Annotated in this window: 54 protein-coding genes; 20 read left to right on the plus strand and 34 right to left on the minus strand. The window is 60.6% G+C overall.

Annotated elements, in window-relative coordinates:
• Window positions 1-208: 208 nt before the first annotated feature.
• The 10 genes from hisC to D8U60_RS18265 all read right to left on the minus strand — a co-directional run bounded on the left by hisC (window position 209) and on the right by D8U60_RS18265 (window position 8,175).
• Complete coding sequence (gene hisC, locus D8U60_RS18220; RefSeq protein ID WP_016771666.1) at window positions 209-1,261, minus strand: histidinol-phosphate transaminase; 1,053 nt, start codon at window positions 1,259-1,261, stop codon at window positions 209-211.
• A 3-nt stretch (window positions 1,262-1,264) separates the two neighbouring features.
• Window positions 1,265-2,602, minus strand: coding sequence for a histidinol dehydrogenase (gene hisD, locus D8U60_RS18225; protein ID WP_122610829.1), 1,338 nt, complete (start codon window positions 2,600-2,602; stop codon window positions 1,265-1,267).
• Between the two features lie 125 nt (window positions 2,603-2,727).
• Window positions 2,728-3,363 carry an ATP phosphoribosyltransferase gene (hisG, locus tag D8U60_RS18230; RefSeq protein WP_095180378.1) on the minus strand — a complete coding sequence of 212 codons (636 nt, stop codon included), beginning with the start codon at window positions 3,361-3,363 and terminating at the stop codon, window positions 2,728-2,730.
• A 128-nt stretch (window positions 3,364-3,491) separates the two neighbouring features.
• On the minus strand, window positions 3,492-4,757 hold the full coding sequence (gene murA / locus D8U60_RS18235; RefSeq protein WP_016771669.1) for a UDP-N-acetylglucosamine 1-carboxyvinyltransferase: 1,266 nt from the start codon (window positions 4,755-4,757) through the stop codon (window positions 3,492-3,494).
• Window positions 4,758-4,779: 22 nt separating this feature from the next.
• Window positions 4,780-5,019, minus strand: coding sequence for a BolA family protein (locus D8U60_RS18240; RefSeq protein WP_016771670.1), 240 nt, complete (start codon window positions 5,017-5,019; stop codon window positions 4,780-4,782).
• Window positions 5,020-5,134: 115 nt separating this feature from the next.
• Entirely contained in the window at window positions 5,135-5,440 is a 306-nt protein-coding gene (locus tag D8U60_RS18245) for an STAS domain-containing protein (RefSeq protein WP_016771671.1), read from the minus strand.
• Window positions 5,437-6,090: an ABC transporter substrate-binding protein gene (locus D8U60_RS18250; protein ID WP_056782946.1), complete on the minus strand. Its 654-nt coding sequence runs from the start codon at window positions 6,088-6,090 to the stop codon at window positions 5,437-5,439. The genes D8U60_RS18245 and D8U60_RS18250 overlap by 4 nt, the downstream gene beginning before the upstream one ends.
• A gap of 11 nt (window positions 6,091-6,101) precedes the next feature.
• Window positions 6,102-6,569, minus strand: a complete 468-nt coding sequence (gene mlaD / locus D8U60_RS18255) for an outer membrane lipid asymmetry maintenance protein MlaD (protein ID WP_016771673.1) — start codon at window positions 6,567-6,569, stop codon at window positions 6,102-6,104.
• On the minus strand, window positions 6,569-7,366 hold the full coding sequence (gene mlaE / locus D8U60_RS18260; RefSeq protein ID WP_016771674.1) for a lipid asymmetry maintenance ABC transporter permease subunit MlaE: 798 nt from the start codon (window positions 7,364-7,366) through the stop codon (window positions 6,569-6,571). Before mlaE ends, mlaD begins: the two co-directional genes overlap by 1 nt.
• On the minus strand, window positions 7,366-8,175 hold the full coding sequence (locus tag D8U60_RS18265) for an ATP-binding cassette domain-containing protein (protein ID WP_056782943.1): 810 nt from the start codon (window positions 8,173-8,175) through the stop codon (window positions 7,366-7,368). Before D8U60_RS18265 ends, mlaE begins: the two co-directional genes overlap by 1 nt.
• A 272-nt stretch (window positions 8,176-8,447) precedes the next feature.
• Between D8U60_RS18265 and D8U60_RS18270 the strand changes: the two genes are divergently transcribed.
• The 10 genes from D8U60_RS18270 to D8U60_RS18315 all read left to right on the plus strand — a co-directional run bounded on the left by D8U60_RS18270 (window position 8,448) and on the right by D8U60_RS18315 (window position 15,451).
• Window positions 8,448-9,422: a KpsF/GutQ family sugar-phosphate isomerase gene (locus D8U60_RS18270; protein ID WP_024011623.1), complete on the plus strand. Its 975-nt coding sequence runs from the start codon at window positions 8,448-8,450 to the stop codon at window positions 9,420-9,422.
• Window positions 9,422-9,946: an HAD family hydrolase gene (locus tag D8U60_RS18275; RefSeq protein ID WP_122610831.1), complete on the plus strand. Its 525-nt coding sequence runs from the start codon at window positions 9,422-9,424 to the stop codon at window positions 9,944-9,946. Before D8U60_RS18270 ends, D8U60_RS18275 begins: the two co-directional genes overlap by 1 nt.
• A gap of 8 nt (window positions 9,947-9,954) precedes the next feature.
• Window positions 9,955-10,527, plus strand: coding sequence for an LPS export ABC transporter periplasmic protein LptC (gene lptC, locus D8U60_RS18280; protein ID WP_024011622.1), 573 nt, complete (start codon window positions 9,955-9,957; stop codon window positions 10,525-10,527).
• Window positions 10,514-11,059, plus strand: coding sequence for a lipopolysaccharide transport periplasmic protein LptA (lptA, locus tag D8U60_RS18285; RefSeq protein WP_122699929.1), 546 nt, complete (start codon window positions 10,514-10,516; stop codon window positions 11,057-11,059). The genes lptC and lptA overlap by 14 nt, the downstream gene beginning before the upstream one ends.
• Window positions 11,059-11,784, plus strand: a complete 726-nt coding sequence (lptB, locus tag D8U60_RS18290) for an LPS export ABC transporter ATP-binding protein (protein WP_024011621.1) — start codon at window positions 11,059-11,061, stop codon at window positions 11,782-11,784. The genes lptA and lptB overlap by 1 nt, the downstream gene beginning before the upstream one ends.
• 166 nt (window positions 11,785-11,950) lie before the next feature.
• Window positions 11,951-13,441 (plus strand): RNA polymerase factor sigma-54, encoded by a 1,491-nt coding sequence (locus tag D8U60_RS18295; RefSeq protein WP_122699931.1) that lies wholly within the window; start codon window positions 11,951-11,953, stop codon window positions 13,439-13,441.
• A gap of 73 nt (window positions 13,442-13,514) precedes the next feature.
• Entirely contained in the window at window positions 13,515-13,823 is a 309-nt protein-coding gene (gene raiA, locus D8U60_RS18300; RefSeq protein ID WP_122699932.1) for a ribosome-associated translation inhibitor RaiA, read from the plus strand.
• A 12-nt stretch (window positions 13,824-13,835) separates the two neighbouring features.
• Entirely contained in the window at window positions 13,836-14,300 is a 465-nt protein-coding gene (ptsN, locus tag D8U60_RS18305; protein ID WP_122699933.1) for a PTS IIA-like nitrogen regulatory protein PtsN, read from the plus strand.
• A gap of 2 nt (window positions 14,301-14,302) precedes the next feature.
• Window positions 14,303-15,160: an RNase adapter RapZ gene (gene rapZ, locus D8U60_RS18310; RefSeq protein WP_076565860.1), complete on the plus strand. Its 858-nt coding sequence runs from the start codon at window positions 14,303-14,305 to the stop codon at window positions 15,158-15,160.
• A gap of 15 nt (window positions 15,161-15,175) precedes the next feature.
• On the plus strand, window positions 15,176-15,451 hold the full coding sequence (locus D8U60_RS18315) for an HPr family phosphocarrier protein (protein ID WP_024011619.1): 276 nt from the start codon (window positions 15,176-15,178) through the stop codon (window positions 15,449-15,451).
• Window positions 15,452-15,485: 34 nt separating this feature from the next.
• Here the strand turns inward: D8U60_RS18315 and D8U60_RS18320 are convergent, their stop codons facing one another.
• The 6 genes from D8U60_RS18320 to pmbA all read right to left on the minus strand — a co-directional run bounded on the left by D8U60_RS18320 (window position 15,486) and on the right by pmbA (window position 20,861).
• On the minus strand, window positions 15,486-16,379 hold the full coding sequence (locus tag D8U60_RS18320) for a ZIP family metal transporter (RefSeq protein WP_130900636.1): 894 nt from the start codon (window positions 16,377-16,379) through the stop codon (window positions 15,486-15,488).
• 30 nt (window positions 16,380-16,409) lie between these two features.
• Window positions 16,410-17,021, minus strand: coding sequence for a superoxide dismutase (locus D8U60_RS18325; RefSeq protein WP_122508225.1), 612 nt, complete (start codon window positions 17,019-17,021; stop codon window positions 16,410-16,412).
• Window position 17,022: 1 nt separating this feature from the next.
• The gene (locus tag D8U60_RS18330) at window positions 17,023-17,463 is read right to left on the minus strand and encodes a hypothetical protein (protein WP_016771688.1); all 441 of its coding nucleotides are present in this window, start codon (window positions 17,461-17,463) and stop codon (window positions 17,023-17,025) included.
• Between the two features lie 27 nt (window positions 17,464-17,490).
• The gene (locus D8U60_RS18335) at window positions 17,491-18,867 is read right to left on the minus strand and encodes a class II fumarate hydratase (RefSeq protein ID WP_122699936.1); all 1,377 of its coding nucleotides are present in this window, start codon (window positions 18,865-18,867) and stop codon (window positions 17,491-17,493) included.
• The gene (locus D8U60_RS18340; protein WP_016771690.1) at window positions 18,848-19,255 is read right to left on the minus strand and encodes a hypothetical protein; all 408 of its coding nucleotides are present in this window, start codon (window positions 19,253-19,255) and stop codon (window positions 18,848-18,850) included. The genes D8U60_RS18335 and D8U60_RS18340 overlap by 20 nt, the downstream gene beginning before the upstream one ends.
• A 253-nt stretch (window positions 19,256-19,508) precedes the next feature.
• Window positions 19,509-20,861 (minus strand): metalloprotease PmbA, encoded by a 1,353-nt coding sequence (pmbA, locus tag D8U60_RS18345; protein WP_172834015.1) that lies wholly within the window; start codon window positions 20,859-20,861, stop codon window positions 19,509-19,511.
• 102 nt (window positions 20,862-20,963) lie between these two features.
• Between pmbA and yjgA the strand changes: the two genes are divergently transcribed.
• Window positions 20,964-21,488, plus strand: coding sequence for a ribosome biogenesis factor YjgA (yjgA, locus tag D8U60_RS18350; protein WP_016771692.1), 525 nt, complete (start codon window positions 20,964-20,966; stop codon window positions 21,486-21,488).
• 51 nt (window positions 21,489-21,539) lie between these two features.
• On the opposite strand, the gene tldD is transcribed toward yjgA, so the two are convergent.
• The 8 genes from tldD to mreB form a co-directional block, all read right to left on the minus strand.
• Window positions 21,540-22,982 (minus strand): metalloprotease TldD, encoded by a 1,443-nt coding sequence (tldD, locus tag D8U60_RS18355; protein WP_130900637.1) that lies wholly within the window; start codon window positions 22,980-22,982, stop codon window positions 21,540-21,542.
• A 4-nt stretch (window positions 22,983-22,986) separates the two neighbouring features.
• Window positions 22,987-23,847: a carbon-nitrogen hydrolase family protein gene (locus D8U60_RS18360; protein ID WP_130900638.1), complete on the minus strand. Its 861-nt coding sequence runs from the start codon at window positions 23,845-23,847 to the stop codon at window positions 22,987-22,989.
• A 130-nt stretch (window positions 23,848-23,977) separates the two neighbouring features.
• Window positions 23,978-27,781 carry a YhdP family protein gene (locus D8U60_RS18365; RefSeq protein WP_130900639.1) on the minus strand — a complete coding sequence of 1,268 codons (3,804 nt, stop codon included), beginning with the start codon at window positions 27,779-27,781 and terminating at the stop codon, window positions 23,978-23,980.
• 75 nt (window positions 27,782-27,856) lie between these two features.
• Window positions 27,857-29,314: a ribonuclease G gene (rng, locus tag D8U60_RS18370; protein WP_130900640.1), complete on the minus strand. Its 1,458-nt coding sequence runs from the start codon at window positions 29,312-29,314 to the stop codon at window positions 27,857-27,859.
• Between the two features lie 58 nt (window positions 29,315-29,372).
• On the minus strand, window positions 29,373-29,969 hold the full coding sequence (locus D8U60_RS18375; RefSeq protein WP_122747712.1) for a Maf family protein: 597 nt from the start codon (window positions 29,967-29,969) through the stop codon (window positions 29,373-29,375).
• A gap of 37 nt (window positions 29,970-30,006) precedes the next feature.
• Entirely contained in the window at window positions 30,007-30,498 is a 492-nt protein-coding gene (mreD, locus tag D8U60_RS18380; RefSeq protein ID WP_024011608.1) for a rod shape-determining protein MreD, read from the minus strand.
• Window positions 30,498-31,601, minus strand: coding sequence for a rod shape-determining protein MreC (gene mreC, locus D8U60_RS18385; protein WP_083387093.1), 1,104 nt, complete (start codon window positions 31,599-31,601; stop codon window positions 30,498-30,500). Before mreC ends, mreD begins: the two co-directional genes overlap by 1 nt.
• Window positions 31,602-31,741: 140 nt before the next feature.
• Window positions 31,742-32,779, minus strand: coding sequence for a rod shape-determining protein MreB (gene mreB / locus D8U60_RS18390; RefSeq protein ID WP_002555108.1), 1,038 nt, complete (start codon window positions 32,777-32,779; stop codon window positions 31,742-31,744).
• A gap of 211 nt (window positions 32,780-32,990) precedes the next feature.
• On the opposite strand from mreB, the gene gatC reads away from it, so the two are divergent.
• The 6 genes from gatC to D8U60_RS18420 all read left to right on the plus strand — a co-directional run bounded on the left by gatC (window position 32,991) and on the right by D8U60_RS18420 (window position 38,274).
• Window positions 32,991-33,278 (plus strand): Asp-tRNA(Asn)/Glu-tRNA(Gln) amidotransferase subunit GatC, encoded by a 288-nt coding sequence (gene gatC / locus D8U60_RS18395; RefSeq protein ID WP_024011606.1) that lies wholly within the window; start codon window positions 32,991-32,993, stop codon window positions 33,276-33,278.
• Between the two features lie 16 nt (window positions 33,279-33,294).
• The gene (gene gatA, locus D8U60_RS18400) at window positions 33,295-34,746 is read left to right on the plus strand and encodes an Asp-tRNA(Asn)/Glu-tRNA(Gln) amidotransferase subunit GatA (RefSeq protein WP_042608774.1); all 1,452 of its coding nucleotides are present in this window, start codon (window positions 33,295-33,297) and stop codon (window positions 34,744-34,746) included.
• Between the two features lie 10 nt (window positions 34,747-34,756).
• A complete protein-coding gene (gatB, locus tag D8U60_RS18405; RefSeq protein WP_016771702.1) occupies window positions 34,757-36,202 on the plus strand; it encodes an Asp-tRNA(Asn)/Glu-tRNA(Gln) amidotransferase subunit GatB in 1,446 nt (481 codons plus the stop codon).
• A gap of 218 nt (window positions 36,203-36,420) precedes the next feature.
• Complete coding sequence (locus D8U60_RS18410) at window positions 36,421-36,792, plus strand: septal ring lytic transglycosylase RlpA family protein (protein WP_024011604.1); 372 nt, start codon at window positions 36,421-36,423, stop codon at window positions 36,790-36,792.
• Window positions 36,793-36,823: 31 nt separating this feature from the next.
• On the plus strand, window positions 36,824-37,900 hold the full coding sequence (locus tag D8U60_RS18415) for a calcium/sodium antiporter (protein ID WP_177435481.1): 1,077 nt from the start codon (window positions 36,824-36,826) through the stop codon (window positions 37,898-37,900).
• A complete protein-coding gene (locus D8U60_RS18420; RefSeq protein ID WP_041477967.1) occupies window positions 37,897-38,274 on the plus strand; it encodes a carboxymuconolactone decarboxylase family protein in 378 nt (125 codons plus the stop codon). The genes D8U60_RS18415 and D8U60_RS18420 overlap by 4 nt, the downstream gene beginning before the upstream one ends.
• 84 nt (window positions 38,275-38,358) lie before the next feature.
• Here the strand turns inward: D8U60_RS18420 and D8U60_RS18425 are convergent, their stop codons facing one another.
• The 5 genes from D8U60_RS18425 to kdgD form a co-directional block, all read right to left on the minus strand.
• Complete coding sequence (locus tag D8U60_RS18425) at window positions 38,359-39,300, minus strand: AEC family transporter (RefSeq protein ID WP_130900641.1); 942 nt, start codon at window positions 39,298-39,300, stop codon at window positions 38,359-38,361.
• Window positions 39,301-39,552: 252 nt separating this feature from the next.
• Window positions 39,553-41,106, minus strand: a complete 1,554-nt coding sequence (garD, locus tag D8U60_RS18430; RefSeq protein ID WP_016771706.1) for a galactarate dehydratase — start codon at window positions 41,104-41,106, stop codon at window positions 39,553-39,555.
• Between the two features lie 11 nt (window positions 41,107-41,117).
• Complete coding sequence (locus D8U60_RS18435) at window positions 41,118-42,479, minus strand: MFS transporter (RefSeq protein WP_051600602.1); 1,362 nt, start codon at window positions 42,477-42,479, stop codon at window positions 41,118-41,120.
• Window positions 42,480-42,632: 153 nt separating this feature from the next.
• Window positions 42,633-44,078 (minus strand): aldehyde dehydrogenase family protein, encoded by a 1,446-nt coding sequence (locus D8U60_RS18440; protein ID WP_024011600.1) that lies wholly within the window; start codon window positions 44,076-44,078, stop codon window positions 42,633-42,635.
• Between the two features lie 71 nt (window positions 44,079-44,149).
• A complete protein-coding gene (gene kdgD / locus D8U60_RS18445; protein WP_016771708.1) occupies window positions 44,150-45,061 on the minus strand; it encodes a 5-dehydro-4-deoxyglucarate dehydratase in 912 nt (303 codons plus the stop codon).
• Window positions 45,062-45,358: 297 nt separating this feature from the next.
• On the opposite strand from kdgD, the gene D8U60_RS18450 reads away from it, so the two are divergent.
• Both D8U60_RS18450 and D8U60_RS18455 read left to right on the plus strand, forming a co-directional pair.
• Window positions 45,359-45,739, plus strand: a complete 381-nt coding sequence (locus D8U60_RS18450; RefSeq protein ID WP_130900642.1) for a hypothetical protein — start codon at window positions 45,359-45,361, stop codon at window positions 45,737-45,739.
• 192 nt (window positions 45,740-45,931) lie between these two features.
• Complete coding sequence (locus D8U60_RS18455) at window positions 45,932-46,279, plus strand: hypothetical protein (RefSeq protein ID WP_016771710.1); 348 nt, start codon at window positions 45,932-45,934, stop codon at window positions 46,277-46,279.
• A 4-nt stretch (window positions 46,280-46,283) separates the two neighbouring features.
• Here the strand turns inward: D8U60_RS18455 and D8U60_RS18460 are convergent, their stop codons facing one another.
• The 4 genes from D8U60_RS18460 to D8U60_RS18480 form a co-directional block, all read right to left on the minus strand.
• Entirely contained in the window at window positions 46,284-47,030 is a 747-nt protein-coding gene (locus D8U60_RS18460) for a FadR/GntR family transcriptional regulator (RefSeq protein ID WP_110603732.1), read from the minus strand.
• A gap of 175 nt (window positions 47,031-47,205) precedes the next feature.
• Window positions 47,206-48,933 (minus strand): ABC transporter ATP-binding protein/permease, encoded by a 1,728-nt coding sequence (locus D8U60_RS18470; RefSeq protein WP_122699942.1) that lies wholly within the window; start codon window positions 48,931-48,933, stop codon window positions 47,206-47,208.
• 96 nt (window positions 48,934-49,029) lie between these two features.
• Window positions 49,030-49,590 (minus strand): response regulator transcription factor, encoded by a 561-nt coding sequence (locus D8U60_RS18475; RefSeq protein WP_003221630.1) that lies wholly within the window; start codon window positions 49,588-49,590, stop codon window positions 49,030-49,032.
• A complete protein-coding gene (locus D8U60_RS18480; protein ID WP_016771713.1) occupies window positions 49,583-50,845 on the minus strand; it encodes an ATP-binding protein in 1,263 nt (420 codons plus the stop codon). The genes D8U60_RS18475 and D8U60_RS18480 overlap by 8 nt, the downstream gene beginning before the upstream one ends.
• Before the next feature lie 359 nt (window positions 50,846-51,204).
• On the opposite strand from D8U60_RS18480, the gene D8U60_RS18485 reads away from it, so the two are divergent.
• Entirely contained in the window at window positions 51,205-51,921 is a 717-nt protein-coding gene (locus D8U60_RS18485; protein WP_016771714.1) for an SIMPL domain-containing protein, read from the plus strand.
• A 196-nt stretch (window positions 51,922-52,117) separates the two neighbouring features.
• Here D8U60_RS18485 and D8U60_RS18490 read toward each other — a convergent pair whose 3' ends face one another.
• Entirely contained in the window at window positions 52,118-52,480 is a 363-nt protein-coding gene (locus D8U60_RS18490; protein WP_125917913.1) for a DUF6124 family protein, read from the minus strand.
• Window positions 52,481-53,301 lie beyond the last annotated feature (821 nt).

A 53,301-nucleotide genomic window follows, 5' to 3' on the forward strand; every position in this document is an offset into this window, starting at 1 on the left:
GTCGGTGAGCCTCTCCAATATTCCCCATTCAGTCCCCTCTCCCTCTGGGAGAGGGGGCCGACCGAGTTGTCTTGCGGGATACATCGACCTGAAAGACCGAGTTGATTATGGATTCAATACAAATCGTTCAAGTCGGTGAGCCTCTCCAATATTCCCCATTCAGTCCCCTCTCCCTCTGGGAGAGGGCTAGGGTGAGGGGCTTTTGCTTTTAGAGGTCGCCAAGGCCGTCGATCAACGCCTGATTCTGCTCAGGCGTACCCACCGATATCCGCAGGAACTGCGCAATCCGTTCCTGCTTGAAGTGCCGCACGATCACGCCCTGCTCGCGCAGCTTGGCCGCAAGGCCCGCCGCATCATGCTGCGGGTGGCGAGCGAAGATGAAGTTGGCCGCCGACGGCAGCACTTCAAAGCCTTTAGCCTGCAACTGCGCCACCACCCATTCGCGGCTCTCGATCACCTGACGACAGGTCTTGTCGAAATACTCGCGATCGGCAAACGCCGCCGCCGCGCCGACAATCGCCAGACGATCCAGTGGATAGGAGTTGAAGCTGTTCTTGATCCGCTCCAGCGCTTCGATCAGGTCCGGATGCCCTACCGCCAGACCGACACGCAGGCCGGCCAGCGAGCGTGACTTGGACAGCGTCTGCGTCACCAGCAGATTCGGATAGCGGTCCACCAGACTGATCGCCGTCTCGCCGCCGAAGTCAATGTACGCCTCATCCACGACTACGACCGAATCAGGACTGGCCTTGAGGATTTGCTCGACCGCGTCCAGCGCCAGCAGGCACCCGGTCGGGGCGTTCGGGTTGGGAAAAATGATCCCGCCATTCGGTTTGGCGTAGTCGGCCGGGTTGATCTGGAACTGCGCATCCAGTGGCACCGCATCGAATTCAATCCCGTACAGACCGCAGTAGACCGGATAGAAGCTGTAGCTGATGTCCGGGAACAGCAGCGGCTGATCGTGTTGCAGCAGACCGTGGAAGATGTGCGCAAGCACCTCGTCCGAACCGTTGCCGAGGAACACCTGACTGGTTTGCACGCCGTAGTATTCGGCCACGGCGTTTTTCAGCAGATCACTGTTCGGGTCCGGATACAGGCGCAGGTTGTCGTTGAGCTCGGCTTGCATCGCCGCCAGTGCTTTTGGCGACGGGCCATACGGATTTTCGTTGGTATTGAGCTTGACCAGTTTGGTCAGCTTCGGCTGTTCGCCCGGCACGTAGGGCACCAGATCCTTGACGAACGGGCTCCAGAATTTACTCATCGCTCAGTTCCCCTGCCCTTTCAGAAAGTCTTGGTCTTTGATGCGGTATTCGGCGCTGCGTGCGTGGGCGCTCAGCGATTCACCACGGGCCAGTACCGATGCTGTTTTGCCCAGATCGGAAGCGCCGGCCTCGGAGCAGAAAATGATCGACGAGCGCTTCTGGAAGTCGTAGACGCCCAATGGCGAGGAGAAACGCGCGGTGCCGGAAGTCGGCAACACGTGGTTCGGACCGGCGCAGTAATCGCCCAACGCTTCGGAAGTGTGGCGGCCCATGAAGATCGCACCGGCGTGACGAATCTGCGGCAGCCAGGCTTGTGGATCAGCGACCGACAATTCCAGGTGTTCCGGGGCAATGCGGTTGGCGACTTCGATGGCTTGGGCCATGTCGCTCACCTGAATCAGCGCACCACGGCCATTGATCGAAGTTTCGATGATGGTCGCGCGGTCCATGGTCGGCAGCAGTTTGTCGATGCTCGCGGCGACCTTGTCGAGGAACTCGGCGTCGGGGCTGACCAGAATCGCTTGCGCGTCTTCGTCGTGCTCGGCCTGGGAGAACAGATCCATGGCAATCCAGTCCGGATCGGTCTGGCCGTCGCAGACCACAAGAATTTCCGAAGGGCCGGCAATCATGTCGATGCCGACCTGGCCGAACACATGACGCTTGGCCGTGGCCACATAGATATTGCCCGGGCCGACAACCTTGTCGACACGCGGCACGCTTTCGGTGCCATAAGCCAGTGCGGCAACCGCTTGCGCGCCGCCGATGGTGAACACGCGGTCGACACCGGCGATGCAGGCAGCGGCCAGCACCAGCTCGTTGATTTCACCGCGCGGGGTTGGCACGACCATGACCACTTCGGTCACGCCGGCCACCTTCGCCGGAATCGCGTTCATCAATACCGACGATGGATACGAGGCCTTGCCGCCCGGCACGTACAGGCCTGCGCGATCCAGCGGCGTGACCTTCTGGCCGAGCACCGTGCCGTCAGCTTCGGTGTAGCTCCAGGAATCCTGCTTCTGTTTTTCGTGATAGCTGCGCACGCGGGCGGCGGCTTTTTCCAAGGCCTCGCGTTGCGGCACAGTGATGCGGGTCAGGGCCAGCTCCAGGCGCTCGCGCGGCAGGATCAGGTCGGCCATCGAGGCGACTTCGAGGCCGTCGAACTTCTGGGTGAACTCGACCAGCGCCGCGTCACCGCGCTCGCGCACAGCCTTGATGATGTCGAGCACGCGCTGATTGACCGAGTCGTCAGACACACTTTCCCAGCTCAGCAGATGATCCAGATGATGCGCGAAATCCGGGTCAGCAGCGTTGAGTCGGCGAATTGCAGTGGTTGCGGTCATAGCGAGAGCCTCATAGGAATGGCAAATAACTCAGGCGCCCGAAACTAGCATTCGATCCGCTTGGGCACCTGAGAATTCTGGCTATGAGGCGGATAGACGGCGCGGCCTCGGGCCGCGCAGGTAGATCAGCCGCGGTGTCGCGATTCCACTGCGTTGCGCAGGGTGTCGATCAACGCCTGGATCCGGGCGTGCTGCATTTTCATTGAAGCCTTGTTGACCACCAGACGCGAGCTGATCGTGGCGATCAGTTCCTGGGGTTCCAGGCCGTTGGCGCGCAGGGTGTTGCCGGTGTCGACCACGTCGATGATCTTGTCGGCCAGCCCGATCAGCGGCGCCAGCTCCATCGAGCCGTACAGCTTGATGATGTCGACCTGACGGCCCTGCTCGGCGTAATAACGCTTGGCAACGTTGACGAACTTGGTCGCCACGCGCAGACGGCCCTTGGGCTCGACCGCGCCGATCTTGCCGGCGGTCATCAGCTTGCACTGGGCGATCTGCAGGTCCAGCGGCTCGTACAGGCCCTGGCCGCTGTATTCCATCAGCACGTCCTTACCGGCGACGCCGAGGTCGGCCGCGCCATGCTCGACATAGGTCGGCACATCGGTGGCACGCACGATCAGCAGACGCACGTCGTCCTGGGTCGTGGGAATGATCAGCTTGCGGCTCTTGTCCGGATTCTCGGTCGGCACGATGCCCGCTTCAGCGAGAAGCGGCAGGGTGTCGTCAAGGATGCGGCCCTTGGACAGTGCGATGGTCAACATGGGAAACGTCAGTCCTTATCAAGGTACTCATGCCCGGTCGCAATCGGCGCCGGACACACATCGAGGGTGCGCACACCCTCGACTCGAAACGAATTCAGTGGACACGTCCGTGTGTCCCGATGCAGCGATCAGCCCGGAACGCGACGGATCTTGGCACCCAGCATTTGCAGTTTTTCTTCGATGCACTCGTAACCACGGTCGATGTGGTAGATGCGGTCGATCAGCGTGTCGCCTTCGGCAACCAGCGCCGAAATCACCAGACTGGCCGATGCGCGCAGGTCGGTGGCCATGACTGGCGCGCCCTTGAGCTTCTCGATACCGGTGACGATGGCAGTGTTGCCTTCAACCTGGATATGCGCGCCCATGCGGTGCAGCTCGTAAACGTGCATGAAACGATTTTCGAAGATCGTCTCGATCACCGCACCAGTGCCTTCGGCAATGGCGTTAAGCGAGATGAACTGGGCCTGCATGTCGGTCGGGAACGCCGGGTACGGCGCAGTGCGCACGTTGACCGCTTTCGGGCGCTTGCCGTGCATGTTCAGCTCGATCCAGTCTTCACCGCAGGTGATTTCCGCACCGGCTTCACGGAGCTTTTCCAGCACCGCTTCGAGGATGGTCGGATCGGTGTCCTTGACCTTGACGCGACCACCGGTCACGGCAGCGGCGACCAGGTAGGTGCCGGTTTCGATACGGTCAGGCATGACTTTGTAGAAAGCCGAACCCAGCCGCTCGACGCCATCGATGGTGATGGTGTCGGTGCCGGCGCCGGAAACCTTGGCGCCCATGGCATTGAGGAAGTTCGCCAGGTCGACTACTTCAGGCTCGCGCGCGGCGTTCTGCAACACGCTGCGGCCCTTGGCCAGAGCAGCGGCCATCATGATGTTTTCGGTACCGGTCACGCTGACGGTGTCGAAGAAGAAGTGCGCGCCGCGCAGGCCGCCTTCAGGCGCCTTGGCCTTGATGTAGCCGCCTTCGACGTCGATGACCGCGCCCATGGCTTCCAGACCGCGAATGTGCAGGTCGACCGGACGCGAACCGATGGCGCAACCACCAGGCAGTGCGACTTCGGCTTCACCGAAACGCGCGACCATAGGACCCAGTACCAGAATCGACGCACGCATGGTTTTCACCAGTTCGTACGGGGCGATCAGGGTCTTGATGGTGCGCGGATCGATTTCGACGCTGAGCTTCTCGTCGATCACCGGCTCGATGCCCATGCGCCCGAACAGCTCGATCATGGTGGTGATGTCGTGCAGGTGCGGCAGGTTGCCGACGGTGACCGGGCCATCGCACAGCAAGGTCGCAGCCAGAATCGGCAGGGCGGAGTTCTTCGCGCCGGAAATGCGGATCTCGCCATCAAGACGAGCGCCACCGGTAATAATCAATTTATCCATTAGTATCTCGACGCCCTAGGGCTCAGGTGCGCTCGGCCCAGGCCGCGCGGCTGAAAAATTTCATAGTGACCGCATGGATGCTGCCATCGGTGATCCATGGGTTCAAATGGGCATAGACCTGCTGCTGACGCTTCACCGGGCTCAACGCCGCCAGTTCATCGCTAATCACGTTCAGCTGGAAGTTGCAGCCTTCGCCTTCAACTTCTACCAGCGTTCCTGGCAGCTTTCCTTCAAGGAAGCTCTTCACTTCTACGGCCTGCATGCTCAACCTCAATCGGCGCCCTGTGCGCACGGGTCGGACATCATACAAAAAAGCCCCGCGCCTGCGAACCCCGCAACGCAGGACTCTGACGGGGGGCTTCTTTATAGATGATGGTTCAGGGTTGCGCCAACAGCTCGGTCAATTCACTGACCTGAGCGATTTCACGCATGTCGTCAGGCATCGCACGAATGCTGACGGCCTTGCCGGCCGCCTGCGCATCACGCATGAAGCACAGCAGCAACGACAGGCCGACGCTGCTGGACTTCTGCACCGCCGAACAATCGATGACCAGCGCCGACGCCTTGCTCGACTTGATCAGCGCCTGCCCTTCCTTGCGCAGGTCGGGCCCGGTGCGGTAATCCAGCACGCCGCTGAGCACCAGCTCGTCGACATCACTCATACGAACTGCCGCCTCACTCATTGCGCTGGCTTCGCGGCGGCTTTGTCGGTTTCCTGCTTGGCCTTGGCCACTTCACCGGCCCAGCCATCGATGGTCTTGTCCAGATCGTTGCCATTGCGCTGCATGGCGTCGGCGAACTGGTCACGGAACAGCTTGCCGATGTTGATGCCATTGATGATCACGTTGCGCAGTTTCCACTCGCCGCTGATCTTCTCAAGCGTGTATTGCACCGGATAGATCGCGCCGTTGCTGCCCTTGACGGTCATGTTGACGCTGGTGCGGTCGCCCGATTCGTCTTTGGCCGGATCAACCGTGATGCCTTGGTTGTTGTATTCCAGCAGAGCGTTGCCATAGAACTGGAACAGACCGCGCTTGAAGTTTTCCTGAAAGCGCTGCATCTGCTCAGGCGTGGCCTTGCGCGAATACTTTACGGTCATGATGCTTTTGGAGATGCCCTCGGCATCCACCACCGGACCGACAATGTTATTCAGCGCCGCATAGAAATCCTGCGGATCCTGCTTGTACTTCTCTTTGTTTGCCTGCAAGTCGGCAAGCATCCGGTTCGTGGTGTCCTGAATCAGGTCATGAGCCGATTGCCCCGGTGCAGCATTAGCCATCAACGGCAGGGCCGCGAGCAACACCAACAGGCCACGTCGCAAGATAGAGATCATTCAAAAGCTCCTCATTTGGCGTCTTTGCTAACGGTATTGAGCAGGAATTTACCGATCAGGTCTTCCAGTACCAGTGACGACTGCGTGTCGTGGATGGTTCCACCGTCTTTCAACTGGGTGTCTTCACCGCCGACGCTGATACCGATGTATTTCTCGCCCAGCAGACCCGCGGTCAGGATAGACGCTGTGGAATCGACCGGCAGGTTGTCGACCTTTTTATCCACTTGCAGCGTGACCCGACCGGTGAAGCTGTCGCGATCCAGATCGATAGCGGTGACCTTGCCGATGGTCACACCGGCCATGGTCACTTTGGCTCTGACCGTCAGACCGGCGATATTGTCGAAATACGCATACAACTTGTAAGTGTCGGTGGACGAAGTCGGAGACAGGCCGCTGACGCGCAAGGCGAGCAGCAGCAAAGCCAGGATCCCTGCCAGCAGGAACAGGCCGACACCGATTTCCAGGGTGCGGTTTTGCATCAGAAATCTCCAAACATCAAAGCGGTCAGAATAAAGTCCAGGCCGAGCACTGCCAGCGAGGCAAACACCACGGTCTTGGTGGTGGCACGACTGATCCCCTCGGAAGTGGGCTCACAGTCATAGCCTTGGAATACGGCGATCCAGGTCACCACAAAGGCGAAAACGACACTTTTGATCACGCCATTGAGCACGTCACTGGTGAAGTTCACGCTGTTCTGCATGTTCGCCCAGTACGAGCCTTCATAAACGCCCAGCCAGTCGACTGCCACCCACGAACCGCCCCAGATGCCGACGACGCTGAAGATCATCGCCAGCACCGGCAGGGAAATGAAGCCGGCCCACAGGCGCGGGGCAATGATGTACTTGAGCGGATCGACACCGATCATTTCCAGGCTGGACAACTGCTCGGTGGATTTCATGTTGCCGATTTCGGCGGTCAGCGCCGAACCGGCGCGGCCGGCAAACAGCAACGCGGTGACCACCGGCCCCAGTTCACGCAGCAGCGTCAGGGCCACCATCTGCCCCACCGCCTGCTCTGAACCATAGCTGGAAAGAATGCTGAAGCCCTGCAATGCCAGGACCATGCCGATGAAAATGCCGGAGACTACGATGATCACCAGCGACATGACGCCGACCGAATGCAGCTGCTTGACCAGCAGGCCGAAACCACCGCTGATACCGCCACGGCCCAGCAGGGCGTGAAACAGGAACAGGGTCGCCCGACCAAACACCGCGACCGCGTCGATCGCCGATTCGCCGAACCGACGCACGCGTTCCATCAATGAAATTCTGCGCATCAACGCTTCCCCAGAAGATCTGCGCGGTAATCCGTCGCTGGAAAGTGATACGGCACCGGGCCATCGGGATCACCGGTCATGAACTGGCGGATACGCGGATCATCGGAATTCATCAGCTCATCCGGTGTGCCTTGGCCCAGCACCTGACCATCGCCCACGACATAGATGTAGTCGGCAATGCTCGCGGTTTCCGCCAGATCGTGCGAAACCACGATGCTGGTGATGCCCAGAGCATCGTTAAGCAGGCGGATCAGGCGTACCAGCACGCCCATGGCGATCGGGTCCTGGCCCACGAAGGGCTCGTCGTACATGAGAATCTGCGGGTCGAGGGCAATCGCCCGGGCCAATGCTACACGGCGCTTCATGCCGCCGGACAGTTCGTCCGGCATCAGATCGATGGCGCCACGCAGACCCACTGCCTGCAATTTCAGCAGGACGATGTCGCGGATCATGTCTTCCGGCAGTTGCGTGTGCACCCGCAGCGGAAAGGCCACGTTCTCGAACACATCAAGGTCGGTAAACAGCGCACCGCTCTGAAACAGCACGCCCATGTGCTTGCGCGCATCGAACAGATCGCTGCGCGACAGCGTCGGCAGGTTCTGCCCGTTGACCCAGACTTCGCCGCCGGACGGCCGCAACTGCGCGCCCATCAGGCGCAGCAGCGTGGTCTTGCCGCAGCCGGAAGGCCCCATGATGCCGGTGACCTTGCCGCGCGGGATGCGGATATCGACGTTATTGAAAATGCTCCGCGCACCGCGCTTGAAGGAGACTCCCTTCAGCTCGACCGCGTAGGCGTTATCGGCACTCATCTAAACTCCTTGCGATGCAGCCTCTCACTGGGATGCCAGACTTTCCTCGGAAACACCTGCATCCCGGGCAGGCCGAACTGGCGGCGAACTATATCACTGCAAAGGCTGAGCGCCCAAGCGAGAACCCGGCCAAGATCGCCGACTGAAGAGGGCCCGAGCGAGTTTCAGAGGGTTTTGGTAACCAGTAATGACAAAGCACGTCGAACTTGCGTGAGGCTTTGCCACATAACCGCTATAATCGCCGCCTTTTCATCGGCCCATACGATTCTGACATGAGCAAAACCCGCGACCTGATTCAATCGGCACAACGCACCATCCGCCTCGAAGTGGAAGCCGTCCAAGGCTTGATGGCCCATATCGACGCCGATTTCGTACGCGCCTGCGAGATGATTCTGGCCAGCAAGGGCCGCGTGGTCGTAGTCGGCATGGGCAAATCCGGGCATATCGGCAACAAGATCGCCGCCACCCTGGCCAGTACCGGCACCCCGGCGTTTTTCGTGCATCCGGCCGAAGCCAGCCACGGCGACATGGGCATGATCACCCGCGACGATGTGATTCTGGCCCTGTCGAACTCCGGCTCGACCAACGAAATCGTAACGCTGCTGCCATTGATCAAACGCCTGGGTATCCAGCTGATCAGCGTCACCGGCAATCCACAGTCGCCATTGGCGAAGGCTGCCGAGGTCAATCTCAATGTGCATGTCGAGCACGAAGCCTGTCCGCTGAATCTGGCACCGACCTCTTCGACCACGGCCGCGCTGGTCATGGGCGACGCTCTGGCCGTGGCCCTGCTGGAAGCGCGTGGTTTTACCGCCGAAGATTTTGCCTTCTCGCATCCCGGTGGCGCCCTTGGCCGTCGCCTGTTGCTGAAAGTCGAAAACGTCATGCACGCCGGGCAAGAGCTGCCGCAAGTACAACGCGGCACTCTGCTCAAAGACGCGCTTATGGAAATGACCCGCAAGGGTCTGGGCATGACCGCTATTATTGAAGCCGATGGCAAGCTCGCCGGGATCTTCACTGACGGTGATTTGCGCCGCACCCTGGATCGCGCCATCGACATCCGCAGCGCCACCATCGACCAGGTGATGACTGCACACGGCAAGACCGCCCGGCCCGACATGCTCGCCGCCGAAGCCCTGAAAATCATGGAAGACCATCGAATCAACGCCCTGGTAGTCGTCGACGAGGAGGATCGCCCGATCGGCGCCTTCAACCTCTCCGATCTGCTGCGCGCAGGAGTCATGTAATGAGCAAAGATCTGCTGCAACGCGGCAAAGCAATCAAACTGGCTGTGTTCGACGTCGACGGTGTGCTCACCGACGGGCGCCTGTACTTCCTTGAAGACGGCAGCGAGTTCAAGACCTTCAACACGCTCGACGGCCAGGGCATCAAGATGTTGATGAATGCCGGCGTGCAGACGGCGATCATCAGTGGTCGCAAGACCCCGGTGGTCGAGCGCCGCGCGAAGAACCTCGGCATCCCGCATCTGTTTCAGGGGCGCGAGGACAAACTGGTGGTACTCGACGGTCTGCTCGCGCAACTGGGCCTAAGCTATGAAGAAGTCGCCTATCTCGGTGACGATCTGCCAGACTTGCCGGTGATCCGCCGTGTTGGGCTGGGCATGGCGGTGGCCAACGCTGCCGATTTCGTCCGCGAACACGCCCACGGCGTTACCCGCGCCCGTGGCGGCGAAGGTGCCGCCCGTGAATTCTGCGAATTGATCCTGCGCGCCCAGGGCCGCCTCGAAGCGGCCAACGCCGCGTACCTGTGAGCCTGACCATGTTTAGCAAAAAGTTTCGCAACTTCCTGCTGTTCGGCTGCATCGCGGCGATTTTCGCTGCGGTCGGCTATTGGAACATCAGCCCGGAACGCTTTCTCGACAAGCCACCGGTTTCGGCTGCCGAGAATCCGATCGACTGGTACGCGACCAACACGCATACCATTCAGTACCTGCCGGACGGCAAGGTGCAGTACGAGATGACTTCCGACAAGGCCGAGCACGTCAAGGCTACCGATGTCACCCTGGTGACCAAGCCTGATTTGAACATGTATCGCGGCACCGACTTCCCGTGGCACGTGACCAGTGAGCGCGGCGAGGTGAATTCCGGCGGTACCGAAGTGGAATTGATCGACTCGGTACGCGTACAGCGCACCGACGAGAAACAGCGCGGCACCCTGATCACCAGCACCCGCATGACCGTGTTCCCGCAGCAGGAATATGCGCAGACTGCGCAACCCGTTAGAATCGAGGGCGCTGGCGGTGTATCGACTGGCGTCGGAATGAAAGCGTACCTGAAGGACAGCAGGATACACCTGCAATCGAACGTAAGAGGACAGTATGAGGCTCGTTAAAACCCTCCCTATTTTGCTCAGTCTGGGCGCAGCACTGGGAAGCGCGAGCGCCTGGTCCCTGCCGAACGATCAGCAGCAGCCTATCCGCATTCAGGCCGACGACGCCCAACTGGACGACAAGAATGGCATCGCCACCTATAAAGGTGACGTGATCATTACCCAAGGCTCGATGATCGTTAAAGGCAACACCGTGACCATGACTCGCGCGCCCAATGGCGACATCGATGTGGTGACCTCGGTCGGCAACCTGGCCTATTTCGAGCAGTTGCAGACCCAGGGCGACGCCAAACCAGTTCAAGGCTGGGGCGTGACGATTCAATATCACGCTCAGCAGAATCGCGTCGTGCTGATCGACAAGGCCAAGGTTGTCGACAAGGACAACAACACCACCCAAGGCGAGAAAATCGTTTACGACACCGTGAAGAAACTGGCCAGCGCCGGTCGCGCCACGGGCAGCAAGGTCACCGAAGCGCGTCCGCGCATCGACATGGTGATCCAGCCGAAGAAGAAAACCGAAGAGAAATCCCAGTAATGGCAACTCTGAAAGCTCAGCACCTGGCCAAGGCCTATAAAAGCCGCCAGGTCGTGCGTGACGTCAGCCTGTCGATCGACAGCGGGCAGATCGTCGGCTTGCTCGGCCCGAACGGCGCCGGCAAGACCACGTGCTTCTACATGATCGTTGGCCTGGTGCAGGCGGATCAGGGCCGCGTGCTGATCGATGATCTGGACGTCAGCCACCAGCCGATGCACGGCCGCGCCAAGGCCGGTATCGGCTATCTGCCGCAAGAAGCGTCGATCTTCCGCAAACTGTCGGTCGCCGACAACATCATGGCGATCCTCGAAACTCGCCCTGAACTCGACAAGGCCGGTCGGCGCAAGGAGCTGGAAAGCCTGCTGCAGGAATTCCACATCAGCCACATCCGCGACAACCTCGGCATGAGCCTGTCCGGTGGTGAGCGCCGCCGGGTGGAAATCGCTCGCGCCTTGGCCACTGCACCCAAGTTCATCCTGCTCGACGAACCGTTCGCCGGTGTTGACCCGATTTCGGTCGGCGACATCAAGCAGATCATCCATCACCTCAAGGCCAAGGGCATCGGTGTGCTGATCACCGACCACAACGTGCGTGAGACCCTGGATATCTGCGAAACCGCTTACATCGTCAACGACGGTCAACTGATCGCCGAAGGTGATGCCGAGACCATCCTGGCCAACGATCTGGTCAAGGAAGTGTATCTGGGTCACGAGTTCCGCCTGTAAGCGCGACAGCGCTGTATCGATTCAAGGCGCATTTATCCGCTTTAATTGTTACAGCGCTCTAGGCAAACACTTCAGTTTCAGGCATATAATTTGCTTAAGTTTGGCGCTTCGGCGCCCTGTAGTGGATGGCGCAAAGCGCCGGCGAATAAGGTGTTAAGCCCCTGCCATGAAACCATCGCTAGTCTTGAGAATGGGCCAGCAGCTGACGATGACACCGCAGCTGCAACAGGCCATCCGCCTGCTCCAATTGTCGACCCTGGACCTGCAACAGGAGATCCAGGAGGCTCTGGAATCCAATCCGATGCTCGAACGCCAGGAAGAAGGCGACGACTTCGACAACGCCGATCCTCTGGCCGACAACGCCGAACAGAAGCCCGCCGAAATCCAGGAACCCTCCTACCAGGAAACCGCCCCGACGGTGGACAACCTCGAGGATGGCGAATGGAACGAGCGCATCCCCAACGAACTGCCGGTGGATACCGCTTGGGAAGACGTCTACCAGACCAGCGCCAGCAGCCTGCCCAGCAGCGATGACGACGAGTGGGATTTCACCACCCGCACGTCCGTCGGCGAGAGCCTGCAGAGTCATCTGCTCTGGCAACTGAACCTGGCGCCGATGTCCGACACCGATCGCCTGATCGCCGTGACCCTGATCGACTGCATCAACAATCAGGGCTATCTGGACGAAACCCTCGAAGAAATTCTTGAAGCGTTCGATCCTGAACTGGACATCGAGCTCGACGAGATTGAAGCCGTCCTGCATCGCATCCAGCAATTCGAGCCCGCCGGTATCGGCGCCCGTAATCTCAGCGAATGCCTGCTCCTGCAACTGCGCCAGCTGCCCGCGAAGACGCCGTGGCTGTCCGAGGCCAAGCGTCTGGTCGCCGATTACATCGACCTGCTCGGCAGCCGCGATTACAGCCAGTTGATGCGGCGCATGAAGCTCAAGGAAGACGAGCTGCGCCAGGTCATCGAACTGGTGCAGAGTCTCAATCCGCGTCCCGGTTCGCAGATCGAGTCGACCGAAGCCGAATACGTCATTCCCGATGTGATCGTGCGCAAGGACAACGAGCGCTGGCTGGTCGAGCTGAACCAGGAATCGGTGCCACGTCTGCGCGTCAATGCCCAGTACGCCGGGTTTGTGAAACGTGCCGACACCAGCGCCGACAACACTTTCATGCGCAACCAGTTGCAGGAAGCCCGCTGGTTCATCAAGAGCCTGCAGAGCCGCAACGAAACCCTGATGAAAGTGGCCACGCAGATCGTCGAACATCAGCGCGGTTTCCTCGAATACGGCGACGAAGCGATGAAGCCGTTGGTATTGCATGACATCGCCGAAGCGGTCGGCATGCACGAATCGACGATTTCCCGGGTGACCACACAGAAATTCATGCATACCCCGCGCGGTATTTATGAGCTGAAATACTTTTTCTCCAGCCACGTCAGCACCTCCGAAGGCGGCGAATGCTCGTCCACGGCGATCCGCGCGATCATCAAAAAACTGGTCGCAGCGGAAAATCAGAAAAAGCCGTTGAGTGACAGCAAGATCGCTGGTTTACTGGAGGCACAAGGCATTCAGGTGGCTCGCCGCACCGTCGCCAAGTACCGCGAATCCCTCGGAATCGCGCCTTCGAGCGAACGCAAGCGGTTGATGTAAGCCACGTTACAGCGTTCCAGTGGCAGGCTTTTCGGCCTGCCGCTTTATGCACTGGCAACGAAGGAGAAGCTGTATGCAAGTCAACATCAGTGGACACCAACTGGAAGTGACCGAACCTCTGCGTTCCTACATCGAGGAAAAACTCGACCGATTGGAGAGGCATTTCGACAAAATCACTAACGTGCAAGTCACGATGTGCGTCGAAAAACTGCAGCAGAAGATCGAAGCCACACTGCATATACCCGGTGGAGAAGTAGTTGCCAACGCAGAAGATACCGACATGTACGCTGCGATCGACTCACTTACCGACAAGCTGGATCGCCAACTCAAAAAGCATAAGGAAAAGACCCAGAGCCTCCTCCAGGGCGCGACCGGTCGTTAACACCCCTATCCCATGATCCGACTTGAAACCATCCTGACCCCCGGCCGTTCCAAAGTGAACGCGCCGGGCGGCAGCAAGAAAAAAGCCCTCGAAGAGATTGCCAACCTGATCCACCGCGAAGTGCCGGATCTGGAGATGCAGGATGTCTTCGACGCGCTGATCGCCCGTGAAAAACTCGGTTCCACCGGTTTTGGCAACGGCATCGCCATTCCCCACTGCCGCCTCAAGGGCTGCACGGCACCAGTCAGTGCCCTGCTGCATCTTGAAGCCCCAATCGATTTCGACGCCATCGACGGCGCTCCGGTGGACCTGTTGTTCGTGCTGCTGGTCCCGGAAGCCGCAACCGACGCGCATCTGGAGTTGTTGCGCCAGATCGCCAGCATGCTCGACCGCAAGGAAGTTCGTGAAAAACTGCGCAGCGCCGCGAGCAACGAAGCCTTGTACCAGGTTGTACTGGACGAGCAGAACGGGCACTAATCATGCGCTTGATCATTGTCAGTGGCCGTTCGGGCTCGGGTAAAAGTACCGCCCTGAATGTCCTTGAGGACAACGGCTACTACTGCATCGACAATCTGCCGGCCGGTTTGCTGCCGGAACTGGCCGAGCGGGCGCTGATTCACACGGAACTGGCGCAGCCGCTGGTCGCCGTGTCGATCGATGCGCGCAACCTGCCCAGTCATCTGTCACGCTTTCCCGAATTGCTCGAAGACGTGCGTGCCAAGCATATCAAGTGCGATGTGCTGTACCTGGACGCCGACGAAGAAACCCTGCTCAAGCGTTTTTCCGAAACCCGGCGACGCCACCCGCTGAGCAACGCCAATCGCTCACTGGCCGAGGCGATTCACGATGAAACCGCCCTGCTCGGCCCGATCGCCGATCTGGCTGACCTGAAAATCAACACCACCAACCTCAATCTGTATCAACTGCGCGATACCCTGAAGTTGCGCCTGTTGAATCAGCCTGAGCCCGGCACGGCGTTTCTGGTTGAATCATTTGGCTTCAAGCGCGGCATGCCGGTCGACGCCGACCTCGTGTTCGATGTGCGCTGCCTGCCCAATCCGTACTGGAAACCGGAGCTGCGCGCTCAGTCCGGCCTCGATGCCCCTGTGGCCGAGTACCTGGCGCAGCAGCCGGATGTCGAAGAAATGTATCAGGACATCTACGCCTACCTGAACAAGTGGCTGCCACGTTTCGCCGCCAGCAACCGCGCCTACGTGACCATTGCCATCGGCTGCACCGGCGGGCACCACCGCTCCGTCTACCTGACCGAACGTCTGGGTCAGGCCCTGCAGAAAACCCTGAAGAATGTCCAGGTTCGCCACCGCGACCTCACCTAAAGGATTCACACCGCGATGCCTGCTCGTGAAATCGAAATCATCAATAAGCTGGGTCTGCATGCTCGGGCATCGGCCAAATTCGTCGGCGTGGCCGGTCAGTATCCAGACTGCACGATCCGGGTGGGACGCAGCCCTGAAACGACTGTCGACGGCAAGAGCATCATGGCGATGATGATGCTCGCGGCGGGCAAAGGCACCAAGATCCATTTGAGCACCGAAGGCGAACAGGCTCAGGAAGCCATGGACGCATTGGTCGATCTGATCGAAAGGTATTTCGACGAAGGTGAATAATCCTCGAGGCGGGGACACTGTTCCTCGCCTCCATTCACCCCAACGCCGTATCCATCACCATCATCAGACAAAACCCGACCAACAGGCCCAGACTGGCCAGCTTGTCATGCCCATGACGACGCGACTCCGGAATCACTTCGTGGGTCACCACCAGCAACATCGCCCCGGCCGCCAATGCCAGTCCCAGCGGCAACAGCACCTGAGCCAGACTCACCAGCCACGCGCATACCAGTGCAAATACCGGTTCGACCAGCCCAGACGCCGCGCCGATCAGAAACGCCCTGAACCGTGACATCCCCGCCCCGGCCAGCACCAACGCAATCACCAGCCCTTCCGGCACATCCTGCAGAGCGATGCCCATCGCCAGGCTGTCGGCGTCCGCCATCCCGCCGCCGGCAGATACGCCAACCGCCATGCCTTCTGGAATGTTATGCGCGATGATGGCGAACACGAACAGCCAGATTCGTGGTGGAATCACCGGATGCTCCAGCGTGCCGACGAGCATCTCCGGCGAGGCACCGGAAACGCGCCGATCCACCAGATACAGACCGAACGCGCCGAGCAGGATGCCAAAGCAGATCAGGCCACTGGCGGCCCACTGCGTAAGACCAAGACTCTCCGCCGCAGCAATGCCCGGCACGATCAGCGAAAACGCCGTCGCCGCCAGCATCACCCCGGCACCAAATCCCAGCAAAGTGTCGCTGAGTGCCTGCGGCATGCGCCGGATCACCAGCACCGGCACCGCGCCAAGCGCCGTGCCCAAGGCGCAGATGGCACCGCCCTGCAAGGCGCGCAACAGCCGCGGTTCCAGATTCAGCCACTGCAAACCGTGGGCGACCAGTAAAGTCATACCCGCCAACAGCAACAGCGAACCCACCGCGTAACGAAACATGCGCCCGCTGCCAATCGCCAGTGTTTCCGTGCCCATAGTCAGCCCTGGATTGTTTTTATTGAAGGCTTAAACCAGTGCGGCCTGATAGCGCGCAGCAACTTCCGGCCAATTGATCACGTTGTAGAACGCGTTGATGTATTCCGGGCGACGGTTCTGGTAACGCAGGTAGTAGGCGTGTTCCCAGACGTCGAGACCAAGGATTGGTGTGTTGCCGGTCATCAGCGGGCTGTCCTGATTGCCGCTGCTTTCCACGACCAGTTTTTTCTCCGGTGTCACGCTGAGCCAGGCCCAACCGCTGCCGAAACGGGTCAGCGCGGCCTTGGTGAAGGCTTCCTTGAAACTGTCGAGTCCGCCCAGTTGCTCGTCGATGGCCTTGGCCAGCGCGCCGTCGGGCTTGCCGCCGCCGTTGGGCACCATCACTTCCCAGAACAGCGAGTGATTGGCGTGACCGCCGCCCTGATTGATCACCGCCGCGCGAAGCTTTTCCGGCAGTTGCTGGACGCTGGCGACAAGTTTTTCCACCGGCCACTCGGCGAATTCGGTGCCTTCCACGGCGGCGTTGAGGTTGTTGATGTAGGTCTGGTGATGCTTGGTGTAGTGGATTTCCATGGTCTGCGCATCGATGTGCGGCTCAAGGGCATCGTAGGCATAAGGCAAGGCAGGCAAGGTAAAAGCCATTTCAGTGGACTCCATACTGATGGGGATTTGAGGCGCGGCGGGCATTGCCGGTGTCCGGATGCAGCAGGCGCTGGGTGCGCGGGTACTCGCCGTGCTCGCTGATGAAATTCAACAGTTCGACGTAGGTCTTGCTGCTCTGGCGCAACGCCGCCTCACGCAGGGCCGGACGCAGGCGTTCGTCCTGCATGGTCTGCAACAAACGTTGATGGATAGCGCACAGGTATTCGGCGCTCTCCTCCGGTTGGTTCAGGCGCAAATGCAGGTCGGCGAGGTTGTGATGAGAGACGACGCAGGCCGCCACCGCTTCGTCGGCATCCGCCCAGCGTTCGAACAACACTTGCGCCAGGGCCAGGGCTTGCAGGTAAGCCTCACGGGCGTCGATCAGTTCGCCCAGCATGAAGCAGCGATTGGCCCGTTCGATCGTGCGTTTCCAGTGCTCCATGGTGAACCTCCAAAGCGGTTGCGGGGTTTACACGCCGCCGGCGGTGAGTTTCTCGGGGTTGAGCAACTCTTCCAGTTGGCTGCGCGACAGGTCGGTGTGTTCCAGGGCGACGTCGATCACCGCGCGGCCTTCCTTGTAGGCCTGCTTGGCGATTTCGGCGGCTTTCTGGTAACCGATGATGGGGTTGAGTGCGGTGACCAGAATCGGATTGCGCGACAACGCTTCTTGCAAGCGCGATTCGTTGACCTTGAAAGTAGCGATCGCCTTGTCACCGAGCAGGCGACTGGCATTGGCCAGCAGTTCGATGCTGCTCAGCAGGTTGTGCGCGATGATCGGCAGCATCACGTTCAGTTCGAAATTGCCGGATTGGCCGGCCACGGTGATCACCGAGTCGTTGCCGATCACTTGCGCAGCGACCATCGCAGTGGCTTCCGGGATCACCGGGTTGACCTTGCCGGGCATGATCGATGAACCCGGTTGCAGCGCTTGCAGTTCAATTTCGCCGAGGCCGGCCAGGGGACCTGAGTTCATCCAGCGCAGGTCGTTGGCGATTTTCATCAGCGACACCGCAGTAGCTTTGAGCTGGCCGGAGACAGAGACCGCCGTGTCCTGCGAGCCGATCAGCGCGAACAGATCCTTGCCCGGGGTGAACTGCACGTCGGTCAGTTGGCTCAGATGCCGACTGAATCGCGCGGCGAACTCCGGATGCGCATTGATCCCGGTACCGACCGCGGTGCCGCCCTGCGCCAGCGCTTGCAGGCTTGGCAGCAAATCCTGCAGATGGCCGATATTGGCCTTGAGCTGCTGCGCCCAACCGTTGAGCACCTGGCTCATGCGCACCGGCATCGCGTCCATCAGGTGGGTGCGCCCGGTCTTCACATGGTGATGCACTTGCTCGGCCTTGCGCTCGATCACCTGGACCAGATGCAACAGCGCCGGCAGCAGTTGTTCATGCAGCGCCAGCGCGGCGCTGACGTGGATGGTGGTCGGGATGATGTCGTTGCTGCTTTGCCCGCAGTTGACATGATCGTTGGCGTTGACCGGCTCGCCGAGCATGCGACTGGCCAGCGTCGCGATCACTTCGTTGGCGTTCATGTTCGAGCTGGTGCCGGAACCGGTCTGGAAGATATCCACCGGGAAATGCTGCATGAAATCGCCTTCGAGCAGACCTTGCGCGGCATCACTGATGGCTTTGCCCTGGGCCGCGCTGATCTGGTTCAGCTCAACGTTGGCCCGGGCAGCGGCGGCTTTGGCGAGGATCAGCGCGCGGATGAACTGCGTCGGCATCGGCTTGCCGCTGATCGGGAAGTTGTCCACGGCGCGCTGGGTCTGCGCGCCATAGAGCGCATCGACCGGCACCTGCAGTTCGCCCATGCTGTCGCGCTCAATACGTGTCTTGGTCATGCGAATGTCCTTGCAGCAAATCAATGAGAGGAATCGACGGTTGCAACTCGCAAGTGGCGAGCTGCCAGGTGTAGCGTTGCCAGCGCCGCAAACGGCATTGGCATAGCGACAGGCGCTCCATTTCACGCAAGGGACGCCAGGCTTGATCGAGACAGACGCTGCGCCAGTGCCACGGCAACGCGATGTCGGTGGCGGTATCGAGCAGCAGGCGGAAAGACGTTTCGGCGACGGTCCAGGGCGAAGTGGCTGTGCAACAGGACAGATAGCGTCCTTCGGCGAGGTAGTGTTCGATCAGGCGCGGTTCGTCAGGATCCAGCGCGCAACGGATCTGGCGGCTCATCCAGCGCCAGCTTTCGAGGTAGGGCTGCTCGTGCAAGGCAGAACTCATGATCCGGGACTCGTTCGGAGATGAGATTTATTATTAGATGATAATGAGAACCAACACAAGCACTCGAGTTTGCGCTGCTCACTTGTGGGAGCGAGCCTGCTCGCGAAATGCGCTGTGTCAGTCAGCACATTTACAACTGATCCATCGCTTTCGCGAGCAGGCTCGCTCCCACAGGGGATTTGTGCGAAGCGAAGAAAAAAGGCGCGCCATCCAGAACGGATGGCGCGCCTTTTTTTGTTGGCGGATTCGCGGCTTAGCTGCCGGCGACAGTCATCCGCTCGATCAACACCGAGCCGGTGCGGATGTTGCTGCGCAGCTCCAGATCATTACCCACCGCGACAATCTGCTTGAACATGTCGCGCATGTTGCCGGCGATGGTCACTTCCTGCACAGCGAACTGGATCTCGCCGTTTTCCACCCAGAAGCCCGCCGCACCGCGCGAATAGTCGCCGGTGACCATGTTCAGGCCGTGGCCCATCAATTCGGTGACCAGCAGTCCTCGGCCCATGCGCTTCAACAGCGCTGCCTGATCCTCGTCGCCATGGGTGACGAACAGGTTGTGCACGCCGCCGGCGTTGGCGGTGCTCGGCATGCCCAGTTTGCGCCCGGAATAGGTGCCGAGGATGTACGAGACCAACTCGCCCTTCTCGACGAACGGTTTCGCGTAAGTCGCCAGGCCATCACCGTCGTAGGAAGCACTGCCCATGGCACGCATCAGATGCGGGCGCTCATCAATGGTCAGCCATTCCGGGAACAGCTTTTGCCCGAGGGTGCCTTCGAGAAACGACGATTTGCGATACAGGCTGCCGCCCGACACGGCCGAGAGGAAACTGCCGAACAGACCACCCGCCAGTTCGGCGGAAAACAGTACCGGCACCTCGCATGTCGGCACCGGCCGCGCGCCCAGACGGCTCGCCGCCCGTTGCGCGGCACGCTGGCCGATGCTCACCGGATCGGCGAGCAGACTGCCCTGGCGATTGACGTCATACCAGTAATCGCGCTGCATCTGCCCGTCAGCTTCGGCGATCATCACGCAACTCAGGCTGTGCCGGGTCGACGCGTAGCCGCCGATGAAACCGTGGCTGTTGCCGTAAACCCGGCAGCCCTGATGGGTGCTGAGGGTGGTGCCGTCGGCGTTCTTGATCCGCGCATCAGCATCGAACGCCGCGGCCTCACAGAGCAAAGCCTTCTCGATGGCCTGCTCCGGGGTAATGTCCCACTCGTGGAACAGGTCGAAATCCTGCACATCCCTGGCCATCAGCGCCGCATCGGCCAGACCCGAGGCTTCGTCCTCGGAGGTGTGTTTGGCGATCGCGAGTGCTGCAGCGACGGTTTCACGAATCGCCTCCGGCCCGGTGGCCGAGGTGCTGGCCGAGCCTTTGCGCTGGCCGACATACAAGGTAATGCCAAAACCCTGATCACGATTGAATTCAACGGTTTCGACCTCGCGCTGACGCACCGAAGTCGACAGCCCCTGCTCCAGCGACACCGCGACTTCACAGGCGCTGGCGCCCTGGCGCTTGGCTTCGGCGATGATCTGCTCGACCTGTTCTTGCAGTGCCGGCAATGCCTGCGGGCCGACGCTTTGAACTGCACTCATGCTCATCTCCACTCAAATTCTGCTTTCGGCTGGGGTCATCGAGCGACCGGGCCGGACAAGCGGCCCCCGACTGGTTATCATGGCGGCGTTTCTTTGCGGACTGCCACCATGGTTGATTCTTACGACGACTCCCTCGATACGGGAGAAAAAAGCAAATCTCAGGTCAAACGCGAGTTGCATGCGCTGGTTGACCTCGGCGAGCGCCTGACCACACTCAAGCCTGATCTGGTCGCCAAACTGCCGTTGACCGACGCTTTGCGCCGGGCATTGGCCGATGCGCCCAAGCACACCGCGAACATCGCGCGTAAACGGCATTTGCAGTTCATCGGCAAACTGATGCGCGACCAGGACACTGACGCGATTCTGACTCTGCTCGATCAACTCGATGCCTCCACTCGCCAGTACAACGAGCGTTTCCATAATCTGGAACGCTGGCGTGACCGCCTGATCGCGGGCGATGACGCCGTGCTGGAGAAATTCGTCATCGAGTACCCGGACGCCGATCGCCAGCAATTGCGTTCCCTGATCCGTCAGGCCCAGCATGAGGTTGCGCAAAACAAACCACCTGCTTCGAGCCGCAAGATCTTCAAATACATTCGGGAGCTGGACGAGACTCAACGCGGCCTGCGTTGATAATCGCCACCGGGTGGCCGTCCTGCGCGCCACCCGTAAGCCCCGCCTCTTTTATGCGCCCGTGCCACCCACGGTAATCGCATCGATTTTCAGCGTTGGCTGGCCGACACCCACCGGCACCGACTGCCCATCCTTGCCGCACGTACCCACACCGCTGTCCAGCGCCAGATCGTTACCGACCATCGACACCCGGCTCATCGCCTCGGGACCGTTGCCGATCAACGTCGCGCCTTTGACCGGGGCAGTAATTTTGCCGTCCTCGATCAGATAAGCCTCGCTGGTGGAGAACACGAACTTGCCGCTGGTGATATCGACCTGACCGCCACCGAGGTTGGCGCAGTAAATGCCCTTCTTCACCGAGGCGATGATTTCTGCCGGATCGCTTTCGCCACCGAGCATGTAGGTGTTGGTCATGCGTGGCATCGGCAGGTGCGCATAGGATTCGCGACGACCGTTACCGGTGCGTGCCACGCCCATCAGCCGCGCGTTGAGCTTGTCTTGCATATAGCCCTTGAGTACGCCGTTTTCGATCAGCGTGGTGCACTCGGTCGGGGTGCCTTCGTCATCGACGCTCAGCGAACCGCGACGGCCGCTCAAGGTGCCGTCATCGACGATGGTGCAAAGCTTGGAGGCAACCATTTCACCCATGCGCCCGCTGTAGGCCGAGCTGCCCTTGCGGTTGAAGTCGCCTTCCAGACCGTGACCGACCGCTTCGTGCAACAGCACCCCGGACCAGCCGGAACCCAGCACCACCGGCAAGGTACCGGCCGGCGCCGGAATCGCTTCCAGATTCACCAGCGCCTGGCGCAGCGCTTCGCGGGCATAACCCATGGCGCGGTCTTCGGCGAGGAAGTAGCGGTAATCGGTACGCCCACCGCCGCCGTGCCCGCCGCGTTCGCGACGGCCATTCTGTTCGACGATGACGCTAACGTTGAAGCGCACCAGCGGTCGCACATCAGCGGCCAGACCGCCATCGGTGGACGCGACAAGGATTCGCTCCCAGACCCCGGCCATGCTCACGCTGACCTGCTGAATCCGTGGGTCGAGTGCGCGGGTGGCGACGTCGATGCGTTTGAGCAACTCGACTTTTTCCGCGCGGCTGAGCACTTCCAGCGGGTTATCGGGCGCGTACAGTTGCGCGACATCCTGGCTGGTGAATGCCTGCACGGTGCCGTTCTGCCCGGCGCGGGAGATCGAACGCGCGGCGCGGGCCGCGGCACCGAGGGCTTCGAGGGTGATCGCGTTGCTGTAGGCAAAACCGGTTTTCTCTTCGGACTGCGCACGCACGCCGACACCTTGGTCGAGGTTGAAGCTGCCTTCCTTGACGATGCCGTCTTCCAGCGCCCACGACTCGGAGATCTGGCCCTGGAAATACAGGTCGGCGGCATCGATGCCCGGCCCGGCCAGATCGCCGAGCACGCCTTGCAGGCTCTCGATCGTGACACCGCCGGGTGCCAACAGGTGATCACTGACTGAGGACAACAACTCGCTCATAGGTTTACGCCTTAAATTCGTGTTCTGAAGCAGGCCGCTGGGCGCCCTGCGAGAAAAACCGCCGATGACGCGTCACCGGCATGCGCGCCCGGATGGACGCTTGTTCATCGCTGTCGCGGGCGGCCAGCAACACCGCCTCGCCTTGATCCTGCTGGGCCAGCACACGCCCCCACGGGTCGACAATCGCCGCATGCCCGAAGGTCTCGCGTGGCCCCGGATGACTGCCGCCCTGTGCGGCCGCGAGGATATAACACTGTGTTTCGATGGCCCGCGCGCGGATCAGTACATCCCAATGCGCGGCGCCGGTTACGGCCGTGAAGGCCGACGGTGCGGTAATCAATTCGGCACCGGCGGCACGCAATTCACTGTACAGCTCCGGGAAACGCAAGTCGTAACACACGCTCAGACCGACTCGCCCCACCGGCGTATCCGCCACCACTACATTACCGCCATAAGCATAGTCATCGGATTCACGGTACCGGCCGCGATTGTCGGCGACATCGACATCGAACAGATGCAGCTTGTCATAGCGCGCGACGATCTCGCCGTATTCATTGATCAACAACGAGCAGGCATTGGCTTTGGCCGTGGGTTGACCCAACGGTGGCAACGGCAATGTGCCGGCGACTATCCATAAGGTGAGGTCGCGGGCGGTCTGTTTCAACCATGGCAGGATCGGCCCTTGGCCCAAGGCTTCGGCGCGGCCGATATCAGCGACGTCGCGACGGCCCATGGCGGCGAAGTTTTCCGGCAGCACCGCGAGCTTCGCTCCGCCGGCGGCGGCCTGTTCAAGCAGGCGTCGGGCTTGGGCCAGATTGGCCGGCACGTCACTCTGGCTGACCATTTGAATCACCGCTAAAGACATCGCCGCTCCTCGGAATTTGCATGTACCGGTGTAGGAGCTGCCGCAGGCTGCGATCTTTTGATCTGGCTCTTCAAAAAAAAATCAAAAGATCGCAGCCTGCGGCAGCTCCTACAGGGGTAGTGTCTGCTAGTTAAAAAGGCTTGTCGAAGGTGATTTTCGGCTCTTTCCATGGGCCTTTGACCGTGTACTTGACGCTGGCGAAGCGCGCCACGCGGTCGCCGATCAGCTTGTCGATGAGGAACAGCGCGCCGCCGACCGCCGGTGCGCCGACGAGCAGCGCGGCGATCGGCAGGTTGTTGGTCACCGGCAAGGTCACCAGCAATTTCGCATCGACCTTGTCACCGACCAGATCCAGCGTGCCGTCCAGCTCAAGATTGCTCGAAGGCCCGGTCAGGCGAATCGGCTCACGTGTCACGTAGACACCGTTGTTCGCCACCAGCAAACCTTTGACCCGGTCATAGCTCAAGCCTTTGCCGAACAGGTCGGAGAAGTCCAGACGCAGACGCCGGCCGATCGAGTTGAAGTTGAGCAGGCCGAAAACCCGCAGCGCCTGAGCACCACCTTCCACTTCAACGAACTGGCCCTTGTTCAGCGAGGCGTCGAGGGTGCCGGAGAAGCGCTTGGTCGCCAGCCACGCCGGAGAGCCCGGCCAGCGGCCATCGACGTCCATATGGAATTCTTCGCTGGTCACGCTAGGCGCGAAGCCCCAGCCTTTGAGCACGTCGGCCAGATTCTTGCCGCCAATGCGGCCCTTGTACCAACTGCTGGTCGCCCCCGGCGCGCCTTCCCAGCCGCCGTTGCCTTGCAGCAGGATTCCCTTGAGGCCCATATCGAGGTTGTTCAGGGCGATGCCCTTGGCGGTCGGCCGCACTTTCAGCGACCAGCCACCGACCAGATCGGGGCCGAGGAACAATTGATTGAGGGTGATATCCAGCGCCGGAATTTTCGTCGGATCGACCGACGCCAGTGGATCCGGCGCGTTCTCGTCAGCCTGCACCGCCGGGTCCGGCGCCGGCAGTTTCACGTACTGAAGATTCACTGCAATCGGCACGCCCTTGGCGTCTGGCAGGCTGGCCGTGCCCTTGGCCTGCTGACTATCGAGAGCGAGATTCCATGCGCCGGGCTTGCGATTGATCTGCACCGAGGCCTGATCCAGTGTGGTGCCGAGCGCGGTCAATTTGCCGACCTTGATGTCAGCGCTGCTCAGCAGTTGCTTGGCGCTGCCGCCGGGATCCCCGCCGGCGTATTTGTTGGCCAGATCCTGCCACGGCGCGACGTCCAGCTCTGATAGCACGCCGCGAATGCGCAGGCCCTTGGCGCCTGGCAACACCGCTTCGCCAGCGCCGAGAAACAGTTCGCCACGGCCGTCGGCAAAATTACTCGGCGGCGCGGCAAAAGTGAAATTGGCCAGTTGATCGTAATTGAACCAGTACCGCCGCTCCTGCCCTTGCAGGGTCATGCGGAACACCGTGTCGCGCCCGACATCGGCGGTCATGCCGAACGGCGCCGGCAGATCCACCGCCACGCCTTTGAGGCTGGAGCTGACCAGCAACTGGCTGTCGGCCCCGGAAAGATTCAGCTGCAACTGATAAGGAATCGTCCCGGACACCGGCAACGGCTGGGTCACGCCCAGCCAGTCGGTGAGCTTTTTCACTTCGACCTGCCCCGACGCCGCAACCCGGGCCTTGATCTGGTTGGGGCTGCCATCCGCGAAAATCTGCGCAGTGACCGGTTTGTCGAACGCCCGCGCAGAGATGTTCTGGCCGCTGAGGCCTTTATTGCTGTCGAAGCGGAAATCGCCCTTGAGTTGGCTCAGTTCCAGTTTCGGTTCGGCCAGTTTCAGCCGCGCGTTGGCGGTTTTGAAATCGACGAGGATTTTCGGCTGTTCGCCCTTGGCCAGCGGAATGTCCAGTTTGAGCTTGCCATTCAGATCACCGGCGCCCTCCCAACCGGCAAAGGTTTCGCCAGTGCCGATCGGCGCGTCCTGAAGAATTTTCAAGCCATCGCCCAGGCCACCGGCAAACGCGCCATCGAGCAACAGATGGCTGTTCTGTCCGGCCGGTACGTGAGGAATATTGACGAAGACATCGCTGACTTGGGTATCGAGCAATTGGCCCTTGCTAGCCCAGATGCGCACGCCGCTGTCCTCGATGAACACGTCACCGCTGACCTTGCTCACGTGCGGCCAGCCCGGCTGAAAGGCCAGTTCGGCGTCGTGCACTTTGAAGAACAAACTGATGCTGCGATCAGCCTCGCCGGCATTCTTGCTCAGCGAGCCCTGATACTGGAAGAAACCCTGATCCACCGCGCCTTTGAGGATCGCCGTGCGCAGCCATTCATCGAGCGCCGGGCTCAACACCGCCGGCAGGTATTTCGCGGTGTAGCGACCGTCACCATCGACGAGGCCGACGCGCAGGTCCATGTAGTCTTCCTGGCTATGGTCGAAGTGCAGGCGGATAAGGAAGTCGCCGGCAATCTTGCCCTCCTCGCCCAGCACCTTCAGGTACGGCGCAATCAGGGTGAAGCCGTCCTTGTCGAGCTTCCAGGTCAGCCGCGCATTGGCCTGCAGGTATTGCCATGGCTTGGCGAAAATCGGATCGAGGTGCAGGACGAAGTCCTTGCTGTCGAGGCGCAACTCACCGCCGTCCAGATTGCCGCTGAGGCTGCCGCTGACATTTCGCGCCGCCGGAGCGCCGTGGTAGGCATCGAAACCGACATTATCGAGGTTGGCGGCAAAGCCGAATTTGTTGCCATCGGTGGCGGTCGGGCGGAAGTCCAGCAACACGTTACGCAGGCCGCCGGTTACCTTCAAACGCTCGACCACTGTGGCGAAACTCTGCGGCAATGGCCCCAGCGCATTGAGCAGCGGCGTGATCGGGGTCAGATCGAGGCGATCGGCCTGCAGATGCCAGAGCTCTTCAGCCTTGGCGCTGGCGCGAGTCTGCTGCACCTGCACATGGGATTCCCAACGGGTGTCGCCGAAGCTCATCGCCAGTGAATCAAGAGTGACCTTCGCGCCCTCGGCGGTGTTGCGGTAATAGGCGTTGAGCGCCAGATTGTTGATCTGGATTGGCTTGCGCTCGGCGTAGGCACCGGTCACTTGCGGCGCATTCAGGCGCAACGCGGCGCTTTGCAACGCGCCTTCGGCCCAATCGACCCAGAGTTCACCGCCGGCCTTGATCTCGGAAAAATTCCATTGCTGGGTCAGGCGCTCGGGCAGCCACTTCGACCAGTCGCTCTGCGGCAGGCTGGCATAACCCTCGATGGCGCTGTTCTGCCACTGGTCAGGACGCAGCTGACTGCGCAGGCTCAGCGCGACAGGCTGGCCATCGGGCAAGGTCAGACGCGCGTCGAGACGCTGGCGGCTGGCGCCGGTGCGCAGATTCAGACCGACATAGGTGAGCGTCATGGGCGGGTGATCGAGCGGTTGCAGGGTCACCTGGCTGTCGAGCACCGACAGTTGCTTGATCATCTGCGAGCGCTGGAACAGTTGCGCTGCATCGAACGGCTGATCCTTCTGCACCGGCAGACCTTCCAGCGCCCAGGTACCGTCTTCGGCTTCCTTGAGGCTGATCTTCAAACCGTTGAGTTCGATATGCGCGAGGCGCACTTCGCGGGCGAGCACGCTGCCCCACATATCCGGCACCACCCGCACGCGGTCGAGGCGCAGAGCGTTGGCACCGTCGCCGACCATCACGTCGTGGGCCAGCAGGATCGGCGCGAAACCGCTCCAGTTGCCTTCCAGCTCACCGATCTGCAAGGGCATGCCGAGGGCGGCGCTGGCCTTGTCTTCGATGTCGGCGCGGTATTCCGCCACCAGTGGCGTCAGCTCGCGGCCGAGGCTGACGTACAACGCCATCAACACCAGAACCAACGCGCACAGGCCCAGCCCCCAGCGGGTGAGTGCGGCCAGAATGCGTGTCAGACGCTCCATGTCAGTTGGCTCCCATGGCAAAAATACTGCGAAAAGCTGAGGCCAGCCGCGTTGAATGAGTGGTGATGCAGGGCTTCAGAGCAGCACCACGTCATATTGTTCCTGGGAATACATGGTTTCCACCTGGAAGCGTATGGTGCGGCCGATAAAGCCTTCAAGCTCGGCGACGTTACCGGACTCTTCATCGAGCAGACGATCGACTACTTTCTGGTTGGCCAGTACCCGATAACCCTCGGCCTGATAGGCCCGCGCCTCGCGCAGAATCTCGCGGAAGATCTCGTAACAGATGGTTTCGGCGGTCTTCAGTTTGCCGCGTCCCTGACAACTGCTGCACGGTTCGCACAACACCTGCTCAAGGCTTTCGCGGGTGCGCTTGCGGGTCATCTGCACCAGGCCCAACTCGGTGATGCCGATGATGTTGGTCTTGGCGTGATCGCGCTCCAGCTGTTTCTCCAGAGTGCGCAGGACCTGACGCTGGTGCTCTTCATCTTCCATGTCGATGAAGTCGATGATGATGATCCCGCCGAGATTGCGCAGGCGCATTTGCCGGGCAATCGCCGTGGCCGCTTCGAGATTGGTCTTGAAAATGGTTTCTTCGAGGTTGCGATGACCGACGAACGCCCCGGTGTTGACGTCGATGGTGGTCATGGCTTCCGCCGGATCGATCACCAGATAGCCGCCAGACTTCAACGGCACCTTGCGCTCCAGCGCGCGCTGGATTTCGTCTTCGACACCGTACAGATCGAAGATCGGCCGCTCGCCCGGATAGTGTTCCAGACGATCGGCGATTTCCGGCATCAGTTCGGCGACGAATTGCGTGGTTTTCTGGAAGGTCTCCCGCGAGTCGATGCGGATCTTCTCGATCTTTGGATTGACCAGGTCACGCAGGGTGCGCAGGGCCAGGCCGAGGTCTTCGTAGATCACGCTCGGCGCGGCGATGGTCTTGATCTGCTCGTTGATCTGGTCCCAGAGGCGCCGCAGGTAACGGATGTCCATGAGGATTTCATCAGCGCCCGCGCCTTCAGCGGCTGTGCGCAGAATGAAACCGCCGGCCTCCTTGATGCCTTCTTTGGCCACGCAATCGCTGACCACCTGCTTGAGACGCTCGCGCTCGGCTTCGTCTTCGATCTTCAGGGAAATGCCGACGTGGGCGGTGCGCGGCATGTACACCAGATAACGCGAAGGAATCGACAGTTGTGTGGTCAGGCGTGCGCCTTTGGAGCCGATCGGATCCTTGGTAACTTGCACCACCAGGCTCTGACCTTCGTGCACCAGCGAACTGATGCTTTCCACCGACGGGCCTTCACGCAGGGAGATTTCGGCGGCGTGAATGAAAGCCGCACGATCGAGGCCGATGTCGACAAATGCCGCCTGCATGCCCGGCAGTACACGAACGATCTTGCCTTTATAGATGTTGCCGACGATCCCGCGTTTCTGCGTGCGCTCGACGTGGACTTCTTGCAGCACACCGTTTTCGACCACCGCCACGCGCGATTCCATCGGCGTGATGTTGATCAGAATCTCTTCACTCATGGCAGGATCTCGTTCAGGCATGTTCACGATAGTGGCCGCATCTGGATTCGTACGACGCTCAGGGCGTGTTCAGGTTTTGCCAACAGGGTATGCCGAAATGGCCCAACACCTCGCAGGTTTCGCACAACGGCAGGCCGACCACCGCCGAATAGCTGCCGTCGAGCCCGGCGACGAACACCGCACCCAGGCCTTGAATGCCATAGCCGCCGGCCTTGTCGCGCGGTTCGCCACTGGCCCAGTAGGCGCCGGCCTCTTCGCGGCTGATGCTGCGAAAACGCACGCGACTGCGCACCACCCGCGACTCGCAGCGCTCATCTTCAAGCACGGCGATGGCGGTCAGCACTTCGTGTTCGTTGCCGGACAACATCATCAGCATGGCGCATGCGTCGGCTTCGTCCACCGGTTTGCCAAGTATTTTGCCGTCGAGTACCACAGCGGTGTCGGCGCCAAGCACGCAGAACGGCTGGTCAGAGACGACCGAGCGGCGCCCGGCCTCAGCCTTGCCACGCGCGAGGCGCTCGACATAGGCCGAAGGGGATTCTTCAGGAAGCGGGGTTTCATCGATGTCCGCGCTGATGGCGGAGAACCGCACGCCGATCTGCGTGAGCAATTCACGGCGACGTGGTGAGCCGGAGGCGAGGTAAAGCAGTTTCATCAAAACATCTCCCTGTTCAGTGCCCTGCTTCACCGGCTCAATAGATTCTGTAGCGTCGGCACATCCCGCGAAGGGCGAAGCTGACCCACGGCCAGAGCAAGGCACTGACCAGCGCCGGCAAGACCAGCGCCAGGGTTGGCTGACGGTTGCCGGTCAGAGCGCTGAGCCACAGTTGCGCCAATTGTGCGAGGCCGAAGATCACCAGGATCACCAGGCACTGCTGCCACATCGGGAACATGCGCAGACGCTGCTGCAACGACAACACGAGGAAAGTAATCAGGGTCAGGATCAGCGCGTTCTGCCCGAGCAGGTCGCCCTGCAGGACATCTTCGGCCAGTCCCAGACAGAACGCCGTCACCATGCCGACCGTGTGCGGCATGTACAGCGCCCAGAAGGTCACGAGCAAGGCCAGCCACAGCGGGCGAAGGATTTCCATGAAGATCGGCAACGGCGATACGCTGAGCAGGATACCGACGAAGAACGTCAGCCAGATCATCCAGCCGTTTCCGGATTTTTTCGCGCCGACCATTATTCTCGTCCCCCGGTAGTCGCTGGCGGTTTCGCCGGTGGTTTGCTCGCGGCCGGCGGTTTGGCAGCGGCCGGAGCGGCAGCGGGCGGTTTGCTCGCGGCGGGCTTGGCCGGCGTGGCGGCAGGCGCTGCGGCTTCAGTGGCCGGCGCTGCGGTAGCGGTCGACGGCGTGGCAGGCATGATCAACGGTTTCGGCACGCTGGCCGGCAACATCGGGCCGCCGCCGTGGGCGTCGAGCTGTTCCTGCGCCTGGGCGGCGTCATTGGCGCGTTCTTCGGCAGTGCGGCTGTCGCTGAACACCAGCAGCAGGTAGCGGCTGCGATTCAGGGCGGCAGTCGGCACGGCGCGGACAATGGCAAACGGTTGGCCGGAGTCGTGGATGACCTCTTTTACCGTGGCCACCGGATAACCGGCCGGGAATCGCTGGCCGAGACCGGAGCTGACCAGCAGATCGCCTTCCTTGATGTCGGCTGTGTCGGCGACATGACGCAATTCCAGCCGTTCCGGGTTACCGGTGCCGCTGGCAATCGCGCGCAGACCGTTACGGTTCACCTGCACCGGAATGCTATGAGTGGTGTCGGTCAGCAGCAGAACGCGCGAGGTGTACGGCATCAATTCGACCACCTGGCCCATCAGCCCGCGCGCATCAAGCACCGGTTGACCGAGCACCACGCCGTCGCGCTCACCTTTGTTGATGATGATGCGATGGGTGAAGGGGTTGGGGTCCATGCCGATCAGCTCGGCCACTTCGACCTTTTCATTGACCAATGCAGAGGAATTGAGCAACTCGCGCAACCGAACGTTCTGCTCGGTCAGGGCCGCGAGCTTTTGCATGCGCCCCTGCAACAGCAGGTTTTCGGTCTTGAGTTTTTCGTTTTCGGCGACGAGCTCGGTGCGGCTGCCGAACTGACTGGCGACCCCTTCCCACAAGCGGCCGGGCAGGTCCGTGATCCAGTAGGCATCCATGAGCACCAGCGACGCTTGCTTGCGCGCGGGCTTGAGCAGGTCGAAACGTGCATCGACCACCATCAGCGCGACCGCGAGCACGGCCAGCACCAACAGGCGCACGCCCAACGAAGGGCCTTTGGTGAAAAGCGGTTTAATAAGCCGCTCCTCCCAGGCAAATGTTCTGTTTATTCATACGGCATCAAACCGGCCTGGATGAAGACTGACAGAAGATAAACGCCAACAGGCAGCACTGCAAAGTGCTGCCTGTGCGCTCACCCACGTATTGCATTCGAAGCTTATTCGCTCGAAAGCAGATCCATGGTGTGCTTATCCATCATTTCCAGCGCACGGCCACCGCCGCGAGCAACGCAAGTCAGCGGATCTTCGGCAACGATCACCGGCAGACCGGTTTCCTGGGCCAGCAACTTGTCGAGGTCACGCAGCAGCGCGCCACCACCGGTCAGCACCAGGCCACGCTCGGCGATGTCGGAAGCCAGTTCCGGCGGCGATTGCTCCAGCGCGCTTTTCACCGCCTGAACGATGGTTGCCAGCGACTCTTGCAGAGCCTCGAGCACTTCGTTGGAGTTCAGGGTGAATGCGCGTGGAACGCCTTCGGCCAGGTTGCGACCGCGAACATCGACTTCGCGTACTTCGCCGCCCGGGTAGGCCGTACCGATTTCCTGCTTGATGCGCTCAGCGGTGGATTCACCGATCAGGCTGCCGTAGTTGCGGCGCACGTAGGTGATGATCGCTTCGTCGAAACGGTCGCCACCGACACGTACGGATTCGGCGTAAACCACACCGTTCAGGGAGATCAAGGCGATCTCGGTGGTACCACCACCGATGTCCACGACCATCGAACCGCGCGCTTCTTCAACCGGCAGGCCGGCACCGATCGCAGCAGCCATCGGCTCTTCGATCAGGAACACTTCACGGGCACCGGCGCCAAGGGCCGATTCACGGATGGCGCGACGCTCAACCTGGGTGGACTTGCATGGAACGCAGATCAGCACACGAGGGCTGGGCTGCAGGAAACTGTTTTCGTGAACCTTGTTGATAAAGTACTGCAGCATCTTTTCGCAGACGCTGAAGTCGGCGATCACGCCGTCCTTCATCGGACGAATGGCAGCAATGTTGCCCGGCGTACGGCCGAGCATGCGCTTGGCCTCGGTGCCGACAGCGACGACACTTTTCTGGTTACCGTGTGTCCGAATGGCCACAACCGATGGCTCATTCAGGACGATACCGCGCTCGCGCACGTAAATAAGGGTGTTGGCAGTGCCCAGGTCAATGGAAAGATCGCTGGAAAACATGCCACGCAGTTTCTTGAACATGGGAAAGGGACCCTAGGCAACGCGTGGGTAAAAAAGTGCGGCAAACTCTAACAACGACAGGGATTTTGGGCAAGGCGCCAATATGTTAAATTGGCCGCTTTTCTGTGCACCAAGCCCCACAATCGCGGCCTTATGACCGTAGAAGTGCGGTAGTGTTCCGACAATCTAACACACGGACGCCGTCCGTTCTGTTTTCCACTGGAGAATCCCGATGGCGCTAGAACGCTCCGACGTGGAAAAAATCGCGCATCTGGCCTGCCTTGGCCTCAACGATGCCGATCTTCCGCACATTACTTCCGCCCTCAACAGCATTCTCGGGCTGGTCGACGAAATGCAGGCCGTTGATACCGACGGTATCGAGCCGCTGGCCCACCCCCTGGAAGCCAGTCAGCGCCTGCGCGCCGACGTGGTGACCGAGACGAATAATCGCGAGGCCTACCAGTCCATCGCACCAGCGGTCGAAAACGGCCTGTATCTGGTTCCGAAAGTCATCGACTAAAGGGAAAGAGCCTGCAATGCATCAAATGACTCTGGCCGAGATCGCCCGCGGTCTCGCCGATAAAAAGTTTTCCTCCGAAGAGCTGACCAAAGTCCTGCTGGCGCGTATTACCCAGCTCGATCCGCAGCTCAACAGTTTCATCAGCCTCACCGAGGATCTGGCCATCGAGCAGGCGAAAGCCGCCGATGCACGCCGGGCCAACGGTGAGAGCGGCGCCCTGCTCGGCGCGCCGATCGCCCACAAGGATCTGTTCTGCACCCAGGGCATCCGCACCAGCTGCGGCTCGAAGATGCTCGACAATTTCAAAGCCCCGTATGACGCCACTGTCGTTGCGAAACTGGCCGCTGCCGGCGCCGTGACCCTGGGCAAGACCAACATGGACGAATTCGCCATGGGTTCGGCCAACGAGTCGAGCTGGTACGGCGCGGTGAAAAACCCGTGGAACCTGGAACACGTGCCGGGCGGTTCGTCCGGCGGCTCGGCGGCGGCGGTTGCTGCTCGTCTGTTGCCAGCGGCCACGGCCACTGACACCGGCGGTTCGATCCGTCAGCCGGCGGCGTTCACCAACCTCACCGGCCTGAAGCCGACCTACGGTCGCGTTTCGCGCTGGGGCATGATTGCCTACGCTTCCAGCCTCGATCAGGGCGGCCCGTTGGCGCGCACGGCCGAAGACTGCGCGATCCTGCTGCAAGGCATGGCCGGCTTCGACCCGAACGACTCCACCAGCATCGATGAGCCGGTTCCGGATTACTCCGCCAGCCTGGGCGATTCGCTGCAAGGCCTGCGCATCGGCGTGCCGAAGGAATACTTCAGCGCCGGTCTCGACCCGCGCATTGCCGAGCTGATCCAGAACAGCATCCAGCAGTTGCAGAAGCTCGGTGCCGTGATCAAGGAAATCAGCCTGCCGAACATGCAGCACGCCATTCCGGCCTACTACGTGATCGCCCCGGCAGAAGCGTCTTCCAACCTGTCGCGTTTCGACGGCGTGCGTTTCGGCCATCGCTGCGAGAACCCGGAAAACCTCATCGACCTGTACAAGCGCTCCCGTGGGGAAGGCTTCGGCGCGGAAGTGCAGCGCCGGATCATGGTCGGTGCCTACGCGCTGTCCGCCGGTTACTACGACGCCTACTACCTGAAAGCGCAGAAGATTCGTCGTCTGGTGAAGAACGATTTCATGGCTGCGTTCAATGAAGTCGACATCATCCTCGGCCCGACCACGCCAAACCCGGCGTGGAAACTCGGCGCGAAGAACAGCGACCCGGTCGCTGCCTATCTGGAAGACGTCTACACCATCACCGCCAACCTCGCCGGCCTGCCGGGCCTGTCGATGCCGGCCGGTTTTGTCGACGGTCTGCCGGTGGGCGTGCAGTTGCTCGCGCCGTATTTCCAGGAAGGCCGCCTGTTGAACGTTGCCCACCAGTATCAGCTCAACACTGACTGGCACACCCGCACCCCAACCGGCTTCTGAGGAGACACACATGCAATGGGAAGTCGTGATCGGGCTGGAGATTCACACTCAGCTCACCACCCGGTCGAAAATCTTTTCCGGTAGTTCCACCACGTTCGGTTCCGAGCCGAACACCCAGGCCAGCCTGATCGACCTGGGCATGCCCGGCGTGCTGCCGGTGCTCAACCAGGAAGCGGTGCGCATGGCGGTGATGTTCGGCCTGGCGATTGACGCCGAGATCGGCCAGCACAACGTGTTCGCCCGCAAGAACTACTTCTACCCGGATCTGCCGAAGGGCTACCAGATCAGCCAGATGGAATTGCCGATCGTTGGCAAGGGCCACCTGGACATCGCCCTGGAAGACGGCACGGTCAAACGCGTCGGCATCACCCGCGCGCACCTGGAAGAAGACGCCGGCAAGAGCCTGCACGAAGAATTCAACGGTGCCACCGGCATCGACCTGAACCGTGCCGGCACGCCGCTGCTGGAAATCGTCTCCGAGCCGGACATGCGCAGCGCCAAGGAAGCCGTGGCTTACGTCAAGGCGATCCACGCGCTGGTGCGCTACCTGGGCATCTGCGACGGCAACATGGCCGAAGGCTCGCTGCGTTGCGACTGCAACGTCTCGGTACGCCCGAAAGGCCAGGTCGAGTTCGGCACTCGCTGCGAGATCAAGAACGTCAACTCGTTCCGCTTCATCGAGAAGGCAATCAACTCCGAGATCCAGCGTCAGATCGAACTGATCGAGGACGGCGGCAAAGTGATCCAGCAGACCCGCCTGTACGATCCGAACAAGGACGAGACCCGTCCGATGCGTTCGAAAGAGGAAGCCAACGACTACCGTTACTTCCCCGATCCGGACCTGCTGCCGGTGGTCATCGAAGAGTCGTTCCTCGGTGAAGTGCGTGCCACCCTGCCGGAACTGCCACCGCAAAAGCGCGAGCGCTTCCAGAGCCAGTTCGGTCTGTCGGCCTACGACGCCAACGTGCTGGCCACCAGCCGCGAGCAGGCGGACTACTTCGAGAAAGTCGCAGCCATCGGTGGCGACGCGAAACTGGCGGCGAACTGGGTGATGGTCGAGTTGGGCAGCCTGCTCAACAAGCAGGGCCTGGACATCGAAGACTCGCCAGTCTCCGCCGAGCAACTGGGCGGCATGCTGCAGCGCATCAAGGACAACACCATCTCCGGCAAGATCGCCAAGGTAGTGTTCGAAGCGATGGCCAACGGCGAAGGCAGTGCTGACGAGATCATCGAGAAGCGCGGCCTCAAGCAAGTCACCGACACCGGCGCGATCTCCGCCGTGCTCGATGAAATGCTCGCGGCCAACGCCGAACAGGTCGAACAGTACCGCGCGGCAGACGAAGCCAAACGCGGCAAGATGTTCGGCTTCTTCGTCGGCCAGGCCATGAAAGCCTCGAAAGGCAAGGCCAACCCGCAGCAGGTGAACGAACTGCTGAAAAGCAAGCTCGAAGGCTGACCACCAATGGAGCCAGATCCAAAACCTGGCTCCATTCCCTGTGGAAGGGACCTGTGGCGAGGGGATTTATCCCCGTTGGGCCGCGAAGCAGCCCCAATTGCTGAGCTTGATTTGCACCAGATAAACCGAGTTCTCAGTTTTGGGACTGCTGCGCAGTCCAACGGGGATAAATCCCCTCGCCACAGGTCACTCCTACATTTGATCCGGGATACCTTTGAATGAAGCGTCTGTTGCTGAGCAGCGCCCTGCTCTCTCTGCTGGCCGGTTGCGCCAGTACCGACACCATCGACCCGCACGGTTACGACCAGACCGGCGTCGCCTCCTACTATGGAGCCAAACATCACGGTAAGCGCACCGCCAGCGGCGAAGCCTTCAACCAGCATTCCCTGACCGCCGCCCACCGCCAGTTGCCGTTCGGCACGCGGGTGAAGGTCACCAACCTGAAAAACGATGAATCTGTCGTGGTCCGCATCAATGACCGTGGCCCGCATACCCGTGGCCGGCTGATCGATCTTTCGCGCGAGGCCGCCGATGAAATCGGCATGCTGCGCAGCGGCACCGCACGGGTTCGCGTGCAGGCCCTGGACTGATGGAGCGCCGACCATTTTCGGACTAGCCGATCTGCCGCTGATCAACGTCATCGAATTGCTCAGCGGCCTGGTTCTTTTGCTCATCGGCGCCGAGCTGATGGTGCGCGCCGCCGTGCGTCTGGCCGAGCGCCTGCATGTGCGTCCGCTGATCATCGGCCTGACCATCGTCGCCCTCGGCAGCAGCGCCCCGCAAATGGCCGTGAGCCTGCAAGCGGCGCTGACCGACAACCCGGACATCGCCGTCGGCAGCGTGGTCGGCAGCGGCATCTTCAACATCCTCGTAACCCTTGGCCTCTCTGCACTGATCATCCCGCTGCGCGTATCGCGGCAACTGGTGCGTCTGGATATCCCGTTGATGATCGGCGCCAGCCTGCTGGTATTCATCCTCGCCTGGAATAAAGACCTCGGGCGTTTCGACGGTGTCCTGCTGCTCGGGGCCTTGGCGCTGTACCTTGGTTTGTTGTTCCGCCAGTCGCGACACTCAACCCGGCCCCATGGCGCACGACCACAGGCTACGCAGCAATCCTGGTTGATCAGTGTGCTGATGATTCTCGCTGGCCTGGCCATGCTGGTATTCGCCGGGCGTTTGCTGCTCGGCGCCGCCGTGGTCGTGGCTACCGACCTGGGCCTGTCCGAACGGGTCATCGGCCTGACCGTGGTCGCGGTCGGCACTTCGCTGCCGGAACTGGCGACTTCGCTGATCGCGGCGTTGCGCGGGCAGCGTGACATTGCCGTGGGCAACGTGATCGGCGCCAACCTGTTCAACCTGCTCGGGGTGCTCGGCCTGACCGCCCTACTCGCACCGACGCCGCTTTCCGTTTCCCCGAATGCGCTGGATTTCGACTTGCCGGTGATGCTCGGCGTTGCGGCGCTGTGCTTGCCGGTGTTCTATTCCGGCTATCGCGTGACCCGGGCCGAAGGCTTGCTGCTGCTCGGTTTGTATCTGGTCTACGGGCTGCATGTGGTGTCGTTCACCACCGGCATGCCGCTGGCCGGCAAACTCGAGCGCTTGATGCTGTTTTATGTCCTGCCGGCGCTGCTGACGTTTTTGCTGTTCACGTCGATCCGCGCCTGGCGTCGCCAACACCACAAGAGAGATGTGCCATGAGCGAGTCGAAGCAGTCCGGGGTTGAAATCCGTCGTCAGGTCATGGGCGATGCCTTCGTAGATCGCGCCCTGGGCAACGCCACCGAGTTCACCCAGCCGTTGCAGGATTTCGTCAATGAACACGCCTGGGGCGGCGTGTGGAATCGCGAAGGCTTGTCGCTGAAAACCCGCAGCCTGATTACCCTCGCCGCGCTGACCGCGTTGAAGTGTCCGCAGGAGTTGAAAGGCCATGTGCGCGGTGCGCTGAACAACGGCTGCACCGTGGAAGAGATTCGCGAAGCGCTGCTGCATTGCGCGGTGTATGCCGGCGTACCGGCGGCGATCGATGCGTTTCGCGCGGCGCAGGAAGTGATCGACAGCTACCAGAAAAGCTAAAAGATCGCAGCCTTCGGCAGCTCCTACAGGAGACCGCATTTCCATGTAGGAGCTGCCGAAGGCTGCGATCTTTTGATCTTGCCTTTAGATCCACCCACCCCACTGCAACACAAAGATCCCGACATTGGTGGTAATCGCCGCCATCAACGTGGTCATCACGATAATCGCCGCTGCCAGCTCATGATTGCCCTGCGCCGCCCGGGCCATGACGAAACTTGCCGCCGCCGTCGGGCTGCCAAAGTAGAGAAACAGAATCCCCAGCTCCGCCCCGCGAAAGCCCCACAACCACGCGCCCACGGTTGCCAGTAACGGCAGACCGACCATCTTCACCAGGCTGGAGCTGAGCGCCATCTTGCCGCTCTTGCGCAGAGCCGCCAGTGACAGCGTGCCGCCGATACAGATCAGCGCCAGCGGCAGCGTGGTCTGCGCCAGGTACTGGCCGGAGGTTTCGAGCCAACCCGGCAAACCGATCTTGAAATAAGCGAACGGCGCTGCCGAAATCACGCTGATGATCAGCGGGTTGCTGAACACGCTTTTGCAGATGCTCCACGGATCGGACTTGATCACCGGGCTGTACACCGCCAGCACGATGGTCGACAGCGTGTTGTAGAAGAGAATCACCAGCGCCGCCAGAATCGCACCGAGGGAAATGCCGTAATCGCCGTACATGCTCGCGGCGAGCGCCAGGCCTATCACGCCGTTGTTGCCGCGAAACGCACCCTGGGTGTAGATGCCGCGATCTTCGCGCGGACACCTGAAAATCGCCCAGCCCCAAGCCACAGCGAAACTCACCAGGGTGGCGAGGGAAAAGTAGATGAGTAGCGAGGGTTGCAGTGCGGCGTGCAGGTCGGCGTGGAGGATGCCGAGGAACAGCAGCGCCGGCATGGTCACGTTGAACACCAGCGACGAGGCGGTGTGGATGAAGTTGTCGTTGATCCAGTCGATGCGCTTGAGCAGCACACCGAGAAACAGCATGGCAAACACCGGCGCGGTGATGTTCAGGGTTTCAAGAAAGATTGCCAGCATGCCGGAGAGCCTTGGGTGAGCTTAGTCAGGGGGGGCAATGATAAAGCAAAAGCCCCTCACCCTAGCCCTCTCCCAAAGGGAGAGGGAATCGATCGGGGGATATTTAAACAATCCACCGACCTGAAATGACATCGTCGAATCCATAATCGACCCGATTTGTCAGGTCGATGTATAGCGCCAAACAACTCGGTCGGCCCCCTCTCCCTCCGGGAGAGGGCTGGGGTGAGGGGCTTTTGATCTTCCATGAAACGATCAGGTAATCGGCGCCGGGTTGAACAAGGTGATGTCGTTATGCAGCTTGTGCTTCTCCGCCCAGGTCTGTTGCTTGCCACTGGCAACATCCAGGTAATAGTGAAACAACTCCCAGCCCAGTTCTTCGATGGTCGCGCGCCCGGTGGCAATGCGTCCGGCATCGATGTCGATCAGATCCGGCCAGCGCTGCGCCAGTTCAGTCCGCGTCGATACCTTGACCACCGGCGCCATGGCTAGCCCGTAAGGCGTGCCGCGACCGGTGGTGAACACGTGCAGGTTCATCCCCGCCGCCAGTTGCAACGTACCGCAGACAAAATCGCTGGCCGGCGTCGCGCAGAAAATCAGGCCCTTGTGCTTGAAGCGCTCGCCCGGGCCGAGCACGCCATTGATCGCACTGCTGCCGGACTTGACGATCGAGCCCAGGGACTTCTCGACAATGTTCGACAACCCGCCCTTCTTGTTGCCCGGCGTGGTGTTGGCGCTGCGATCGGCTTCGCCCTTGGCCAGGTAACGGTCGTACCAGTCCATCTCGCGTACCAGCTCTTCGGCGACGGTTTGCGTTTGCGCCCGCGACGTCAGCAGATAGATCGCATCGCGCACTTCGGTGACTTCGGAAAACATCACCGTCGCCCCCGCACGCAACAGCAAGTCCGAGGCATAACCCAGCGCCGGGTTGGCGGTGATGCCGGAGAAGGCATCGCTGCCGCCACACTGCATACCGAGAATCAGCTCGGAGGCCGGCACGGTTTCGCGACGGCGCTGGTCGAGTTTCTTCAAGCGCACTTCGGCCAGTTCCATGATCTGTTCGATCATTTCGGTAAAGCCGTGACTGGAATCCTGCAAGCGGTACAGCCACGGATCGCTGAGATCCACCGAGGCATCGTCCTCGTGCATCACCTGCCCGGCCTGCAATTTCTCGCAGCCCAGACCGATCACCAGTGCTTCGCCACCCAGGTTCGGGTTGCGCGCCAGATTACGCACGGTACGAATCGGGATGTAGGCATCGGTCGCGGTAATCGCCACACCGCAGCCATAACTGTGGGTCAGTGCCACCACGTCGTCGACGTGCGGGTACTTCGGCAGCAACTCTTCCTTGATGCGCTTGACCGCGTGATCGAGCACGCCGGTGACGCACTGCACGGTGGTGGTGATGCCGAGAATGTTGCGCGTGCCGACGGTGCCGTCGGCGTTGCGATAACCCTCGAACGTGAAGCCTTCCAGCGGTGCCTGCGCATCCGGCACATCGGTGGACAGCGGCAAGCTGTCCAGCGGCGGCGCGGTCGGCATGCGCAGTTGATCTTCCTTGACCCAACTGCCACGACGGATCGGCTGCAACGCGTAGCCGATGATCTGCCCGTAACGAATCACCGGGCCGCCTTCGGGAATATCCTCCAGGGTGACCTTGTGGCTCTGCGGTACGAAATCCAGGGTGACCAGGCCGTCGGCGAACTCGGTACCGGCCGGTACGCCCTGATCGTTGACCACCACTACAACGTTGTCCCGCTCGTGCAGGCGGATGTAGCGCGGCGAGTCGGAATGTTCAATCAACTGCATGACGCCGCTCCTCAGGAATGCGCTTGAGACAAATTGCCGGTGGCTTCATTGCCGCCCTTGGCTGGCGGCTCTTTCAGGACCACACGCTTGATCGGGCCGACAATCACCAGATAGCTGAACACCGCGACCAGTGCGTTGGCGCCGACAAACACCAGCGCCCACTTGAACGAGCCGGTGGAGCTGATGATGTAGCCGATGACGATCGGCGTGGTGATCGAAGCGATGTTGCCGAAGGTGTTGAACAGGCCACCGCTCAGACCGGCGATCTGTTTCGGCGAGGTGTCGGAGACCACCGCCCAGCCCAGTGCGCCAACGCCTTTGCCGAAGAATGCCAGGGCCATGAAGCCGACGACCATCCATTCCACTTCAACATAGTTGCACGCGACGATGCTGCTCGACACCAACAGGCCGGCGATGATCGGCGCTTTGCGGGCGAAAGTCAGCGAGTGGCCCTTGCGCAGCAGATAGTCGGAAATCACCCCGCCAAGCACGCCGCCGATGAAGCCGCAGATCGCCGGCAATGAAGCGATGAAGCCGGCCTTGAGAATGGTCATGCCACGCTCTTGCACCAGATACACCGGGAACCAGGTGAGGAAAAAATAGGTGATGCCGTTGATGCAGTACTGGCCCAGATACACGCCGAGCATCATGCGGTTGGTCAGCAGCTGACGGATGTAATCCCACTTCGGACCGTCGGACTTCTTGCCCTTCTGATCCATGTCGACCATGCCGCCGTTGTCAGCGATGTGCTTGAACTCGGCCTCGTTGACCCGTGGGTGTTCGCGCGGGCTGTAGATGACTTTCAGCCACACCAGCGAGAACACGATACCGAGGATACCCATGACGATAAACACGTGCTCCCAGCCGAAGCTGTAGACGATCCAGCCCATCAACGGCGCGAACAGCACGGTGGCAAAGTATTGCGCCGAGTTGAAGATCGCCGAAGCGGTGCCGCGTTCAGCGGTCGGAAACCACGCCGCCACGATGCGCGCGTTGCCGGGGAACGATGGCGCTTCCGCCAGGCCCACGAGGAAACGCAGCATGAACAGCGCAACCACTGCCGTGGACATGCCGAATTCACCGACGAAGCCTTGCAGCACGGTGAACAGCGACCAGGTGAAAATGCTCAGGGCATAGACTTTTTTCGAGCCGAAGCGATCGAGCAGCCAGCCACCGGGAATTTGCCCGGCGACGTAGGCCCAACCGAATGCGGAGAAGATGTAGCCGAGGGTGACGGCGTCAATGCCAAGGTCCTTTTGCAGGCTGGAACCGGCAATGGCGATCGTGGCACGGTCGGCGTAATTGATCGTGGTCACCAGAAACAGCATGAGCAGGATCAAATAGCGGACGTGAGTCGGCTTGGAGGATTGCATGCAGATGTACTCCCACTGATTATTTTTATGCGGGTAAAACATTCTTTGGTCTTTGTGGGAGCTGGCTTGCCAGCGATGGCATCAGCGCGGCGTGCCTGCAGCACCGCGTTGCCTGAATCGCTGGCAAGCCAGCTCCCACAGGTATTGCGTGTATCAGGAACCGATGTAGGCAGTCTTCACGACCGTGTAGAACTCTTGTGCATAGCGGCCCTGCTCACGGGAGCCGTAGGACGAGCCTTTACGGCCACCGAACGGTACGTGGTAATCCACACCGGCGGTCGGCAGGTTGACCATCACCATCCCGGCCTGGGAGTGGCGCTTGAAGTGGTTAGCGTACTTCAGCGAGGTGGTGGCGATGCCGGCCGACAAGCCGAATTCGGTGTCGTTGGCCATTGCCAGCGCAGCTTCGTAATCGGCCACGCGAACGATGTTGGCCACCGGGCCGAAGATCTCTTCGCGGCTGATGCGCATCGACGCTTCGCTGTCGGCGAACAGGGTTGGCGCGAGGAAATAGCCCTCGGTGTCGCAAGTCACCACACCGCCGCCGCTGACCAGACGTGCACCTTCGGACTGGCCGATGTCGATGTACTTCATGTCCTGTTCCAGCTGCGCCTGGGAAACCACCGGACCGATGTCGGTGCCGGCTTTCAGCGCGTGGCCGACCTTGATCGACTTCATGCGCTCGGCCATCGCTTCAACGAATTTGTCGTGAATGCCGGCGGTGACGATCAGACGGCTCGACGCTGTGCAGCGCTGGCCGGTGGAGTAGAACGCGCTCTGCACCGACAGCTCGACCGCTTGCTTGAGGTCGGCGTCGTCGAGAATGATCTGCGGGTTCTTGCCGCCCATTTCCAGCTGCACCTTGGCCTGGCGCGAAACGCAGTTGACCGCGATCTGACGACCCACGCCCACCGAACCGGTGAAGCTGATGCCGTCGACTTTCGGGCTGTTGACCAACGCCTCGCCAACCACGCGACCGCTGCCCATTACCAGGTTGAACACACCGGCCGGGAAGCCCGCGCGGGAAATGATTTCCGCCAGCGCCCAAGCGCAGCCCGGCACCAGATCGGCAGGCTTGAGCACGACGCAGTTGCCGTAGGCCAGGGCCGGAGCAATTTTCCACGCCGGGATGGCGATCGGGAAGTTCCACGGGGTGATCAGACCGACCACGCCCAGCGCTTCGCGAGTAACTTCTACGTTGACGCCCGGGCGTACCGACGGCACGTAGTCACCGGACAGACGCAGGCATTCACCGGCGAAGAACTTGAAAATGTTGCCGGCGCGGGTCACTTCACCGATCGCTTCCGGCAGGGTCTTGCCCTCTTCACGGGCCAGCAGGGTGCCGAGCTCTTCGCGACGGGCGAGAATTTCCGTGCCGACTTTATCCAGCGAATCGTGACGGGCCTGAATGCCCGACGTGGAGTACGCCGGGAACGCAGCGCGAGCAGCGTCGATGGCGGCGTTGACCTGGGTCAGGTCAGCCTTGGCGTAGTCGCCGATGGTGTCGCTGAGTTCGGACGGGTTGATGTTGGCCGAGTAATCGGCACCGGCGACCCATTCGCCATTGATGTAGTTGTCGTAGCGTTTTGCAGTTGTCACAGGGCAGCCCTCAACTCTAAAAGCCATCACGCAAAAAGCCGCTGATTGCTCAGCGGCCTCGCTTTTCTCGTTTATTGCGCGCCTTGCTTGTCGATCAGCGCGGCGAGCATTTCGTACTCTTCGCCGGTCAGGTCGGTCAGCGGCGCACGCACCGGACCTGCGTCATAGCCGGCGATTTTTGCACCTGCCTTGACGATGCTCACGGCGTAACCGGCCTTGCGGTTGCGGATGTCCAGGTACGGCAGGAAGAAGTCGTCGATGATCTTGCCGACGGTGGCGTGATCTTCGCGAGCGATCGCGTGGTAGAAGTCCATCGCGGTTTTCGGGATGAAGTTGAACACCGCCGAGGAGTAGACCGGCACGCCCAGCGCCTTGTAGGCAGCGGCGTAGACTTCAGCGGTCGGCAGACCACCCAGGTAGCTGAAGCGATCACCGAGGCGGCGACGGATCGAAACCATCAACTCGATATCGCCCAGGCCATCCTTGTAGCCGATCAGGTTCGGGCAGCGCTCGGCCAGACGTTCCAGCAGCGGCGCGTTAAGGCGGCAAACGTTGCGGTTGTAGACGACCACGCCGATCTTCACCGATTTGCACACGGCTTCAACGTGGGCGGCAACACCGTCCTGGCTCGCTTCGGTCAGGTAGTGCGGCAGCAGCAACAGGCCTTTGGCGCCCAGACGCTCGGCTTCCTGAGCGTATTCGATGGCCTGGCGGGTCGAACCACCGACGCCGGCGAGGATCGGCACGCTGGTTGCGCAGGTGTCGACGGCAGTCTTGATGATTTCCGAGTATTCGCTGGCGGCCAGGGAGAAGAACTCACCGGTGCCGCCGGCGGCGAACAGAGCCGAAGCGCCATACGGAGCCAGCCATTCCAGGCGTTTGATGTAGCCCGCGCGGTTGAAATCGCCCTGCGCGTTGAAATCGGTCACCGGGAAAGACAGCAGGCCGGCAGAGAGGATGGACTTCAGTTCTTGTGGATTCATTATTCGAACACCCTGGTAGCAACGTTTTATTGTGAGTGGACCGTTCAGCCTTCGCCGAAGTTGTAGGTCATCGTACAACTTAAAAAATAACCGTCAACTGCATTTCATCGTTGGCAGGGCTTTTTTGTCCGACAAAATCGCTGTCTATGCTTCTGGAAATCGCTGGAAGGCCCGTCCTTGAAGCATTTCTCGCGGAAATATCTGGTCTGGATTCGTTTAATTCTGAGAGGACCAGCGGCTCGTAAAGTACGTCGACTGCCACGAAGGATCGTGGCGGACCACTCAAAGGAAGCCGCTATGTCGATGCATTTTGCCGCCCCCACCCTCACCTATGCCGCCCCTGCGCAAGACGACTGCGTGACACTTCAGCTCTCGCAATTGCCGGAGATCCTCACCGTGCAGGTGCCGGATTCCAGCGATTTCGCAGCAAACTGGAGCGTCTACGCGATTCTCGGCAGCGATGGCGAGGAGCCCGAATGGGAAGGTGATGAGGTGGACACTGGCGCCTGGGACGACGCCGAGGATGAAATGGAGAAGCTGTTCGACATCGAGGTGCAACTGCCGAAAGAGGCGCTGCAACCGTATCTGAACCGCGAGGTGGAGCTGCGTTACAAGTTTCGCGATGAGTCGAGTATGGAGCCGTATTCTCAACCACTGAGGATGCGAATTGAACCCTGACTCTATTGACGCGCCACGTCATGGACGGTCAGACGCAACCCAGCGGCAGGTCGACCGTTCGTCCGTACTGGTAGTTCTTACAGGTGTCAGCCGATCAATTCTTGCCCCTAATGGTGACGTAGGTGATGAGTCCCCTAACTATGCCGTGATTCGAGTCATGGCTTAATCATTTTTTAAAAAAGGAATTCAGAGATGGCTTCAACCGAATCGGAAGAACACCCTTACTATCCTACATTTAGAGAGGCTTATCGCATTGGGGAGAGCAGTCTAATCCTTGACACTACCAAGCTCGAAGGCCCTGCCCACGGCATCGTGCCCTGGAATCCTGCATACAAGGTTGGCGATAAGATCACTTTTGAGCTGTTTCAAATAACCCCTTGGATTTCCTCGATCTTTGTGACTGAAGAAAATCGTGAAAAGGAATTCGTCTTTCCGATTGAGAAAGAAAAGTTCGACTTCACGCCCTCAAGATTCTGGTGTTACTTAAATGATGGTCCCTTCCCGGTTCCTCCAATAAATTTGCACGTCATCCTGGAATAATGAGCTAACCCTGCGCCTGCGCCTCTTCATGGGCCTGGCGCAGTCTCTCACGGCTATTGGTCAGGTGCAGGCGCATCGCCGCACGCGCAGCATCGGAATCCTGACGGGCAATCGCGTCGTAGATTTCCTCGTGTTCACGGCTCAGGCGGCTCATGTAATGCTGTTGATCATCGTGGGCCAGGCGCGCCGAGTTCAGCCGGGTACGCGGAATGATGCTGGTGCCCAGGTGCGTCATGATGTCGGTGAAGTAGCGGTTGCCGGTGGACAGGGCGATTTCCAGGTGGAAAGCGAAGTCCGACGACACCGCATCGCTGGCATGCGAGGCGCTTTCGTTCAGGGCGTCGAGGGCGGCGCGCATGGTTGCCAGTTGCTCGGGGCTGCGGCGTTGCGCGGCGAGGCCGGCGGATTCGACTTCGAGGCTGATGCGCAATTCGAGAATCGCCAGCACGTCACGCAGGGTGACCACGGTGGCCGGATCGATGCGGAAACCGCTCGGGCTCGGCGTATCGAGAACAAAGGTGCCAATGCCGTGGCGGGTCTCCACCTGGCCGGCGGCCTGCAGACGGGAAATCGCCTCGCGCACCACGGTGCGGCTGACGCCATGGGCTTCCATGATCGCCGACTCGGTGGGCAACTTGTCGCCACGCTTGAGCAGGCCATCACGGATCTGCTCGCTCAACACCGTCACCAATTCCTGGGCGAGGCTGCGGCGCTTGCGGGGGAGGCGCGGGGTGTCGATCAGCTTTTCCATGGTCTGCATCTTGTCTCGAAAGTTCGGCTTGGCGCCATCATAGCTCAAGCGAGTTGTACGATCACCGTCAACACGACCTCCATGTAGGAGCTGCCGAAGGCTGCGATCTTTTGATCTTGATCTTAAAAATCAAAAGATCGCAGCCTTCGGCAGCTCCTACAAGGGATCCGAGGGGTCAGGCAGTTACGGGTTGCTCCACTAAATGCCCGCTGTCGATCCGCACATGCCGTGGATGGAATCGTTTCAAACTGCTTCGGTGACCGACGCTGACGATGCTCAGACCCGGAATCTCGTCAATCAACGCTTGATACAAGGTCGCCTCATCCTCTTCATCCATCGCCGATGTAGCCTCGTCCATGTACAGCCATTGCGGTGCATAAAGGAGCGCGCGGGCGAAGGCCAGGCGTTGTTGCTCGCCCGGTGAAAGCATGCGCTGCCAGTGATTGGCTTCATCCAGCCGCCCAACCAGGTGTGGCAGACGGCAGGTTTCCAGCACCTGTGCATAACGTTCTGGCGCGTAGGTGTCGCCCGGTTGTGGATAACTCAACGCTTCACGCAATGTGCCGATCGGCAGATAAGGCTTCTGCGGCAGGAACAGATAACGCGCCGCCGGTAAACGAATATTGCCGTGCCCCGCCGGCCACAAATGCCCCATCGCCCGCAGCAGTGTCGACTTGCCGCTGCCGGAACGGCCGCTGAGCATCACGCGCTCACCCGGCTCAACGGTCATGTCAGCGTCGGTCAGCAGGTGACGACCATCGGCCAGATCCAGGCCGAGGTTGTGCACCTGCAAGTCGCTGCCCTGATTCTGCACGTCGATGGCCGGGGTGCGTTGTTCGTTGTCGCTCATGGCCTGACGGAAACTCAGCAGACGATCACAGGTGGCGCGCCAAGCGGCCAAGTCCGAATACGCAGTGATGAACCAGCTGAAATTCTCCTGCACGTTGCCGAACGCCGAGTTGATTTGCATCAGCTCGCCCAGTTCGATCTTGCCGGACAGATAGCGCGGTGCGGCGACGACAAACGGGAAAATGATTGCGATCTGACCGTAGCCGGAGGTGAAGAACGTCAGGCGCTTGGACACGCGCATGATGTCCCAGAAATTGTGCCAGACCAGCCCGAAGCGGTTGCTCAGGCGGCGGTTCTCATTCGGTTCGCCGTTGTACAAGGCGATGCTTTCCGCGTTCTCACGCACGCGCACCATGGAAAAACGCAGGTCTGCTTCGAAGCGTTGTTGCTTGTTGTTCAAACCGATCAGACGGCGACCGATCAAATGCGTCAGCCAACTGCCGACCGCTGCATACAACAGCGCACACCAGAACATGTAGCCGGGAATTTCGATGCCGAACACTTCGATACTGCCCGACACGCCCCACAAAATGATCGAGAACGACACCAGACTGACAATCGTGCGCAGCAGCCCGAGGCCCAGGCTCAGGGTGTTGGCGGTGTAAGTGTTGAGGTCTTCGGAAATCCGCTGGTCGGGGTTATCGGTATAACCGCCCTGCTCCAGCTGATAGTAATTCTTGTGGTCGAGCCAGCGCTTGAAGTGTTTTTCGGTCAGCCACGCCCGCCAGCGGATCGTCAGCATCTGCGTCAGATACAAGCGATACACCGCGCCGAGAATCGCCACCGTCGCGATGCCGCAGAAATACAGGATCAACTGCCAGAACGCGGCTTCATCCTTTCTCTGCAAAGCGTTGTAGAAATCCTTGTACCAACTGTTGATCCACACCGAGATCGCTACGCTGAACAGCGTCAGCGCAATTACGGCAATCAGCAACGTCCAGGCCTTGCCCTTCTCTTCGCTGCGCCAGTAAGGCGTGGTCATCGCCCAGACTTTGCGAAAAAACTGCCCGCGCACAGCATCGTTGACCGCGGAATATTCAGCGTTCTGATTCATGGATAAGGCTCGATAGTAAAAAGAACGGACACGCGCCGATCATAGATGATCGGCGCGTTTTATCGCGAGGGCTGGCGATAGTCGTTCAGCGCAGGTTCAGCGACGAACCGGACGCTTCTGCAATTTGCGCTGCAAGGTGCGGCGGTGCATGCCCAGCGCGCGGGCCGTGGCGGAAATATTGCCTTCGTGCTCGGTGAGCACGCGCTGGATGTGCTCCCATTGCAGGCGATCGACCGACATCGGGTTTTCCGGCACCAGACTGTCGAGGTCGGCATGCTCGGACAGCAGCGCGGCCAGCACGTCGTCGGCATCGGCGGGCTTGCACAGGTAGTTGCAGGCGCCACGCTTGATCGCCTCGACTGCCGTGGCAATGCTCGAATAACCGGTGAGGATCACCACGCGCATTTCCGGATCGAGTTCCAGCAGCTTGGGCAGCAGGACCAGACCGGAATCGCCGTCCATTTTCAGGTCCAGCGCGGCGTAATCAGGCAGATCGGCCTGGGCGATGGTCAGGCCTTCTTCCGCAGAACCTGCGGTGCTGACGCGAAAGCCACGGCGGGCCATGGCGCGGGCCATGACGCGGGTGAAGGTCGCGTCGTCGTCGACCAGCAGCAGATGCGGCAGTTCTTCGCCTTCGACTTGGATTTCGTCACTCATGTTGGTCTCCTCGGGCGCCGTGGGGCAGGCGCAGCTCGGTGAGCGTGCCGCCTTCCTCATGACTATAGAGTTTCACTGAGCCACCGGCGCGTGTCACGCTGGCCTTGCTCAAAAACAGGCCCAGGCCGAAACCTTTGCCCTTGGTGGTAAAAAACGGTTTGCCGATCTGCTCGGCGATGGCCAGCGGCACACCGGCGCCGTGGTCGCGAATGCTGATGGTCAAAGTCTCTGCGTCCCAGTCCAGCGTCACCTGGAGATTTTCCGGGCAGGCGTCGGCTGCATTGTTGAGCAGATTCAGCAAAGCCTGGGTCAGATCCGGCGGCGGCGCCATGCGCGGCACCGCACCCTGGCCAAGACGCTGGAAGCGATAACTGGCTTCCGGGCGCATCAGGTGCCAACGGTTCAACGCCTCGTCGAGCCAGTCGGTAACGTCCTGCATCTCCACCGCCAGACGCCGATTGGCCTCAGCGGCGCGGACCAGTTGCTGCAAGGTTTCCTTGCACAGTTTGACTTGATCCTGCAGCACCTTCAGATCGTCCTGCAGCAACGCATCGGGGTGATCCTGCTGCATTTCCTTGAGCAGCACGCTCATGGTCGCCAGCGGTGTGCCCAATTCATGCGCCGCACCGGCGGCCTGGGTCGCAACGGCGAGCAGCTGCTGATCGCGCAAGCCTTCTTCGCGGCGAATCGCGCGCAGCTCTTCCTGCCGGCGCAGCTCTTCAGCCATCCGCGCGGCGAAGAACGTGATGACCGCAGCAGCCAGGGCAAAGCTCAGCCACATGCCGTAGATCTGCAGATTCTCACGGGCGACCGGCAGGGTTTCCAGCGGATAGAAACGCGTCAGCATCAGCGTGTACAGCGCCAGCGCGATACCGGACAGAATCACCGAATAACGCCACGGCAAGGTCACCGCCGCGATGGTCAGCGGCACCAGATAATAAGAAACGAAGGGGTTGGTCGAACCGCCGGAGAAATACAGCAGCGCACTGTGGATCACCAGATCGCAGGCCAGTTGCAGCGCGTATTCGAGCTCGGTCACCGGCCACGATGTGCGCAGGCGCACGGCAGTGAACACGCAGAGCAGAATCGAGCAGCCCAGGGTCATCGCCAATTGCACCCACGGCAACGGCAACAATTGCAGCCAGTAGGCCAGGCCCACGGAGCCGGCCTGCGCGGCGAGCACAAGTGTGCGGATGAAAGTCAGCCGCCAGAGGTTCTGGCGAGTGGCGGAAGTCAGTTGTACGGGGGCGAGCATGAGCTCTCCTGATGAGCGCTCCAGGCGGATCGCACGGAGTATAACCAAGGCGCGGGGTTCAGAGGCGAAAGTGCGGCAAACGACCACAGGAGAGCAGCTGCAAGTTGCAAGCTTCAAGCGGCAAGCAAGATCAAAAGCAAGAGCAAGAGCTGCGGCGCTTTTGATGTAGCTTGCAGCTTGATGCTGAAGCTTGAAAGGAAGGCAGCTGCAAGTTGTAAGCTTCAAGCGGCAAGCAAGATCAAAAGCGCCGCAGTTCTTGCTCTTGCCTTTACTTGCAGCTTGAAGCTTGCAACTTGCAGCTGCTTTATAGAGTCTGATGGTTCACGCAGCGCCCTCTGCGCCTCATTCAAGGAGCCTTCATGCACACATTTCGCCGCAGCGCCGCCCTCCTCGCCCTGACCGTCGGCAGCGTCGCCAGCCTCCCGGCGCTGGCCGCCGATGAGCTGCACTACAACCAGATTTCCCTGCGCGCCGAAGTCAGCCAGGAAGTGGCCCGCGACCAGATGATCGTGACGCTCTATACCGAAGAGCAGAACACCGACCCGGCCAAACTCGCCGCCGCCATCAGCACCACCATGAACAAGGCCACCGCCCAGGCCAAACAAGTCAAAGACATCACCCTGCGCACGGGCAGCCGCAACAGCTATCCGATCTACGACACCAAAGGCCAGAAGATCACCGGCTGGCGCGAACGCGCCGAACTGCGCCTGGAAAGCACCGACTTCGCCGCCCTGTCCAAACTCACCGGCGAGTTGCTGACCGACCTGAAAATGGGCGGCATGGACTTCGCCATCGCCGACCCGACCCGCAAGGCCAGCGAAGACCAGTTGCTCAAAGAAGCCGTCACCGCCTTCAAGACCCGCGCCCAACTGGCCACCGACGCCCTGGGCGGCAAGGGTTATAAAATCGTCAACCTGAACCTCAACAGCAACGGATACCCACAACCGTACCTGCGCGCGCCGATGATGATGAAAGCCGCGGCCATGGATTCCGCGCCAGTCACGCCGGAAGTCGAAGCAGGCACCAGTCAGGTCAGCATGACCGCTGATGGCTCGATTGAAGTGCTGATGCAGTGATTTAAGCTTGGCGGAATGAAGGACCGGCAATCAGTAAATGGTTGCCGGTTTTTTTGTGCTGGGGTTTTGTAGTGAATGATCCACCGCTATCGCTGGCAAGCCAGCTCCCACAGGTTTTGTTGTGTCTTGAAAATCGCATATAACCTGTGGGAGCGGGCTTGCCCGCGAAAAACGATAACGCGGTGGCCCTGACTGATTACGTACGCGGATCAACCCGATCCAGCGCCCGATTCACCGCCAGCTCCGCCAGCATGATGATCTGCTGAATCGCCAGCGCCGTATTGCGCTGCGGACGACCGAGCTGATCAGCGAAATCACTGGCCAGGGTGTTGGCTGAAGCAAGGGATTCACAGGCGTGGGCGAGCAGGCTTTCGGTGTCGATGTCGGGCCGGATCAAAAACATCGTGCCGGGCGGATGGGGTTTGCCGGGTGGCGGGCAGAGATAGAAATCGAGGGCACGCTTGATGGCTTCGCGGTTCTTCGCGAGATCGTCGGCGCGCAGCGCGGCTTCGAGGGGGGTTGAGGTTTCTTCGGGTGGGTCGGGGACTGGTTTGGTCATGCGCTTCACCTATGAGGTTGAGCCATCTCGATGCCGTTTCTCACACGGCGAAGAGGTGGCAGCTTTGTGCGGGGTGAGAAAACCGGTCATAGGCACCCGGCCGGACATAAGCCCGCCCGCACAGAGCCGCCATAACGCACTTGCGGGCAGCAAACTTGCTGGCGGCAATTATGCGGATCTGGGCACTGAATGACTATGAATGTCGGGTTCTCACACCCGATCGCTGAACAACCAGCGACGACCCAAGCCTAGAGAGCGCACGTCCGACGGACAACCTGAAAACCTTGTGGGAAGGTTCGGGTTATTGAAAATCTGAATTAAACAAACTCAAGCCCTCGGGGACCTTGAGGTGCCTCATCGCGAACAGGCTCGCTCCCATAGAAAAGCAAAAGCAAAAGATCGCAGCCTTCGGCAGCTCCTACACAATGAGCGTTAGCTCGAGTGCTCTTGATCTTGATCCACCGGCGACGTCGGAAGGCTGAGTGGAGGGATTGATCCGGGCGTGGGAGCGCAGCGACCGTTCGACGCAGTCGAACACAGCGGAAGGAGGTGCAGCGAAGCAAACCGTAGCCGCTGCGCCCGGATCGATCCCGGAGCGAAGGAACCCGAGCCTGCGAGGGCCGAACGTAGGAGCAAGCGTTTTTTTGCTTACTTTTTTTAGGCGTTTGTAAAAAAAGTGAGTCGCCGTAAGGGCGAAACCGCCAGCCGCAACACCCGAAGAAACGGATATTCACCCAAACCAACCAACACCCTGGTCGGCCCTAAGGCCGCCAAGGTGCCACCAATCGAAACACCCCAGTTGCACCAAGTAAAACTCCCCA

The sequence above is a fragment of the Pseudomonas sp. Sample_11 genome (assembly GCF_004307505.1).
Classification (GTDB): Bacteria; Pseudomonadota; Gammaproteobacteria; order Pseudomonadales; family Pseudomonadaceae; genus Aquipseudomonas; species Aquipseudomonas atacamensis.

Excerpts from the sequence above, each read along its gene's own strand:
- hisC (WP_016771666.1), bottom strand. The coding sequence starts at position 1,261 with ATGAGTAAATTCTGGAGCCCGTTCGTCAAGGATCTGGTGCCCTACGTG.
- hisD (WP_122610829.1), bottom strand. The coding sequence starts at position 2,602 with ATGACCGCAACCACTGCAATTCGCCGACTCAACGCTGCTGACCCGGAT.
- hisG (WP_095180378.1), bottom strand. The coding sequence starts at position 3,363 with ATGTTGACCATCGCACTGTCCAAGGGCCGCATCCTTGACGACACCCTG.
- murA (WP_016771669.1), bottom strand. The coding sequence starts at position 4,757 with ATGGATAAATTGATTATTACCGGTGGCGCTCGTCTTGATGGCGAGATC.
- D8U60_RS18240 (WP_016771670.1), bottom strand. The coding sequence starts at position 5,019 with ATGCAGGCCGTAGAAGTGAAGAGCTTCCTTGAAGGAAAGCTGCCAGGA.
- D8U60_RS18245 (WP_016771671.1), bottom strand. The coding sequence starts at position 5,440 with ATGAGTGAGGCGGCAGTTCGTATGAGTGATGTCGACGAGCTGGTGCTC.
- D8U60_RS18250 (WP_056782946.1), bottom strand. The coding sequence starts at position 6,090 with ATGATCTCTATCTTGCGACGTGGCCTGTTGGTGTTGCTCGCGGCCCTG.
- mlaD (WP_016771673.1), bottom strand. The coding sequence starts at position 6,569 with ATGCAAAACCGCACCCTGGAAATCGGTGTCGGCCTGTTCCTGCTGGCA.
- mlaE (WP_016771674.1), bottom strand. The coding sequence starts at position 7,366 with ATGCGCAGAATTTCATTGATGGAACGCGTGCGTCGGTTCGGCGAATCG.
- D8U60_RS18265 (WP_056782943.1), bottom strand. The coding sequence starts at position 8,175 with ATGAGTGCCGATAACGCCTACGCGGTCGAGCTGAAGGGAGTCTCCTTC.
- D8U60_RS18270 (WP_024011623.1), top strand. The coding sequence starts at position 8,448 with ATGAGCAAAACCCGCGACCTGATTCAATCGGCACAACGCACCATCCGC.
- D8U60_RS18275 (WP_122610831.1), top strand. The coding sequence starts at position 9,422 with ATGAGCAAAGATCTGCTGCAACGCGGCAAAGCAATCAAACTGGCTGTG.
- lptC (WP_024011622.1), top strand. The coding sequence starts at position 9,955 with ATGTTTAGCAAAAAGTTTCGCAACTTCCTGCTGTTCGGCTGCATCGCG.
- lptA (WP_122699929.1), top strand. The coding sequence starts at position 10,514 with ATGAGGCTCGTTAAAACCCTCCCTATTTTGCTCAGTCTGGGCGCAGCA.
- lptB (WP_024011621.1), top strand. The coding sequence starts at position 11,059 with ATGGCAACTCTGAAAGCTCAGCACCTGGCCAAGGCCTATAAAAGCCGC.
- D8U60_RS18295 (WP_122699931.1), top strand. The coding sequence starts at position 11,951 with ATGAAACCATCGCTAGTCTTGAGAATGGGCCAGCAGCTGACGATGACA.
- raiA (WP_122699932.1), top strand. The coding sequence starts at position 13,515 with ATGCAAGTCAACATCAGTGGACACCAACTGGAAGTGACCGAACCTCTG.
- ptsN (WP_122699933.1), top strand. The coding sequence starts at position 13,836 with ATGATCCGACTTGAAACCATCCTGACCCCCGGCCGTTCCAAAGTGAAC.
- rapZ (WP_076565860.1), top strand. The coding sequence starts at position 14,303 with ATGCGCTTGATCATTGTCAGTGGCCGTTCGGGCTCGGGTAAAAGTACC.
- D8U60_RS18315 (WP_024011619.1), top strand. The coding sequence starts at position 15,176 with ATGCCTGCTCGTGAAATCGAAATCATCAATAAGCTGGGTCTGCATGCT.
- D8U60_RS18320 (WP_130900636.1), bottom strand. The coding sequence starts at position 16,379 with ATGGGCACGGAAACACTGGCGATTGGCAGCGGGCGCATGTTTCGTTAC.
- D8U60_RS18325 (WP_122508225.1), bottom strand. The coding sequence starts at position 17,021 with ATGGCTTTTACCTTGCCTGCCTTGCCTTATGCCTACGATGCCCTTGAG.
- D8U60_RS18330 (WP_016771688.1), bottom strand. The coding sequence starts at position 17,463 with ATGGAGCACTGGAAACGCACGATCGAACGGGCCAATCGCTGCTTCATG.
- D8U60_RS18335 (WP_122699936.1), bottom strand. The coding sequence starts at position 18,867 with ATGACCAAGACACGTATTGAGCGCGACAGCATGGGCGAACTGCAGGTG.
- D8U60_RS18340 (WP_016771690.1), bottom strand. The coding sequence starts at position 19,255 with ATGAGTTCTGCCTTGCACGAGCAGCCCTACCTCGAAAGCTGGCGCTGG.
- pmbA (WP_172834015.1), bottom strand. The coding sequence starts at position 20,861 with ATGAGCATGAGTGCAGTTCAAAGCGTCGGCCCGCAGGCATTGCCGGCA.
- yjgA (WP_016771692.1), top strand. The coding sequence starts at position 20,964 with ATGGTTGATTCTTACGACGACTCCCTCGATACGGGAGAAAAAAGCAAA.
- tldD (WP_130900637.1), bottom strand. The coding sequence starts at position 22,982 with ATGAGCGAGTTGTTGTCCTCAGTCAGTGATCACCTGTTGGCACCCGGC.
- D8U60_RS18360 (WP_130900638.1), bottom strand. The coding sequence starts at position 23,847 with ATGTCTTTAGCGGTGATTCAAATGGTCAGCCAGAGTGACGTGCCGGCC.
- D8U60_RS18365 (WP_130900639.1), bottom strand. The coding sequence starts at position 27,781 with ATGGAGCGTCTGACACGCATTCTGGCCGCACTCACCCGCTGGGGGCTG.
- rng (WP_130900640.1), bottom strand. The coding sequence starts at position 29,314 with ATGAGTGAAGAGATTCTGATCAACATCACGCCGATGGAATCGCGCGTG.
- D8U60_RS18375 (WP_122747712.1), bottom strand. The coding sequence starts at position 29,969 with ATGAAACTGCTTTACCTCGCCTCCGGCTCACCACGTCGCCGTGAATTG.
- mreD (WP_024011608.1), bottom strand. The coding sequence starts at position 30,498 with ATGGTCGGCGCGAAAAAATCCGGAAACGGCTGGATGATCTGGCTGACG.
- mreB (WP_002555108.1), bottom strand. The coding sequence starts at position 32,779 with ATGTTCAAGAAACTGCGTGGCATGTTTTCCAGCGATCTTTCCATTGAC.
- gatC (WP_024011606.1), top strand. The coding sequence starts at position 32,991 with ATGGCGCTAGAACGCTCCGACGTGGAAAAAATCGCGCATCTGGCCTGC.
- gatA (WP_042608774.1), top strand. The coding sequence starts at position 33,295 with ATGCATCAAATGACTCTGGCCGAGATCGCCCGCGGTCTCGCCGATAAA.
- gatB (WP_016771702.1), top strand. The coding sequence starts at position 34,757 with ATGCAATGGGAAGTCGTGATCGGGCTGGAGATTCACACTCAGCTCACC.
- D8U60_RS18410 (WP_024011604.1), top strand. The coding sequence starts at position 36,421 with ATGAAGCGTCTGTTGCTGAGCAGCGCCCTGCTCTCTCTGCTGGCCGGT.
- D8U60_RS18420 (WP_041477967.1), top strand. The coding sequence starts at position 37,897 with ATGAGCGAGTCGAAGCAGTCCGGGGTTGAAATCCGTCGTCAGGTCATG.
- D8U60_RS18425 (WP_130900641.1), bottom strand. The coding sequence starts at position 39,300 with ATGCTGGCAATCTTTCTTGAAACCCTGAACATCACCGCGCCGGTGTTT.
- garD (WP_016771706.1), bottom strand. The coding sequence starts at position 41,106 with ATGCAGTTGATTGAACATTCCGACTCGCCGCGCTACATCCGCCTGCAC.
- D8U60_RS18435 (WP_051600602.1), bottom strand. The coding sequence starts at position 42,479 with ATGCAATCCTCCAAGCCGACTCACGTCCGCTATTTGATCCTGCTCATG.
- kdgD (WP_016771708.1), bottom strand. The coding sequence starts at position 45,061 with ATGAATCCACAAGAACTGAAGTCCATCCTCTCTGCCGGCCTGCTGTCT.
- D8U60_RS18450 (WP_130900642.1), top strand. The coding sequence starts at position 45,359 with ATGTCGATGCATTTTGCCGCCCCCACCCTCACCTATGCCGCCCCTGCG.
- D8U60_RS18455 (WP_016771710.1), top strand. The coding sequence starts at position 45,932 with ATGGCTTCAACCGAATCGGAAGAACACCCTTACTATCCTACATTTAGA.
- D8U60_RS18460 (WP_110603732.1), bottom strand. The coding sequence starts at position 47,030 with ATGGAAAAGCTGATCGACACCCCGCGCCTCCCCCGCAAGCGCCGCAGC.
- D8U60_RS18470 (WP_122699942.1), bottom strand. The coding sequence starts at position 48,933 with ATGAATCAGAACGCTGAATATTCCGCGGTCAACGATGCTGTGCGCGGG.
- D8U60_RS18475 (WP_003221630.1), bottom strand. The coding sequence starts at position 49,590 with ATGAGTGACGAAATCCAAGTCGAAGGCGAAGAACTGCCGCATCTGCTG.
- D8U60_RS18480 (WP_016771713.1), bottom strand. The coding sequence starts at position 50,845 with ATGCTCGCCCCCGTACAACTGACTTCCGCCACTCGCCAGAACCTCTGG.
- D8U60_RS18485 (WP_016771714.1), top strand. The coding sequence starts at position 51,205 with ATGCACACATTTCGCCGCAGCGCCGCCCTCCTCGCCCTGACCGTCGGC.
- D8U60_RS18490 (WP_125917913.1), bottom strand. The coding sequence starts at position 52,480 with ATGACCAAACCAGTCCCCGACCCACCCGAAGAAACCTCAACCCCCCTC.